Annotated in this window: 39 protein-coding genes and 1 pseudogene; 25 read left to right on the top strand and 15 right to left on the bottom strand. The window is 37.7% G+C overall.

Going from position 1 to position 50,308, the window contains the following annotated elements; all coding sequences use genetic code 11:
- The first annotated feature begins 417 nt into the window (after positions 1 to 417).
- From N179_RS15825 to N179_RS15785, 9 genes and pseudogenes are all read left to right on the top strand, one after another.
- Entirely contained in the window at positions 418 to 648 is a 231-nt protein-coding gene (locus tag N179_RS15825) for a mersacidin family lantibiotic (protein WP_230088609.1), read from the top strand.
- 30 nt (positions 649 to 678) lie between these two features.
- Complete coding sequence (locus tag N179_RS15820; protein WP_055970079.1) at positions 679 to 873, top strand: lichenicidin A2 family type 2 lantibiotic; 195 nt, start codon at positions 679 to 681, stop codon at positions 871 to 873.
- 70 nt (positions 874 to 943) lie between these two features.
- Positions 944 to 3,964 carry a type 2 lanthipeptide synthetase LanM gene (lanM, locus tag N179_RS15815; protein ID WP_055970076.1) on the top strand — a complete coding sequence of 1,007 codons (3,021 nt, stop codon included), beginning with the start codon at positions 944 to 946 and terminating at the stop codon, positions 3,962 to 3,964.
- Positions 3,965 to 3,978: 14 nt separating this feature from the next.
- Positions 3,979 to 4,698: a flavodoxin family protein gene (locus N179_RS15810; RefSeq protein WP_055970072.1), complete on the top strand. Its 720-nt coding sequence runs from the start codon at positions 3,979 to 3,981 to the stop codon at positions 4,696 to 4,698.
- On the top strand, positions 4,691 to 5,440 hold the full coding sequence (locus N179_RS15805) for a hypothetical protein (protein ID WP_075643138.1): 750 nt from the start codon (positions 4,691 to 4,693) through the stop codon (positions 5,438 to 5,440). The genes N179_RS15810 and N179_RS15805 overlap by 8 nt, the downstream gene beginning before the upstream one ends.
- 302 nt (positions 5,441 to 5,742) lie before the next feature.
- The gene (locus N179_RS15800; RefSeq protein WP_055970066.1) at positions 5,743 to 7,911 is read left to right on the top strand and encodes a peptidase domain-containing ABC transporter; all 2,169 of its coding nucleotides are present in this window, start codon (positions 5,743 to 5,745) and stop codon (positions 7,909 to 7,911) included.
- The gene (locus N179_RS15795) at positions 7,871 to 8,830 is read left to right on the top strand and encodes a S8 family serine peptidase (RefSeq protein ID WP_083639959.1); all 960 of its coding nucleotides are present in this window, start codon (positions 7,871 to 7,873) and stop codon (positions 8,828 to 8,830) included. The genes N179_RS15800 and N179_RS15795 overlap by 41 nt, the downstream gene beginning before the upstream one ends.
- 11 nt (positions 8,831 to 8,841) lie before the next feature.
- Positions 8,842 to 9,216 (top strand): S8 family serine peptidase, encoded by a 375-nt coding sequence (locus N179_RS16850; protein WP_083639958.1) that lies wholly within the window; start codon positions 8,842 to 8,844, stop codon positions 9,214 to 9,216.
- A gap of 1,552 nt (positions 9,217 to 10,768) precedes the next feature.
- Positions 10,769 to 11,496, top strand: a pseudogene (locus N179_RS15785) (GntR family transcriptional regulator).
- A gap of 244 nt (positions 11,497 to 11,740) precedes the next feature.
- On the opposite strand, the gene N179_RS15780 reads toward N179_RS15785, so the two are convergent.
- Positions 11,741 to 12,340 (bottom strand): DUF624 domain-containing protein, encoded by a 600-nt coding sequence (locus N179_RS15780; protein WP_055970057.1) that lies wholly within the window; start codon positions 12,338 to 12,340, stop codon positions 11,741 to 11,743.
- Between the two features lie 29 nt (positions 12,341 to 12,369).
- Positions 12,370 to 13,494, bottom strand: coding sequence for a GntR family transcriptional regulator (locus N179_RS15775; protein WP_075643137.1), 1,125 nt, complete (start codon positions 13,492 to 13,494; stop codon positions 12,370 to 12,372).
- 367 nt (positions 13,495 to 13,861) lie between these two features.
- Here N179_RS15775 and N179_RS15770 point away from each other — a divergent pair, with 367 nt between their 5' ends.
- The 13 genes from N179_RS15770 to N179_RS15715 all read left to right on the top strand — a co-directional run bounded on the left by N179_RS15770 (position 13,862) and on the right by N179_RS15715 (position 28,619).
- On the top strand, positions 13,862 to 15,211 hold the full coding sequence (locus N179_RS15770) for an ABC transporter substrate-binding protein (RefSeq protein ID WP_058265993.1): 1,350 nt from the start codon (positions 13,862 to 13,864) through the stop codon (positions 15,209 to 15,211).
- Positions 15,212 to 15,278: 67 nt separating this feature from the next.
- Complete coding sequence (locus N179_RS15765; protein ID WP_053451839.1) at positions 15,279 to 16,175, top strand: carbohydrate ABC transporter permease; 897 nt, start codon at positions 15,279 to 15,281, stop codon at positions 16,173 to 16,175.
- A gap of 72 nt (positions 16,176 to 16,247) precedes the next feature.
- Positions 16,248 to 17,090, top strand: a complete 843-nt coding sequence (locus N179_RS15760; protein ID WP_082487314.1) for a carbohydrate ABC transporter permease — start codon at positions 16,248 to 16,250, stop codon at positions 17,088 to 17,090.
- A 70-nt stretch (positions 17,091 to 17,160) separates the two neighbouring features.
- On the top strand, positions 17,161 to 18,558 hold the full coding sequence (locus tag N179_RS15755) for an arabinan endo-1,5-alpha-L-arabinosidase (RefSeq protein ID WP_055970046.1): 1,398 nt from the start codon (positions 17,161 to 17,163) through the stop codon (positions 18,556 to 18,558).
- Between the two features lie 278 nt (positions 18,559 to 18,836).
- Complete coding sequence (gene araB / locus N179_RS15750) at positions 18,837 to 20,528, top strand: ribulokinase (protein ID WP_055970043.1); 1,692 nt, start codon at positions 18,837 to 18,839, stop codon at positions 20,526 to 20,528.
- A complete protein-coding gene (gene araD / locus N179_RS15745) occupies positions 20,522 to 21,220 on the top strand; it encodes an L-ribulose-5-phosphate 4-epimerase (RefSeq protein WP_053451843.1) in 699 nt (232 codons plus the stop codon). The genes araB and araD overlap by 7 nt, the downstream gene beginning before the upstream one ends.
- Before the next feature lie 33 nt (positions 21,221 to 21,253).
- Positions 21,254 to 22,741 (top strand): L-arabinose isomerase, encoded by a 1,488-nt coding sequence (araA, locus tag N179_RS15740; protein ID WP_055970040.1) that lies wholly within the window; start codon positions 21,254 to 21,256, stop codon positions 22,739 to 22,741.
- Between the two features lie 43 nt (positions 22,742 to 22,784).
- On the top strand, positions 22,785 to 24,311 hold the full coding sequence (locus N179_RS15735; RefSeq protein WP_055970037.1) for an alpha-N-arabinofuranosidase: 1,527 nt from the start codon (positions 22,785 to 22,787) through the stop codon (positions 24,309 to 24,311).
- A gap of 1 nt (position 24,312) precedes the next feature.
- Positions 24,313 to 24,552 (top strand): DUF6171 family protein, encoded by a 240-nt coding sequence (locus N179_RS17310; RefSeq protein WP_160315905.1) that lies wholly within the window; start codon positions 24,313 to 24,315, stop codon positions 24,550 to 24,552.
- 17 nt (positions 24,553 to 24,569) lie between these two features.
- Positions 24,570 to 25,568 (top strand): aldose epimerase family protein, encoded by a 999-nt coding sequence (locus N179_RS15730; RefSeq protein ID WP_055970034.1) that lies wholly within the window; start codon positions 24,570 to 24,572, stop codon positions 25,566 to 25,568.
- Positions 25,565 to 26,734: a sn-glycerol-1-phosphate dehydrogenase gene (locus N179_RS15725; RefSeq protein WP_055970031.1), complete on the top strand. Its 1,170-nt coding sequence runs from the start codon at positions 25,565 to 25,567 to the stop codon at positions 26,732 to 26,734. Before N179_RS15730 ends, N179_RS15725 begins: the two co-directional genes overlap by 4 nt.
- A complete protein-coding gene (locus tag N179_RS15720) occupies positions 26,731 to 27,678 on the top strand; it encodes a glycoside hydrolase family 43 protein (protein ID WP_055970028.1) in 948 nt (315 codons plus the stop codon). Before N179_RS15725 ends, N179_RS15720 begins: the two co-directional genes overlap by 4 nt.
- Positions 27,675 to 28,619, top strand: a complete 945-nt coding sequence (locus N179_RS15715) for a glycoside hydrolase family 43 protein (protein ID WP_055970025.1) — start codon at positions 27,675 to 27,677, stop codon at positions 28,617 to 28,619. Before N179_RS15720 ends, N179_RS15715 begins: the two co-directional genes overlap by 4 nt.
- A 149-nt stretch (positions 28,620 to 28,768) precedes the next feature.
- Here the strand turns inward: N179_RS15715 and N179_RS15710 are convergent, their stop codons facing one another.
- From N179_RS15710 to N179_RS15680, 6 genes are all read right to left on the bottom strand, one after another.
- Positions 28,769 to 30,511 carry a methyl-accepting chemotaxis protein gene (locus N179_RS15710; protein ID WP_055970022.1) on the bottom strand — a complete coding sequence of 581 codons (1,743 nt, stop codon included), beginning with the start codon at positions 30,509 to 30,511 and terminating at the stop codon, positions 28,769 to 28,771.
- A gap of 729 nt (positions 30,512 to 31,240) precedes the next feature.
- On the bottom strand, positions 31,241 to 31,888 hold the full coding sequence (locus N179_RS15700; protein WP_055970019.1) for a hypothetical protein: 648 nt from the start codon (positions 31,886 to 31,888) through the stop codon (positions 31,241 to 31,243).
- A 144-nt stretch (positions 31,889 to 32,032) separates the two neighbouring features.
- On the bottom strand, positions 32,033 to 33,772 hold the full coding sequence (locus tag N179_RS15695) for a methyl-accepting chemotaxis protein (protein ID WP_055970016.1): 1,740 nt from the start codon (positions 33,770 to 33,772) through the stop codon (positions 32,033 to 32,035).
- Between the two features lie 463 nt (positions 33,773 to 34,235).
- Positions 34,236 to 35,303, bottom strand: a complete 1,068-nt coding sequence (locus tag N179_RS15690; protein ID WP_055970014.1) for a hypothetical protein — start codon at positions 35,301 to 35,303, stop codon at positions 34,236 to 34,238.
- A 290-nt stretch (positions 35,304 to 35,593) separates the two neighbouring features.
- The gene (locus N179_RS15685; RefSeq protein WP_055970011.1) at positions 35,594 to 35,935 is read right to left on the bottom strand and encodes a hypothetical protein; all 342 of its coding nucleotides are present in this window, start codon (positions 35,933 to 35,935) and stop codon (positions 35,594 to 35,596) included.
- 82 nt (positions 35,936 to 36,017) lie between these two features.
- On the bottom strand, positions 36,018 to 37,850 hold the full coding sequence (locus tag N179_RS15680; RefSeq protein ID WP_075643136.1) for a mechanosensitive ion channel: 1,833 nt from the start codon (positions 37,848 to 37,850) through the stop codon (positions 36,018 to 36,020).
- Positions 37,851 to 38,659: 809 nt separating this feature from the next.
- Here N179_RS15680 and N179_RS15675 point away from each other — a divergent pair.
- A complete protein-coding gene (locus N179_RS15675; protein WP_055970237.1) occupies positions 38,660 to 41,182 on the top strand; it encodes an ATP-binding protein in 2,523 nt (840 codons plus the stop codon).
- Between the two features lie 72 nt (positions 41,183 to 41,254).
- Here the strand turns inward: N179_RS15675 and N179_RS15670 are convergent, their stop codons facing one another.
- The 3 genes from N179_RS15670 to N179_RS15660 all read right to left on the bottom strand — a co-directional run bounded on the left by N179_RS15670 (position 41,255) and on the right by N179_RS15660 (position 46,255).
- Positions 41,255 to 41,767 carry a hypothetical protein gene (locus tag N179_RS15670; protein WP_053451860.1) on the bottom strand — a complete coding sequence of 171 codons (513 nt, stop codon included), beginning with the start codon at positions 41,765 to 41,767 and terminating at the stop codon, positions 41,255 to 41,257.
- Positions 41,768 to 41,884: 117 nt separating this feature from the next.
- Positions 41,885 to 43,774, bottom strand: a complete 1,890-nt coding sequence (locus N179_RS15665; protein WP_055970243.1) for a diguanylate cyclase domain-containing protein — start codon at positions 43,772 to 43,774, stop codon at positions 41,885 to 41,887.
- 210 nt (positions 43,775 to 43,984) lie between these two features.
- On the bottom strand, positions 43,985 to 46,255 hold the full coding sequence (locus N179_RS15660) for a putative bifunctional diguanylate cyclase/phosphodiesterase (protein WP_055970246.1): 2,271 nt from the start codon (positions 46,253 to 46,255) through the stop codon (positions 43,985 to 43,987).
- 250 nt (positions 46,256 to 46,505) lie between these two features.
- On the opposite strand from N179_RS15660, the gene N179_RS15655 reads away from it, so the two are divergent.
- Both N179_RS15655 and N179_RS15650 read left to right on the top strand, forming a co-directional pair.
- Positions 46,506 to 47,048, top strand: a complete 543-nt coding sequence (locus N179_RS15655) for a DUF5067 domain-containing protein (protein ID WP_053451863.1) — start codon at positions 46,506 to 46,508, stop codon at positions 47,046 to 47,048.
- 37 nt (positions 47,049 to 47,085) lie between these two features.
- Positions 47,086 to 47,271: a hypothetical protein gene (locus tag N179_RS15650; protein ID WP_053451864.1), complete on the top strand. Its 186-nt coding sequence runs from the start codon at positions 47,086 to 47,088 to the stop codon at positions 47,269 to 47,271.
- Between the two features lie 130 nt (positions 47,272 to 47,401).
- Here N179_RS15650 and N179_RS15645 read toward each other — a convergent pair whose 3' ends face one another.
- The 4 genes from N179_RS15645 to N179_RS17305 form a co-directional block, all read right to left on the bottom strand.
- Positions 47,402 to 47,872: a hypothetical protein gene (locus tag N179_RS15645; protein WP_055970249.1), complete on the bottom strand. Its 471-nt coding sequence runs from the start codon at positions 47,870 to 47,872 to the stop codon at positions 47,402 to 47,404.
- Between the two features lie 142 nt (positions 47,873 to 48,014).
- On the bottom strand, positions 48,015 to 48,326 hold the full coding sequence (locus N179_RS15640) for a YolD-like family protein (protein WP_053451865.1): 312 nt from the start codon (positions 48,324 to 48,326) through the stop codon (positions 48,015 to 48,017).
- A 296-nt stretch (positions 48,327 to 48,622) separates the two neighbouring features.
- Positions 48,623 to 48,982, bottom strand: coding sequence for a DUF1304 domain-containing protein (locus tag N179_RS15635; RefSeq protein ID WP_055970256.1), 360 nt, complete (start codon positions 48,980 to 48,982; stop codon positions 48,623 to 48,625).
- 635 nt (positions 48,983 to 49,617) lie between these two features.
- Entirely contained in the window at positions 49,618 to 49,890 is a 273-nt protein-coding gene (locus tag N179_RS17305; protein WP_423752129.1) for an Rrf2 family transcriptional regulator, read from the bottom strand.
- Between the last annotated feature and the right edge of the window lie 418 nt (positions 49,891 to 50,308).

Raw genomic sequence — 50,308 nt, 5'->3', positions numbered from 1 at the left:
GATAAAAATTAAAAGCATAGAAAACTAGAAGCTAACTTATTGGTTGCTAAATAACTAATCAAATGTCTAATGATTTCATTTTTACGGAATCATTAGACATTTTTGTAAACGCTTAATAAAAAACGGAATTAAAAAAATCTAGTTCTTTTGAACTTATTTTAAAAAAACTAACTAAATTAGGTATTTTATTAAATGTTTAAAAATGCTTACAGTCGCAATGAAAGTGAGAATCGCTAAAATTTCAAACAAAATAAGTTGAATTAAGGATTAGTATAGGACGTATTTACCAATTCCATTTAAATGGGTATTATTCCATTTTTGGTTTGTTAACATGGACATATTCAATTCGTTGTGAAACATTAGACGTAATTTTTCGCATATGAAATGAAAATATATTTTAAAAGGTGGATGTAAAAAATGACTGAAAAAGAAATCATGCTTATGAATGCAACATGTGGTGAAGGAATGAAATCGTTGGATACTGAAAAGATGTCTGAGATCTATGGTGCTTCAGATGTAGATCCGCGTTGGACTCCAGTAATTTCTCTTGTAGCTCGTTCAATTGTAAAAAGCACAAAAGCTTGTATTGGTGCAGGAGCATCTGCCATCAGTGGAATTGTAAGTCACAATAAAGATTGCTTAGGATAAAACTAAAACTAATAATACTTGGAGGTTCTGATGGAAAACCTTAAAAGTCTTGATGCTGTAGGAACAAGCCTTAAAGAATTGTCTGAAGAAGAGATGAATGAAATTTTTGGTGGATCTACTGATGTAGATGTTAGGTCATCACTGGTTTGTTCTGCTTTACTTTCTTTTGTCGGCAGTTACTTAGCTTCTGCAGGATTGAAGTGCGGAAAAGATAATAAAAAATAAGAATAGCGTGGGCGACTTCGGTCGCTCACTTCTGAGTTTTTAATTTTGAGATTAGAATGGAGGCACTAAAATGAAAAATCTTTTTAAAGCTTTAACTATCAAAGAAAGGTATGAAATCTTACAAAGAACGAATATCTCGAATGTTCATCCATCATTGTTAAAGTGGAGACAAGAGATGTCTATCATTTCTGAGAATACATTCAACGAAATGCTGAAAACAAAGAGTTTAAACAAAAATATTTTTTCTCATGCGATTTGTTATCAACCAGAATTTGAATTGCAAGAAAAATATCAAAAAGTTGCTGCTGAGTCAGACTGGTATAAATTTTACGATCGTGGGATAAAGAATATTTTAGATTCAAATGAAACATATGATAATTTTTCGAATGTAATCCGTCCATTTATAGAAAATATTAAAATTGATTTAAAACAACTATTTTTTAGAGATTCCTCAAAAAATATTTTTTCTACACCTGTTTTCGAACAGGTAATTCTATACATAACAAATGAGTTATCGGAAATTGTTCATAAAACACTTGTATTAGAGTTGAACCTTGAAAAAGAGCAAGGCTTATTAATTGGAGAATCACCTGAAGAGCGTTATATGCATTTTGTTAAATCTTTCGATCAAATAAAAAAATTGAATGCATTTTTCGATAAGTACATGGTTATTACAAGATTATTATCTTCGCGCTCACTATTCTTTATTGACCATGTTAATGAATTAGTGAACCGTATTGTCGAAGATCAAAAAGAATTAATGTGCGAATTTCGAACAGGAGATTTAAAAATTATTGGGATGAAGTTTGGTGAAGGGGACACACACCAAGAGGGAAGAACTGTAACAGTATTAGAATTATTAGATTCAACAAAAATTGTTTATAAGCCTAAAGATTTGAAAGTGAATAAAGTATTTAATGATTTCATAAATTATATGAATGGATTAAATTACCCTAACTTTAAAAGTCTAAAGACATTGCCTACGTTAAATAAAAATACATACTCGTATGAGTTATTTATAGAGCAAAAATATTGCGAATCTATAGAAGAAATTGAAGATTTCTATCATCGTTTTGGACAGCTTATGGCAATTTTCCAGATTTTAAATGGAACAGATATTCACATGGAGAATCTTATTTCGCATGGTTCGCATCCAGTCATTATTGATCTAGAAACATTAATTCAAAGACAAAATCCTTTATTCGGTCAAGAAGAAGAACTGACACTTAAAGAAATTAGAGATCGCAATTTTAAAAATGTAACGAGAACACTGTTCTTACCAACGAATGGACTAAAAACTGAAAAACTAGATTTAAGTGCATTAAATGGAAGAGAAAGCAAGTTAGATTATAAGGTCTTACAGCCAGTAAATCAGGGAACTGACGAAATGCGATATGAATATAAAGAGTTTATTTTAAAAGGATCAAAAAATTTACCGACTCTTGAAAATGACATAGTAGAAATAGACTATAAACATTATAAAAATCAAATACTAACTGGTTTTCAAGCAGTGTATGAAATGATTATAAAAAATAAAGCTGAACTCTTAAACTCTAAAGTATTAGAGAAGTTCAAAAATTTAAAAGTAAGAGTTCTTTTTAGAGACACAAACCAGTATGCCACTATTCTGATGCACATGCAGCATCCTCAAATGCTGATGGATATGTTGGATAGAGAAAAAGCACTCGAAAACATGTGGGTATTTCCATATGCCGATAAATCAATTATTGATTCAGAAACTCGCGATATGATTTTTAACGATATTCCAGTATTTTTTAATGTTACTAATTCTCTTCATATTGAAGGGAATAAAAGCATGATGATTGAGAACTATTATGACTATACGCCCTATGAATATCTTTTAACTACTTTCAATGAAGTGTCTGAAAGCGAATTGCAGCATCAACTTTCAGTCATACAATTACACTTCGGTGATTTCTCAAGTGTTAGAAAAAAAGAATTATCTGCGCTAGAGACAATTTCTGAACCGTTTTCGAAATTATCATTTGAGTGGAATGAACAGATCGTATTGAATGAAATTTATGAAATTGCAGACAGCATAATTGAAAAAGCAATTGATTTGGACCATGTAAGCTGGATTATTCCGAGTAATCAATCAGATGATGATGTTTGGTCGCTGGCTCCGAGTTCGGATGATTTTTATAATGGCTCCTCTGGAATTTTACTGTTTTATTATCACTTATATAATCAAACAGGTATCAAAAAGTACAAAGAGTTTTACCAAAAACTATTGGCGCAATGTAACCCAGAATTAGTATTTGATTATAAGCTTGGACTTTCGGGTTATCCAGCCTATCTGCACGCATTTTCGTATATGAATGATTTCAAAGATGACAATGCTAAGATTTTAAAATTAATTATTCAATACTGTTCTAAAATAGAAGAAATTTTGAATGATAAGAGCAATTCAATTGTTGAATTAGATTATCTTAACGGAATTACTAGCCTAATTGGAAGTTTGATACGTCTTTATGAACATACAAAAATGTCAAGAGTATTAGAGTTAGCGATAAAGTGTGGTGATTTCTTAGTGAATAAAAACGTCCCGATCAAAGATCCGAGTTTTGGTCATGGCGAGTTTGGAAAAATTGTAATTATTAAGAGATTATTTAATTTGACTCAAATCAAAAAATACAATGACTTTGCTAACTCGCTTCTTTCTAATATTGATATTCCGGAAAGTCTACAATCTAGCAAAAGTCTTCATTGGTGCACAGGTTGTTTAGGGATCGATATGACAAAAAATGAAGTGTTTGACCAAGAAATGCAGGGGCATAAAATATTTGTAAACAACTACAATCGGTTAGAAAATAAAACATTAATGAATAATGATTCAATTTGTCATGGGAATATGAGTCTCGTAGAATATTTCTTGACGTCATCAGATACGTTTGAAAAAGGTAGAAGTATTGGCATGGCGGTTATAAAGCTTAAAAATAATAATAGCGAGTATAAGTTAATGCATAATAGCAATTTTGAAGACATTAGTTTATTTACTGGAACTTCTGGCATAGGGTACCAACTTTTAAGACTGATTAACCCAGATGAAGTACCAAGCATTTTGAGTTGAAGGAGGACAAAATCATGTTAAAAAAAATATTTGTCTATGTTGGTTCACGAAATAAAGATTCACGAATATTTGATTTGACAAACCAAATTATTTCTCGATTTAAAAATCTTTGTTCTAAAGAAATTGAGCTTCAGATTGATATATATTCGCCGTTAAACACTCAATTAAATCCTTCTACAGGGTGTAGGCAGTGTTTTAATCTTGGCAAGTGTCCAAGTGAATTAAAAGATAAACCTGACGATGGAGAAATGATAAAAAGAAAAATGAAAGAAGCTGATTATATAGTTTTGGCGAGTCCTGTATATTCACACAATGTTTCTTCGGATATGAAAGTTTTAATCGATCGCTTATCATATTGGGCGCATCTATATACGCTCGTAAAAAAAGCTGGGATTGTAATTTCAACAGCTGAAAGTAATGGAGCAACATTCGTTACAGATTATCTAGAGAAAACGTTAAGTTTTATGGGGGCGTCAGTTATTCACAAAACAAATTTTATTAAAACAGAAAGTTTTTTAGCTGATACTTATGTAGAAGAGACTGTCGATTCAATGTTGCATGTTCTTGATTCTAGTTATAAATTTACTCCGACTGATTATCAAGAAACTACATTCAATACATTGAAAATTATTTTAAGTCAATATGAACAACAACATTTTGAACATAAATATTGGGTTGAAAATCATTTATTTGATTGCGACACGCTTGAGGAGTACTTTGAATCGTATGCTTAAATCTAAGTATCTACTCTTACATCCGATAACACTAAGTTTAATAATGGTCATTGTGTGTACATTCTTTTACAAGTATCAAAACGATTCTTTGTATCTTTTGATACTTCAATTATTACTCCTTATGATGGTTGTTATCGCTATTCATGAAATAGGTCACTTAGTAGCGGGATTGATACAACATGCTCAATTGCATTTCTTAACATGGTGGTTCTTGATAGCAATTCAAGTGAATGGAAAAATAAAAATTATGATAAACGAAAATGTATTTTTAGCGCTAGGGACAACAAAAATGTACTTTAAATCTAGAAAAGATATAAAAAATCTTAAAAGAAAGCTGTTATTAAACTATATTGGAGGTCCTTTAATTAACTTAGTTGTTGCAGTGATTATGTTAAGTTATCGAGCAATTGAGCCTAATACTCAACTTACCTCTAGTGACTCTTATTCTTATTTTTTAATCCTGAATTTAATAATAGGGATAATCACACTTATACCGGTAGAAGGTACTGATGGAGGAGAAATTGTTTCTCTAATGAAGAAAAGTAATGCTGAAGTAGTAGATGACTATACTGTACAGTACCTCTATTATAAGGCGATAGAAGATATTCAAGAAGATGAGTTTCTTTGGTTAGAAAAAAAAGTAACTGCAGCATCTAATGATGATGAGGTATTCTCAATTGCAATTTTAAAGGCTCATTATCACATAAATAAAAAAATTATAATGAGGCAAGTACTTCATTAATATTTGCTCAAAAAATTGTTTCTTCGGAAATACAACAAAAAATACTAGGTTTTTATAATTCATTAATAAAAAGCCTGATTCAAAAAGAAATGAGCGAAGAATACATTGAACAGTTAAAAGAAATAAACTTTTGGTATGGAAAATGCATGTATAGTATTTCACTAAACATACTCAAACAAAATAGTAGTGACTATAAAAAAATTTGCATTTCAAAAAATGAAATTTACAAAGAAATGGTTGATCCTCATCAACAAATGATCCTATTAAAAGCGCTTAATTTATAATCAAAAAGGAGTATCGGCATGAAAAAAGTTAAATTTATTCAACAAATGGAATTTAGTGAATGTGGTTTAGCTTGTGTCGCCATGATACTCAATTATCATGATTATCAAATAACACTAAATGAAATACGCGATGAGTTTCCTAGTCCACGTGGTGGTTATTCGTTTCTGAACTTAACACAAATTGCAGATAATAAAAAAATGATGAGTCGAGCTGTTCAAATAGATGAAAGTGGTGTTGAAAATTTGATTTTACCCGCCATACTTCACTGGGAAGGAAACCATTTCGTAATTTTAGAAAAAATACGTAATGATATTTTCCATATTGTAGATCCTGCAAAAGGACGTATGAGGTTAAAAAAAATAGACTTCATAACTAAAATGAGTGGATTTGCCATCATGTTTTCGCCCTCGTCAACGTTCCAAAAAAGGTCAATTGAAGAATCGAATATATTATTTCATTATTTCAGCAAACACAAAAAGACAGTATTCCATTTGTTAGCACTGACAATCCTTCTTCAAATAGTATTATTAACTATCCCTTTAATCACTAAATGGACTACTGATCATTTACTAATCAACAAAGAAGAGCCCCTAATGAATGTTGTCGGTATTACGATACTAGGAATATTCATTACTTATTTATTCTTCACAGGGGTAAGGTCGTTTATTTTAGCAAAGGCTGAGACAAGTATTGATAAATCAATTATGACTGATTTCATGAATACATTGGTTAGATTACCTCATTCCTTTTTTGATAATCGATCCAATGGAGATATCTTATTTCGAGCAAACTCTAATTTTTACATAAGAGACATTCTTTCGACTACGTTTATCTCTATAATCATTGATGCCATGTTGATCATCACTTACTTTTTCATTTTAATGACTTTCTCAAAGATACTGGCAGTTATTTTACTGTTACTGTCTATCATCCTGATGACAAGCCTATTTTTCAATTCAAAAATCGTGAGAAAACTAGTAGACACTAGTATACGAGATAAAGTTAAGGTTCAATCACAGGTTACTGAAATCGTTCACAATGCTATGGATATTAAAGTGTTAGGGATTGAAGAAGAACTCTTGGGTAAGTGGAGTATAAATTACGATACACAATTAAAGAGTAGTCAAAGATTAAACATTTGGGAAGGTATTGTGTATACTATCACATCTGGAATTCAAGTAATGATTCCGTTATTGATTTTATGGATGGGAACAATGCTTTATTTAAGAGGAGATATAACAGTTGGGACAGTCATTGCCTCTAGTTCAATCGCAGTATCGTTCATCTCACCAATCATTTCAATGAGTAACCACTATACACAGATAGTCTCTTTAAGAGCATATTTTACACGGTTAGTAGATGTAATAAAAACTAAGGAGGAACAAGAAACAAATCCAGGTTTAGTATACGAAGAGTTAAAAATGGGAAAGATTGAATTCAAAAATGTTTCGTTTTCTCATAATCAATTTGTAGAAAATACTATAAAAGATATCTCTTTCACAATAAAGCCAGGAGAAACAGTCGCAATTGTAGGTCCTTCTGGATCTGGGAAAAGTACAATTGCTAAACTACTATTAGGTTTACATCGAGTGACTAAAGGTGAAATTTTGATTGATGATATCGCTATTGAAAAGTATCATCTTCCTACTTTAAGAAAGCAGATTGGATCAGTGCTACAAGAGGCAGAACTTTTTAATGGAACTTTCAAAGAAAATATTGGAATGGGTGCTGAAGTAGAGGAGAGGGAAATTGAAGAAGCGGCCCAAATGGCAATGATCTATGATGACATCATAAAAACTCCATTAAAGTTTGAGACGATCATTTCCGAAGGTGGTGGTAATCTTTCAGGAGGACAAAGACAAAGATTGATTATCGCTCGAGCACTCTTAAAAAAGCCTAAGCTAATTGTTTTTGACGAGGCGACTAGCAGTCTTGATAATATCACCGAGCACTTAATAAAGGAAAACATTGAAAATTTAAAAGTAGGTAAACTAATCATTGCTCATCGATTAAATACAGTTCAAAGTGCTGATAAAATCGTTGTATTACATGAGGGAAGAATAGTTGAGAGTGGAACACACTCTGAATTGATTAACAATAGACAGCGATACTATAGACTATATTTAAAAATGGGGGAATCTGAACATGATGAAAAGAGTAACCATCCTGTCAGTCTTAGTAGGTAGTTTATATGGAATACCTTCTAACGTGTCTGCGGATGCTCTTAGTAATAATAACGAAAAAGTAATTATCTTCAAAGAAAGTGTTTCAAAAGAATCAATGCAGCAAGTCATAAAAGACAAAACATTAAAAGTTACTTATCAAATTCCTGAATTAAAATTAATAGTTGTTCAAGATTCGCACTCAAAATTAAAGGAAAACAAATATATTGAAAGTGTTTTTTCTTCTTCTTCATTAAAACCAATTGCCAGAGAAGAAAATCCATCATTAAACGAAGAAACATTTTCACTCTGGGAAGCTCAATGGGATATGAAGCAAATTACAGGAGATAAATTGAGCTACTCATTGCATCAGGCAAATAAGGGAACAGTAGTCGCTATAATTGATTCAGGTATAAATGACGAGCACCAGGATTTAAAAGATAGTGTGGTCAAAGGATCAAAGAATTTGGTTCCTGTCGGTGGATATAATGGAACCGAAAGTACCGAATTAGGAAATAAAAATGATTATAAAGATCGCATGGGACATGGGACAGGTGTCGCTGGTCAAATTTCGGCTAATGGAAAGTTACACGGAGTCGCTCCTGGAATTGGTATTCGTAGTTATCGCGTGTTTGGGGAAAAGTCTGCTAAGACAGAATGGATATTAAAAGCAATTATTGAGGCTGCAAACGATGATGCTGATGTAATTAATTTAAGCCTTGGAGAATATATGTTAGTTTCTGGTCAATACAAAGATGGAACAAATGATCTGAAAGAGTATAAAGCCTATAAAAAAGCTGTAGATTATGCATATAAAAAAGGGAGTATCGTGGTGGCTGCTGCAGGCAATGCTGGAGTGAACGTTAGAAATCAGAATGATATGAAAGAATTATTTACTTTGCTTGGAAATGATTTAGATGAATCATCAAAAAACAAAAAGTAAAAATTTATGATATGCCTGCTCAATTATCGAAAGTAGTTTCTGTAGGATCTATTGGTCCGTTAAATACTCAATCTATATTTAGTAACTATGGTAGAAATTTTATTGACTATTACGCAGCAGGAGGGGACTTCAGTTACTTAAATCAATATGGACAAGAGAAATGGATGGAGGAAGGATGGTTTGAGAAAGAATTGATACTGACGACTGGTATGGATGGAGGCTACTACCAAGATGCTGGTGTATCTTATGCAGCTCCAAAAGTTTCTGGAGCAATAGCTTTGTTAATAAGTAAAGAAAAATTGAAAAACAAACCAAATAAAGCTTTAAATCAATTTAAGAAGCTGAATCAAAACAAGTATATTTATTTACCTAACGTATTAAAATAAAAACTTCATCGCACTATACCGTTAAAAAACGATATAGGAGTAGACTAACCTAAATTTTGATACAATATAAAACACCTTCGGAGTGGTACATTTTTAAAATGTACTGACATCGAAGGTGTTTTTGCATAAGAAAATATATCTATTTTCAATAGATACACTTATGTAGTTGGATAGTGATTCGAGAAAATGAGTAATCCAGTTCTGTTGAATGAACTATTCCAGAGCTCATTCCTTTTGAGCAGAATTCGTGAAAAAGTTTATTGGCGCTTTCATAATTCCTCAATTGTCATTAAGAATATAGAACTGCAGAGCATGTTGGAGTACCGAAGGATTCATGTATTTGCTCATGACAGCTTAGCCGCTTGCCACAATCCGTTATTATTGGTGGAAATATTCCTGGAGGGAGAACTTATCATTGATTATTCTGTGAGATCAAAGGAAGAATTATTGAATATGCTAGCAACGAAGAGTTAGGTCGATTAATAACGTGTCTACCGGTTGCGAAGGGAGATTTCATTTTCGTCCCGAGTGGAACGATCCATGCTATCGAAAAGGGCTTCTTGATTCTCGAGACGCAACAATCCTTTGACATGACCTATTGACTGTAAGACTTCGATCGAACGGATGAAGACGGACGAGCTCGTGAACTACATCTGGATAAAGCGGTGACCGTTACGTCCATCTCCGCAAGAAGATGTCATGCTTGAAGTGAAAGCGAAACAGATGAAGACTGCACAGATAAAGAGAATAGTACAGGTTCCCGAATTTAACATCTATCATGTCCAAGCGACGACCGAATTGAAGTTGAAAGCGATTGAACGCTCAAAGTCAATACTGGAGATCAACTTATGCTGACGACAGGTACTTCCTATTCGAATCAAAGGTGAATTGGAATGGATCATGAGAGACGTCCCACTTCCTTCATCCATCTGATTGACGCTGCATCTCGAATGGTTGGTCGAGGTATCACATAGAAAAAAGGACGTGCTTCAAAAATGATTAGAACGTATACATTTTGATAGTGATGTGTATACGTTCTAATCATTTTTCTATGTATCCTCTCGCGTGAAACAAATCTTGCTCGAGAACAAGGAGTCGAGCAAGACGCATCTCCTCGTCGATTCTTTGAACCGGTTCATGGAGGTAAATCTTCCGATTAAATTTATTTGGAAGGACGTAGCGATCAATTCATGTAAGACACTCAATGCATGTGAGGATGTCGTCTCCATGACGTCGAGCCAAATCATTACAATCGAAGAAAACCTGAGCTACTCATTGATTGGTATGAAAGATAATGCTGGGAGACCGATACGGAATCTTGAGACGTTTTCTGAAGAAGTCCGTGATTCTCTTTCTTCTCAAGTAAGGCCTCGCAGGATCTGGATAAGCACGAATCTCAAAGCCGGACGGTCAAGAAGAGTGGACAATGGTTTAAGCGAGTGATCGAAGAGAATGGATTCTTGAGATGATGAAGGATGAACAGGGTATATTTAGCCCTGGTCATCCTTTTTTTGTTATATTATACGAATATGTCTATACATGGGGTGTAATCATGTCTACTAAAAAGAAACCAAAGTATGAGAAAATCGTAGATGAACTACGTAAACGGATCCTTAACGGAGGTTATGATGTCGAGGAAGCGATGCCGGAGAGATCCAACTTGCGGAGGAGTTCGCGGTCAGTCGGATGACGATGAAGCGGGCACTCGAAATCCTTGTGTCGGAAGGCATCATCTATCGTCAACGAGGACAGGGGAGCTTCATCCTGCCTTCGAGCTTCTCACAGAGAAGAATCAACGTGTTGAACAAAGAATCCCAAGGGCTGACGAAGCTTCTCGGCGAGCGGACCGTCAGGAGTGAGGTCCTCCAGTTCGAGGTGCGCTTCCCGTATACGGAGGTCGCCCGTCACTTGATGATCGAGAAGAGCGATCCTGTCTATGAGATCCGGCGCGTCCGTTATGTCGATGACGAACCTTACGTGATCGAGCATACGTTTATGCCCTCCTCGTGGATCACTGGAGTGACGAAGGAGGTCCTTGATAGTTCCATCTATCAATACATCCAGGAAGATCTCGGTTACACGATCACGAGCTCACATAAGATGATTCGTGCGGATAAGCCGAACCAGTGGGTTCGTGATTATCTTGGGAACGAGGAGACCGATCCAATCATCGAGGTCGAGCAAGTCGTCTTTCTCGGGAACGGGAAGCCGTTAGAGTATTCGTTTTCGCGACACCGTTATGATAAGTTCGTCTTTACTTCCGTCCATATCGGTCGATGAATGAAGATGGGTCAAGTTTATGAATATCTTCTCTTTCTGATTAAACTTGAGGGACGCTATAAGAAGGTTCAATGATGGCTAAATAAGAAATGCGTATACATTTCGATGTCGAAATGTATACGCATTTCTTTATCTGTAAAGAATCATAAACAAGCTTAATTACAAAAAATTATATAGGGAAAAGAGATAAATCTTTAGAAAAAATCAAACTGATTTATGCTTGGAAGGTATTATCCAATAATGACTAAGATTTAAGCATTGTGCGATCCAGCTGATGTAAATACAGCTTGGTAATAAGGAAAATAACGAACGAGAAGCCGAACAGTAAATAAAGTGGCGATTGATATGCTAATACAATCAATGTCGTTAGTAAAAGAAAAGAAATCAATAAAACATATCCATAACGTACTAAACTATAAAGAGCTAACTTGAAGGCATCTTTTTTTTTCAACTCATAATGCGAGAGGATTGGAAATAAGAAAACGGAAACAGCTAAAAATGACAAGCTGACGATTGACAGACCCGTAAATAAGAAAGTCTGTCCGGTTTCGATGTGGCGAATGATTAAAAAATCAAAAAGTAAAAACAGTAAGATGAAGGTCCATAACATACCAAATTTTAAATGGTATTGAAGCGCTTCTTTGAAAAAGTGAATGTACGATCGAAAAACACTATAATCTTGATGAACGGACCATTGTCGTGTGACAGCAGTTAGTGCATACAGAGCTGGGAAAATCGTGATGACTGGTAAAAGGGTGATAAAGAAAATAAAGTTCAGCTGTACGAGTCCCGTGGTAAATTCAAGTAATTGGAATAGTTTGTTTTGTTCATGTCTTAAGTTCATAAGTACCTCCCCGAAGTTCTACACAAAAATTAACCAGACTTAGATTCGAGACGATTAAAGGGTGCTGTTGAGTTACGAATAATTAATTCCGGTTCATAAATGTGAGATGGAGGGGCTTCTTTTTTCTCTACTGCTGCGATGATCCGTTCTGCTGCAGCACGTCCAAGTTCTTGTTTCGGATGGATGATCGAAGTCAACTTCACTTCTGTGGCCACTGCAAGGACGGAATCATCATAACCTACAAGAGAGATATCTTGCGGGACAGATAGACGTAGCTTCCTTAACTGATCCAAGACACTTAAGGCTAGTTGATCATTGTAGCAAACCGCAGCACTTGGACGATGATCCTCACTCTCGAAGAGGCGTCCAATCGAATCATAGAAACTTGGAACTAACTCTTCCGTGGTATAAGTGATGATCAATTCTGACTCTAAAGGAATATTGTACTCACGAAACGCACGGAGGAATCCGCGCATTCGATAAACTCCCTGTAAATCATCCGTTTTAAATAAGCCCATGATACGTTCATGACCAAGATTGATTAAATGTTCTGCTGCTAAAAATCCACCTCTTTCGTCATCCATCATGAGATGAGGAGGCATCAATTGGGAGTAATACTGGTTAATCATCAAGTAGGGGATGTTTTGTTGCTCAAGTTCTAGATAATATTTGATGTTCGGATTATGGTTACTACTTTTGGTTGGTTCAACAATTAATCCATCAACTTGACGATCTAACATCATTTCGAGGCATTGACGTTCTTTCTCTACATCATTGTCTGTACACGAAAGTGTCAGAGTATATCCTTTCGAAGCTAAATGAGATTCGATTCCTCGAATGATGGATGGAAAGATGTAATCAGACATATAGGTTGTAATCACACCGATATTCTTGCCGTTATTAGAGCGCTCGATTACCTCAGCTTCTGGTTTAGGAAGTACGTGGGAGCAGTAAGTTCCTGAACCTTGTTCGCGGTACAAATAGCCTTCATTCACAAGCTCTCCAACTGCTTGGCGAATCGTGTGCCGACTAACTTGGAAAGATTGTACAAGTTCACTTTCAGGAGGAATTTTTTCACCAGGACGTACTGTGCCATCCTTAATCCAATCAAGTATATGATTCTTCACGATGCTATATTTTGTCCGTTGTGCCATAAGGCGTCCCTGCTTTCTCTCTTGTATCAGCAAACTTATCCGTACAAGATATGATAGTACTTACATATTAGCAAAGATTTGTCCGGTTTGCTATGGATTTAAGAGAAAATCAATCGATAAATCATTTAAATGTACGTACAAAAAAGAAATAAATGACAAAAAATCAAATTGACATGTCCGAATGTGTGTAATAGACTCAAATTGTGCAGAAAACGCTTTCATTGTTCATTTGACTTGTTTTAATTGTCTTTTATTATAGCGTTGTGTGGGCTTCGCTATAAAAAATATCGTATTTGCTTAAAAAAATATGTACGTACATCTTAATTCCGCTTTGACACTGAAAATTAATGCACTGGAGGAATTCACAATGAACCTTAAAACAAAGAAGATGTTTACGCTAACTATGACTGCCTTGATGACAACATCAATAGCATTAGCTGGTTGTTCAGGAGATGGTAAAAGTGCGGATGGAAAAGTCGAACTCACATTCATGTTTCGTGGAAATCCTGAAGAACTAAAAGCGTACAAAGCAACAGTAAAACGATTTGAAGAAGCCAATAAAGACGTTAAAGTGACAATGGTACAAACAGCTCCGGACCAATATGATACAAAATTAAAATCTGCTATCGCAGGACGTAAAGTACCCGATGTCTTTTTCTACAATCCGGCTCAAGTCAAAGCTTACGTGAACTCGGGTGTACTACTAGATATCACAAAGAACGTCGAAGGATCGAAGGACATCCAGTTAGAGGATATCTGGAAAAAAGGTGTTGATAAATACCGGTATGATGGAAAGGTACTTGGCAAAGGCGCTATTTACGGTCTTCCAAAAGATTTAGGACCATTTGCGCTCGGCTATAATAAAACGATGTTCGAAAAAGCAAAGGTATCACTTCCGGATAAAGACAAACCATACACGTGGGATGAGTTTATTCAGGTAGCTAAGAAGTTAACGAAGGATACGAACGGTGATGGGAAAATGGATCAGTATGGCACTGGATTTAACGTGAACTGGGCATTGCAACCATTCGTCTGGAGTAATGGGGCAGACTGGATCAATGAAGAGGGAACGAAGGTAACGATTGACGATCCAAAATTCATCGAAGCCCTCCAATTTTTTGTGGACCAGCAGTTAAAACATAAAGTAACTCCATCTATTGGAGAGTCACAGACACTCGATACGTATCAACGGTGGATGAAAGGGCAACTGGCGTTCTTCCCAGTCGGTCCTTGGGATATGGCAGCTTTCAAAGATCAATTAAAGTTCGAATATGACCTTCTTCCATGGCCAGCAGGATCAACAGGGAAAGCAGCTGGTTGGGTTGGATCACTCGGAATCGGTGTAGGGTCAACGACGCAACATAAAAAAGAAGCGACAGAACTAGCCATGTACTTATCTGCCAATCAAGAAGGACAACAGGCTTTGGTAGATGCACAAGTACAATTACCGAACAGCATGAAAATCGCTAAAAATTGGGTAGAAGACACATCCATTAAACCTGCTAATAAACAGGAGTTCCTTGATTTGATCAATGATTACGGACGCGGTATGCCAGCAGAAAAAACATACACTGCTGAATGGTATGACGAGTTCTTCAAAAACATCCAGCCTGTCCTCGATGGAAAAACATCAGTGGAAGACTATGTGAAAAAAGAGCAACCAAAAATGCAAAAGTTGCTAGATGATGCCATCGCTCAAGAGAAACAGGCGAACTAACTAGAGGTGATGAGTCGGGTGGCGTAAGTCGCCACCTGAATCTCTAGTGTAGAAAGGATGGAAGAAAATGAAGACAAAACCGATTTCCAAGTTATATCGTACGGAGCAACGGTATGCTTACCTATTCGTTGCGGCTCCGATAATTGGGTTCTTTCTGTTTGCTTTAATTCCGTTAATGTATTCCTTCTATGGTGCATTCACGAACTGGAACGGACTTGGACAAATGAAGTTTATTGGTCTTGAAAATTTCATTAACGTGTTCCAAGACGAGTATTTCTATAAAGCCATGTACAACACGCTGTTCATGATGATTGGGATTCCCATTGGTATCGTATTAGCGTTATTACTTGCCCTCGCTTTGAATCGAGGGATTTTTGGTACAAATACGTTCCGGGTTATCTATTACATTCCCGTCATTTCTTCCATCGCCGCTGTCTCGATTTTGTGGCAGTGGGCATATAACGGTGATTATGGTTTGGTGAATCAGTTCTTAGACTTAATCGGTATCGACGGTCCGAACTGGCTCCAAAATGCTAATACCGTTAAACCGGCGTTGATCGTCATGGCAATTTGGAAAGGTCTTGGCTATACGATGCTCTTGTATTTGGCAGCCTTGCAGAGCGTACCGCGTTCATATTATGAAGCAGCGAAGTTAGATGGTGCGAATGCTTGGCACTGTTTTTGGTATATTACACTCCCGATGGTTAAACCTGTCACTTTCTTCATCATCGTGACAAATATTATTGGTGGTGCGCAAATCTTTACGGAAATCAACGTCATGACACCGACAGGAGGACCGGAGTATTCATCTGCTTCTGCCGTCTTCTACATTTGGCAAAAATCCTTTGGAAACTTCCAGCTCGGTTATGCTTCAGCAATGGCGCTCGTTCTCGGTCTTTTCATTTTCATCGTTACCTTGTTCCAATTCCGTATGAACGAAAAATCATCATTTGACTTGGATTGAGGCGTTAATACCTTAGAAAGGAGAATGACCATGCAGTTAGCTCTTACCCGTAAAAAAGAAAATGTAGAGACGATGTCCGTGAAGAAAAAAGATCGGATTACTGATATCTTCGTCTTTATCTTTCTGACGATGGGTGCAATCGTCATGATCGCACCCTTATTATGGATGGTGTCAACCTCTCTGAAATCGAAAGATGAAGTGTTTTCACTTCCGCCCGTGTGGATTCCTACCGACATATCGTTCAATAAGTATTTTGAGATTTGGAATATGGGTCCGCTCTTGTCTGGTATATCAAACAGTCTGATTGTCGCCCTATCTGTCACGATCGTTGGAACATTCACCTCGAGTCTCGCGGCATTTGCGTTCGCTAAGTTGAATTTTAGGGGGAAGAATAAAATCTTCCTTCTCTTGTTTGCGTCTGTCATGATTCCGTACCCTGTCCTGATGATTCCACAGTTTATGATGTTCTCAGAAATCGGATGGGTCGATACACTTCTTCCGTTGATCGTACCTGGTTTATTCGGAAATATTTTCATGATTTTCTTCTTACGTCAGTTCTTGAACAGTATTCCGAATTCTATCATCGAAGCTGCAAAAATTGACGGTTGCTCCTATTTTCAAATCTTTTATAAAATCGTCTTCCCGTTGATCAAGCCCGCTGTAGCCGCACAATTAATTCTATGGTTCATGGCTATCTGGAACGATTATCTCGGTCCAATTCTTTATCTCAACTCTCCCGAGAAACAAACCTTACAATTGGTCATCGCCAATTTTAATGCATCCTATGCCATCCAAAGTGATTATCCGTTAATCATGGCTGCGTCTGTTGTCGCATTATTACCGATGTTAATCGTCTTCATGATTTTTCAGAAGCAAATCATCGAATCGATTGCCATTTCTGGTGTTAAAGGGTGAGGGGTAATGAAAAAATGGAACACCCGTCTTTGCTTAAGACGGGTGTTTGTGATTAAAGGAGGAAAACAGTATGAAAAATATGGTGATGGGGATGGTTGTCTTGTTCATTGTAGGTTGCGCTTATTTTTGGTGGTCTACCAATGCATCGCTTCAGGATTTGGATTTACCGAAAGCGCCATTCGATAAGAAGGTAATGGATGTACAACCCGATGTTTTGAATCAAGAAAAGAAGTGGACAACAAACTTTACGCATGATGGGGCAATCATAAAGGAAGGTGATACCTACTATGTGTTCTCGACAGATTATATGGTAGGAGGTGCACCGACACCGGGCATCCAGGTTCGGAAATCAAAAGATCTCATTAATTGGCAATTCACAGGTCGTGTATTTGATGAAGTCTCTCAAGAAGCGTTCAATTGGACAGGAGGAAATACATTTTGGGCGCCCTCGATTACAAAAATCAAGGGTACATTTTACCTCTACTATTCTGTCTCAAAAGTCGGCAGTCGTACCTCGTACATTGGAATGACGAGTGCTTCTAATATTGAGGGACCATGGCACGATCAGGGAGTCGTCATCGCTTCAAAAGAAGGGGATGGAAAAACGGTTAATGCGATTGATCCTCACGTGCTAAAAGACCAAACAGGAAAATGGTGGATGACGTATGGATCCTATTTTGGTGGTATCTTCTTAACGGAAATCAATCCGAATACGGGAAAATTGATGAAGAAGTCGTCAGAAGGAAAGTTACTTGCTAAGCGAAAAGATATGACAATGGGAATAGAAGGTCCAGAAATTCTTTACAACGCAAAAACAGGTTATTACTACTTGATGGTTTCATATGGTTGGTTAGAAGATTCGTATAACGTAAGAATTGGGCGATCAAAATCGATCGATGGACCCTATGTTGATTCTCGTGGGCGTGATTTACGGGATACTTCGGATGAATCATTTGATACTGGTTTAAAAATTGTTGGCTCCTACCGTTTTGAAGGAGACGACGGTTACGTGGGGACCGGTCATTCTGCATTTTTACAGGATGGAGAAGATACTTTTATTATCCATCAAGCTCGACCAAGCGAAGATATCTATTGGTCGCAATTGCAGATCCGAAAAGTGTATTGGACAAAAGATGGGTGGCCAGTGGTTTCGCCTGAACGATACGCGGGTGAAAAGAATATTAGTGTTCAAAAAGACCAGATCGTTGGAGAATGGGAAATCATTATTTTTCCGCGATTTGATGATGGTCAGCAACAATCAAGAAAGCTGAAGTTGCAAAAAGATGGCACTCTTCTTGATGAGGAAGGTTCGTGGCAATTAAAGAAGAACATCCTTAGTCTACGCATTGGGCAAGAAAGCTATGAATTACGGGTCGGTGCAGCGTGGGATTGGGAAAATTGGAAATCCACGATCATCATGACAGGTCTTAGTGAGGATGGAACAGCAATTTGGACAAAAAAACGTTAAATCAATTATTTGTACGGACAAATAACTGTATTGAAGAAGATTAAAGGTTTAATAAATAGAAAAAAACGTAAATAATTGCGTATTTCTCTGAAAAATGATTGCTAATTCCTAAATAATTGATACAATCATAGTGTAAGTTATACGTACAAATTTATTGTTTATTTAAGTTTTCTGCACAAATTTTGATTATTTGTCCGGATGAAAATGAGGGAGTGCCCACACACTTTATTTTTTCTTCTGAAATGTAAGCGTATTCTTTTTGGGAGTAGGGTGATGAAATGTCGAAATATACAATCGGAATTGATTATGGCACGCAATCAGGTAGAGCCGTCTTGATTGATGTCGAAACAGGTCATGAAGTGGCGACTGCAGTCAAACCATATACACATGGAGTAATGGATCAATTTTTGCCTGATGGAAAAACACGGCTTGAACATGACTGGGCACTCCAACATCCGCGTGATTATTTAGAGGTCCTAGAATTGACGATCCCCGCAGTTGTCAAAGAGGCAGGTATTACGAAGGAACAAGTCATTGGGCTTGGTATCGACTTTACAGCTTGTACGATTCTACCGATCGATGTCGATTTAAATCCGTTGTGCTTCCGTGAAGAGTATCAAGATAATCCGCATAGCTATGTGAAGTTGTGGAAGCATCATGCAGCTCAAGATGAGGCAGACGCTTTGAACCGTATTGCGAGTGAACGAGAAGAACCTTTCTTAAAACGCTACGGCGGAAAAATTTCATCCGAATGGATGATTCCGAAGGTCTGGCAAATTCTAAACGAAGCACCCTCCATTTACGAAGCTGCTCACGAAATTTTAGAAGCGACGGATTGGGTCGTTTCTCAGTTAACTGGAAAAGTGGTACGCAATAGTTGCACGGCCGGTTATAAAGCGATCTGGCACAAACAGGAAGGCTATCCTTCTAAAGAGTTTTTCAAAGCGTTAGATCCACGACTTGAGAACGTAGTCGAGGAGAAGCTTTCAAACGACATCTCACCCATTGGGGCCAAAGCAGGAGAATTAACAATATCCTTTGCAGAACGAATCGGTCTCCTTCCGGGAACTGCCGTTGCAGTAGGTAATGTAGATGCTCATGTTGCAGTACCTGCGGTTGGAATCACAGAACCCGGTAAGTTGTTGATGGTGATGGGAACGTCTACTTGTCATATCCTGCTTGGTGAAGAGGAACAGGTCGTACCCGGTATGTGCGGTATCGTCGAAGATGGGGTCTTACCAGGGTTAATGGGATATGAAGCTGGTCAGTCCTGTGTCGGAGATCATTTCGAATGGTTCATCGAAAACTGTGTACCAAGTGACTATTTGCAAGAAGCGAACATTCAAGGTGTTAGTACGCACCAATTATTGACTGATAAGGCAACGATGCAACGCGTCGGTGAACATGGATTGATCGCTCTTGATTGGTGGAATGGAAATCGTTCTACACTGGTAGATACGAATCTGACGGGAGTACTTCTAGGTGCAACATTACTGACGAAACCAGAAGATATCTACCGCGCATTGATCGAAGCGACTGCTTATGGCACGCGAACGATTGTTGAAGCGTTCCGAACAAGCGGTGTTCCCGTCCACGAAGTATACGCTGCAGGAGGAATTGCGGAGAAAAATGCCTTGATGATGCAGATTTATGCCGACGTCCTAAACATGGAAATCAAGATTTCAGCCTCTTCTCAAACTCCAGCTTTAGGATCTGCCATGTTCGGTGCCGTAGCCGCAGGAGCAGAACGAGGTGGTTATGCCACCATCACTGAAGCAGCGACGAAGATGGGACGTGTAAAAGAAAAAACATATCTTCCGATTCCAGAAAACGTTGAAGTGTATGAGGCGCTGTTTGCTGAATACACGAAGCTATACGATTATTTCGGTCGTGGAGAAAATGATGTGATGAAGCGATTAAAGAAAATTAAGGCGGAAGCGTCACGTCAGAAAGGGGAACCAGTATGGTGAGTCGTCAATTAAAAGAAGAAGTGCTTGAAGCGAACCTAGCATTACCGAAGCATGACTTGGTCACCTTTACGTGGGGGAATGTTAGTGGGATTGATCGAAATGCGGGTTTGGTCGTCATCAAACCGAGCGGTGTCCCGTATGATGCTTTGGCGATAGAGGATTTGGTCGTAGTCGATTTAGAAGGCAACGTCGTCGAGGGCAATCTTCGTCCATCTTCTGATACGCCAACACATTTGGCTTTGTATCGGGCTCTGCCTGAGATAGGAGGCATTGTCCATACGCATTCCCCTTGGGCGACGAGCTGGGCGCAAGCAAAGCGAGCGATTCCTGCCTTTGGGACGACACATGCCGACTACTTTTACGGAGAAATTCCGTGTACACGTGAATTATCTGATGAAGAGATCGAGACGGCGTACGAGCTGGAAACCGGAAACGTCATCATTGAGACGCTGAACGAACTGCATTTAGAACCTGTTGCCGTACCCGGTGTACTGGTCGCAAATCATGCACCTTTTTGTTGGGGCAAGGATGCGGATGAAGCCGTACACAATGCAGTCGTACTTGAGGAAGTAGCCAAGATGGGTATTCATGCCTTGAATCTGAATCCAGGATTAGCACCCATCAAACAAAGCATCTTAGATAAACACTACTTGCGCAAACATGGAGAAAACGCCTACTACGGTCAGAAATGATAGGTGCACATAGCTAGATGAGGGGGATTTTAAATGTTGACAGCAAACACACACGAATTTTGGTTCGTGACAGGAAGCCAGATGCTCTACGGTGAGGAGGTACTTCGTCAAGTCGAAACACATTCGAAAGAGATCGTCTCAGGATTAGATGCAGCGGATGTCTTCCGAGATCGAATTGTTTACAAGGGAGTCGTCAAAAATGCAGAAGAAATTCGGCAGATGATGTTGCGGGCGAATGCTGATGATGCCTGTGCCGGTGTGATCACATGGATGCATACCTTCTCACCATCGAAAATGTGGATCAGTGGGATGCGTGTGTTACAAAAACCTTTGCTTCATTTTGGAACACAGTTCAATCGTGACATCCCGTGGGATGCGATCGATATGGATTTCATGAACCTCAATCAGTCGGCGCACGGTGATCGTGAACATGGTTTTATCACAAGTCGGATGAACGTGAAGCGAAAAGTACTCGTCGGACATTGGGAAGATGAACTCACACGCCAAAAGATGTCATCTTGGATGAATGTGGCACATGCGTTAGCGGAAAGTAAGAACTTAAAGGTCGCGCGTTTTGGTGACAACATGCGGAATGTAGCGGTGACGGAAGGTGATAAAGTCGAAGCCCAGATTCAACTGGGCTGGACGGTCGATGGGTATGGTGTCGGTGATCTCGTCACCTATATGAATGCGGTATCGGAGTCGGATTTAGATGACTTGATGGAAGAATATCGCACGCGGTATGAAATGACGAATACTGGAATGGAAGAAGAAGCATTCCAGGAATCGGTCCGCTATCAAGGGCGCATCGAACTCGGCATGAAAGCTTTTCTTGAAGCAGGTGGATACACGGCCTTCACGACAACCTTCGAAGACCTACATGGCATCAATCAACTACCTGGACTAGCCGTCCAACGATTGATGGAGCAAGGGTACGGGTTTGCTGGAGAAGGAGACTGGAAAACCGCAGCACTTGTTCGACTTATGAAAATCATGGCGAGCAACGAACGGACATCTTTCATGGAAGACTATACTTATCATTTTGAACCAGGCAACGAGATGGTACTCGGAGCGCATATGCTCGAGATTTGTCCGACGATTGCGGTCGATAAGCCTAGAATCGAAGTTCATCCTCTCGGAATCGGAGATCGTGAAGCGCCAGCGCGGATGGTATTCGAAGGACAGAATGGCAAGGCATTGAACGCTAGTCTGATTGATTTAGGACATCGCTTCCGTCTCTTGGTAAACACAGTTGAGGGCATCCAACCTGAGGAAGCAATGCCGAATCTTCCGGTGGCACGTGTTCTATGGAAAACAGAACCATCGATGGCTCAAGCTGTCGAAAACTGGATCCAAGCCGGGGGAGCGCACCATACTTGTTACTCGTACGAAGTAACAACTGAACAATTGCGCGACTTCGCAGAACTTCTGAACATTGAAATTGCTGTTATCGATAAAGAAACGGAGACGGTTCGATTTAATAATGAGTTACGTTGGAATGAACTGTACTATCGACCATAATTTATTGGGACCTTGCTAGGTCCCTTTTCTTGGAGGAGATACTATGAATAACCAACTCGTCACATCAACGTTAAATACAAAAGAAGCGGCAACACAATTGATCGTCAACGTGGATTTACCAAAAGGTAAAATCAGTAAACATATCTATGGACACTTTGCGGAACACCTCGGGCGTTGTATTTATGAAGGTCTTTGGGTCGGTCCGGAGTCGACCATACCGAATACAGATGGCATTCGGAACGATGTACTAACAGCATTGAAGAAATTGAACATTCCGGTCTTACGCTGGCCGGGTGGGTGCTTTGCAGACGAATACCACTGGAAAGATGGTATCGGACCGAATGAAAACCGAAAACGGATGGTCAATACACATTGGGGTGGCGTCGTTGAAAACAATCATTTCGGAACCCATGAATTTATGCGTCTTTGTGAACTACTAGAGTGTGAGCCTTATATTTGTGGAAACGTGGGAAGTGGAACCGTCCAAGAGATGTCTGAATGGGTGGAGTACATGACGTTCAATGGTGAGTCACCGATGGCGAACTGGCGTCAGGAGAATGGCCGTATAGAGCCATGGTCGCTTACGTATTTCGGTGTTGGTAACGAGAACTGGGGTTGCGGTGGAAATATGCGTCCGGAATATTATGCCGACCTATATCGACGCTATCAGACCTATGTGCGTAACTACGATGGCAATCAACTCTACAAGATTGCTGGTGGTGCAAACATTGATGATTATAAATGGACTGAAGTTCTTATGCGTGAAGCGGGTACGATGATGGATGGTCTCAGCCTTCACTATTACACGATCCCAGGCGATTTTTGGTTAGGTAAGGGATCAGCGCTAGACTTTACGGAAGATGAATGGTTCCTCACCTTGAAACGTGCTTATTACATGGATGAACTGATTACAAAGCATGGACAAATCATGGATCAATATGATCCAGAGAAGCGGGTCGGTCTCATCATCGATGAATGGGGAACATGGTTTGACGTTGAACCAGGAACAAATCCAGGCTTCTTGTATCAACAAAACTCTATTCGGGATGCACTCGTCGCAGCAATTCACTTCAATATCTTCCATAAGCATAATGACCGTGTTCACATGGCGAATATCGCGCAAATGGTCAATGTACTTCAAGCGATGATTTTAACGGAGGGAGACCAGTTCATTCTCACACCGACATACCATGTCTTTGAGATGTATCGTGTCCATCAAGATGCTGAACGTGTCGAGCTAGCAGCCATCACGCGTGACTATGTAGCCAAAGAAGAATCGATTCCTTCTGTAAACGCGACAGCTTCTCGTGATGCTGATGGTGTATTGCATATTAGCCTCTGCCAGCTCGATCATCAAAACAGCGATAAGGTCGAAATTGATCTGCGAGGAATGGGTACGATTTCGGACGTATCAGCGCGCATTTTAACAGCAGATCATCTCAATGCCCATAATACATTTGAACAACCAGACGTGGTTGCGCCACGTGAGCATGAGGTCAAGGTGACGGAAGACGGGAAGCTCATCATGGATGTTCCAGCGATGAGCGTCATCACACTGGCGGTTCGCTGAGATGAAAGTCGTCGAGACAAGACGGTGTCGTACTTGTCCTCCAACAGAAGTAGACACTGATTGGTTATTGACCATCGACGCGGAAGTCATGGCACAAGTCACGGACGCTGAATATCAGGAACGTCTTCGTCAATGTGCAGTCTGTTCGTTTTACCAGGACGATACCTGTTTGAAATGCGGATGCTATGTCTCTTATCGGGCACGCCTTGCAACGAAGCATTGTCCGGTGAAGGTTTGGTGAAAAAGGAGCGACTTGAGATGGAACGACAAGAAGTAATAGATCAGACGGCATTTACGCTCGAGAACGATATGTGTCGTTTACGTATATTGACATATGGAGCAACTCTGCAAGAGTTTTCGATTCAAGATGAGGGATGGAAAAACCTCATCTTGTCTTACGATACGGTTGAGGAATACATGACAGACACATATTACTTGGGCGCGACGGTCGGCCGTGTGGCTGGGCGAATCGAGGACGGAACATTCGATATGGACGGTGTAACGTACCATCTGTCTCAAAACGAAGGGAAGCATCATCTTCACGGAGGAGACGGTCTTCACTGTCGATTCTGGAAAGTGGAAGACGTATCCAATACGCATCTCATTCTTCGGTATGTAAGTCCTGATGGTGAGAATGGCTATATGGGTGCACTCGATGTCAGAGCTTCGTTTGTATTGTTAAAAGACGGTGTCAAGATTACGTATCAGGCAACCAGTGACACAGATACAGTGGTTGATATGACAAATCATACGTATTTCAATCTAAGTAGCGGAAACCGAGATGTCTTACAGCATGAATTGACGTTACCGGCTAATCAATTTGCTGAGCTTCGAAATGATTTGATTCCTACAGGTCGCCTATTGGATGTCGATCAGACCCCTTTCGACTTCCGATCAGGACGAATGCTGGGAGATGGTCCAGCTTCAAGCCATCCACAAAATCAACTCGTCAATGGTTATGATCATCCTTTTGTATTCGACGACCAACGAAAAGCGACGCTGTACGATCCTGAAAGTAAACGCTCCTTGATGTTGTCTACGACTGCACCTGCTCTCGTGCTCTATTCAGGAAACCAGATGAATGAAGAAACGATGTTACGTGAGGGACGCTCTCGAAAATATTATGGTGTTTGTCTGGAGCCTCAACATCTTCCTGACGCCGTTCATCACAGTAATTTTCCTTCTATCCAATTATCGGCGGGGCAGACGTATCACTGGGAAACGGAATATCGTGTCGGGAAAGGAGTCAGTCGATGAACCTCGAACAGATACAAAAGCAGGTTGCCACATGTTTTTGTGGAAATCCACACCATCCGATTTCGATTGAGCAAATCAATGCCTCGGAAAAGGTGTGGCAATCGCTAGTCAAGTTTGTGCAGAAGAAAGAGTGGCGGCATCTTCTCGTCATCGCTGATGTCACTACGCAGACGGTCGGTTATTCCCCGTTGCAGAAAGCATTGATGACGGTAGGAATTGATGTCACCTTAGTCACGCTCTCACCGAACAAACAAGGGGACGTCGCAGCTGATGAACTAGCAGTTGTACAAGTAATGCTCGAGCTGAATGATAGTGTGGATGCATTGATTGCACTTGGAGCAGGTACCATTCATGATGTGACGCGGTTTTGTGCTGCGAAAGCAAAAATCCCATTCTTATCTGTGCCGACCGCTCCTTCAGTGGACGGATTTACTTCAAAAGGAGCCCCCTTAATCATAAGAGGGAAGAAAATCACCTATCAGCTCGTCTCACCAATTGCAGTATTCATCCCAAGCGACATTATCCGTGATGCACCTCGTGCGTTAGTGGCGGCAGGTGTCGGCGACATGCTTGGGAAGTACACCTCCTTACTGGATTGGCGTTTTGGTGCCTCTGATGGACAAGAACCCTTTTGTCCTGTAGTTGCTCGATTGACAGAACAAGCTTTATTCGATTGTGTAAAAGCTCTACCAGATATCTATGCAGAAAAAGCGGAAGGTTTAGATCAGCTGATGGATTCATTGATTTTATCAGGAATTGCGATGTTGATTTTTGGACACTCACATCCTGCATCTGGTGGAGAACACCACCTCTCTCATTACTGGGAGATGGACTTCTTGACACACGAACGTCCGGCGGTCTTGCATGGCACCAAAGTTGCAATTGCGACGATGGAACTCATCGATACCTATAAAACGATGATTCAAGAGCAGTCTACTGTACCGAGGGAGATGGAGGAGTGGGCGACTCAGCTCCCGACACGACAGAAGATGGAGTCCGTTTTTAATTCGTTACAAGCCCCGATTCGACCAGAGGAAATCGGTATTTCACCCCTTCTCCTGGCGAGTAGCAAGAGAGAAGCGTATCGGCTTCGCGAAAGACACACCCTGTTAAAACAGTTGAGCTTACAAACGACCCACTTTGAAACAGAGGAGCGTTCATTATGACAGAGACAATCGTAAATCCAATCGTAGAACAACGCGCGGATCCATGGATCATGCGTCATACAGATGGCTATTATTATTTTACGGCGTCCTTACCTGATTTTAGCGGGATTCCGCTACGTCGCGCTCAGACGCTCGGGGAATTGACTGGAGCAGAAGAGAAAGTCGTGTGGAAGAAGCGCTCCACTGGAATTATGAGTGCCAACATTTGGGCGCCAGAATTGCATTATATTCAAGGGAAATGGTATCTCTATTTCGCGGCGGCACGTGAAGATGCTATTTTTGATCATCGCATGTATGTTCTCGAGAATGTTTCATCCAATCCGTTGGAAGGCGAATGGGTGGAAAAAGGACGAATCAAGACATGGAAAGAATCGTTCGCCCTCGATGCAACAACTTTCGAGCATGAGAACCGGTTATATTACATTTGGGCTCAGAAAGATCCTAAAATTGAAGGGAATTCCAATCTCTATATTTCTGAAATGGAGAATCCTTGGACATTGACAGGGCCCCAGACCATGATTGCAACACCTGAATATTCATGGGAAAAAGTCGGCTTTCTGGTGAACGAAGGACCTGCTGTTATGAAGCGGAATGGACATATATATGTGACGTTCTCAGCAAGTGCAACAAATCATAACTATTGTGTAGGTCTTCTTCGTATCGATGAAAAAGAAGATATGTTAGATGCCACTCATTGGAAAAAATACCCGCAACCCATTCTTACGACAAATGAGTCAATTCGTGAATACGGACCAGGTCATAACAGTTTCACGACACTCGCAGATGGGACCGATATAATTGTCTATCATGCGCGGAACTATAAAGATATCGAAGGTGATCCATTATGGGATCCGAATCGCCATACGTATATACGACCATTTTCTTGGCAGGGAGATATGCCTATTTTTAAAAACAGGATGGTCAACAAGGAGGTCACACGATGAACCAGACAGAGGATCGGAATCTTGTTTTAGAGCAACGGGCAGATCCATGGGTGTATCTTCATTCTGATGGTTATTATTATTTCACAGCATCCGTTCCCGAATACGATCGAATCGAATTGCGTCGTGCTAAATCTCTTCATGAACTAAAAGATGTAGAAGCGGTGACAGCTTGGGTCAAACCTGATACTGGTCCGATGAGTGATCTGATTTGGGCACCCGAATTACATCATATTCATGGGAAATGGTATCTTTATTTTGCAGCTGCGAAGTCACGTGAAATTGTAAACGGACTCTTTGATCATCGCATGTTTGTGTTAGAGAATGGTTCGGACAACCCGCTAGAAGGCGAATGGATAGAACGAGGACAAATTGAAACACAGTGGGATTCATTTGCCCTTGATGCGACCGTGTTCGAACATCAAGATGTTCATTACTTAGTATGGGCACAAAAAGATCCTTTCATCGAAGGGAACTCGAACCTATATATCGCTTCTTTAAAGAATCCTTGGACCATTCAAAAACCGCAAGTCATGTTGACAAAGCCAGAGCTTGATTGGGAGACAAAAGGCTTTCTGGTGAACGAAGGACCTGCAGTCCTGAAGCGTCACGGACAAATCTTCATTACGTATTCTGCTAGTGCAACGGATGAGAATTATTGCATGGGTATGTTGAGTGCTTCAGAAGACGATGATCCACTGAATCCGGATGTTTGGGAAAAGTCATTGCGGCCAGTCTTCGCGACGAACGATGCGGCTAGCCAATATGGACCAGGACATAATAGCTTTACGATAGATGAGCAGGGACGCGACGTTATTGTCTATCATGCACGGACCTACACGGAAATTGAGGGTGACCCTTTGTACGATCCGAATCGTCATACACGGGCACAGATCTTTACGTGGGGTATTGATAAGAAGCCATATTTTGATAAGCCGATTTAAGTAGAATCAATACTAGCTTTTTACTCATATGAAATATAGTGAATGTCGTATACGCGGTGTCGAGTTAAACGGCCATGAAGTCAAAACAAAACATCCCCTTTGTAGAGCAATTCTACAAAGGGGATGTTTTTTGGTGAAAGATATTACCCTTAAATCTTAAAGCGATTTGTCCCTTTTTCTAAAACATCTGTCGTTTCGTTTAAAGTGACAACTAAGTCATGCAAAGCGGTGACCGTACCAATCATCTGTTCTGATGCTGCAGCGACTTCTTCGTTTCCTGCAGTATGTTCCTCGGCGACGGATGCAATCTCGCTTAACGCGTGACGAATGCGATTTTCTGATTGAAGGACGTTCTGCATTTGACGCGCCATATGTTGTGAAGACTGGGACACGACATCGACGTGTTCTGTCAATCGACTAAAAGATTGATCCGTATCAAGGATGGATTGCTTACCGGCCTCTGTCTCACTGACTGTCTCAGTAAAACTTTTTTCCATCGATCGAGTACTGATGAGGACATTGTTTACAATAGAGGAGATTTGACTGACGTTTTCTGCAACGTGCATGGAGAGATTCTTCACTTCAGAAGCGACGACGGCAAATCCTTTCCCTTGCTCGCCGGCACGAGCTGCTTCGATCGCAGCATTCAGTGCCAGGAGATTGGTTTGTTCAGAGATATCACGAATGATAGAAATGAGACCTTGGATTTCTTCTGATTGTCGATTGAGCTCTTGCACTTGATTCGTTGAACGTTGGACGTGAGAATGGATGACGTTCATTCGCTCGACAGACTGATGCATGTGAGCGCGACCCTCTTGTGTCAATTCATTCATCTCGATCGTAGCGTTATTAATATTCGTGCTGACTTCATCCGTACTCTGAATCAAACCTGCGAACGCATTCATCTCTTCGTTGAGAGAATGAGTCACGTGAGTCTGGCTCTCAGTTCCTACAGCAATCTCTGTCATCGTATGCGCGATTTGCGTCGATCCGTCGAGGACTTCCTGTGAACTAGAGTCGATGGTTTCACTAGTTTGAGTGATCAATGTAGAAGTTTTTTTGATTTCGCCAATCATCTTACTCAACATGTCGTTCATGTCTTGCATCGATACTGCAAGGGAGTGGACCTCATCGTTCGCGCTCACCTTCAACTCTCGCAATCGAAGATCCGCATTTTTTAAATCACCTGCTGCAATGAATTGAGCGACCTCTTGGAGCGTACGAATTGGATCAAGCTTGCGCATAAGAATCCACCGTAAGTAAATCAATGTGATGCCAAGGAAGAGGATGAGGCCTAAAAAGAAGAGCGGGAAGTTTTGTTTAGCGAGAGCCATCGTGAGTTCATGGACCTCATCTGCTGAAATATCCCCACCTAAAATACCAATAACGCTGCCGTCAGTGGATTTAATCGGAACAAAAACACTGATATATTTACCGTATTTCTTGTCTTCGATGATATCAGTAGCGTGTGTCTTACCTGAAAGAACGTCTTTTACGTCTTTATAAGAAGCGCCGGTTGAAGGTTCTCCGATGTCACTTGCGCTCTCCGAAGAGCTACCATCTACCATGAGCTTTACGTGATCATCTTCTACGAGTGCGGTATACGTATATAGAAGACCATTTTGCAGACGCAGATCATCTAACTGAGAACGAAGCTTCTCATAATCTGTTCCTTTTTCGGGTTGAGCGAGAAAACGCTCATATAATGTAGGATCAATTTGTTTTGAGATCCTTTGGAGATCTTGGATAGCTGTCTTTTTGAGAGTAGACAGTGCCGTTTGTGTGGTGTTGAAATAGAGGGCGACGTTACTGAACAAGAAAAATAAAAGAAGAATCATACCGATAATAAGGGATAGTCTGTTTCTTAAAGAATGCGTACGTTTGTTTTGCATACAAGTCCTCCTGAGTTTTTTCCATACAGACAGTAATATCGGTATATGTTATCAATTGTTTAGATTATCCTTTAAAGTAAAAATTTTCAGATAGTGAAGCGAGTGTAAAGTCTTTTGTCAACACTAGTCACTTGATAGACGAATGTAAATAAAAAAAGCCACATTACATTATTAAAGAGGAGTCGTTCCAAAAATCATTGCAGTTAGTAATTTTTCCTCTACCTTTTAAGTATTCATCTACAACTAAAGCAATCTAAGAGATTCTCGTGTTGGAAGCAAAAGAAATGGAGAAACATATACTTTTAAAAAGTATATGTTTCTCCATAGGTTTCTATCTGTTGCTTTATCTAATGCTGAGTTAATCTTACTGAGAAAGTTCAGTTTTTTCTCTTTGGTTTTGTGTGGCAGCACGAAAAATAGACCGATTTGATAAGAGTGGTTTCAGTAGTAATTGAAGAATAACAGCCTCGATGATAGATAAAAGAATCAAAATAAGTACAGAACCGATGTGCAATGCTTCATTTAAATAACACACGTTTAAAATAAATAGTAAAACCAAATGAACGACGAAAGTAATCTTATCCAAAGGATATACCTCCTCCCATGTGACCGATTCATCTGCCTAAAAACTTAAGGTACGAATCAGCGAACGGATGATCAAATAAATATGACATATTACCGTGTATACCCTTCTTCTAGACAATTCTATCGTTCAAAAGTGACGAAAAATTAGTCAGTGAGAAATGATAGCGCATTTTTCCAATTCCCAAATCTTAGCTTGATCATTGGAACAGATGGTCCTACATTATTTTTTAGCCATTTTCGATATTGCGTTATGGTGAGGTTACACGTATTAAAATCTATTTGGGCAGACTCCAGGGCTTTCAGACAATTTTTTTTCGATTGGGCCTCACCTGAAAGATATCCATGGTAAGTTAAAGCTAGTTTCCAGCTCCCGTGATGATGTGTAATGTTACTAGCACTCATCATAGAAGGGTATTTTTTTCTCAATTCAGTATACTGACGTACAGTAAATGAAGGACCGATTTTTTTAGAACATAAGTGTAAGCTTTCTTCTATTGATAATTTGTTCTGAATCAATATTGGCTTTTCTTTTGGGGTACGACTAATTGATGTTTTTTGTGGCTTAGCAGATGCTTTTATCACGCCACTTTCAATTAAAAAATTCTTCCACGTTCCGTAAAGTTGAAGGACTTCTTCATATGGTGGGTATGGAAGGAATTCCGTAAGAGTGATGTAATGGCTTGCCTTTATTGGCGTAGTATGAATTTGCTGAAGTCCTTGAATTAAACGGACCATTTTTTCTTTCTGAATAGCAGGAGAAAGTGAAGAAAAAGAATTTAGCTGTTCAGTCATATTACGATAAATCCCTTCTATTATTTATTACTTACGAGTGTTTTAAAAAAACTTTAATGGTTCATAGAGTTTATCTTAAAAAAAAATTAAAAGAAACGGAAAGGTGCTTTAAATTTTAAAGGTCACCTTTCCGTATAGAAAAACTTAAATATCAAATTTTTTCGATTCTGATTCCAAATGATTCGTTCGCTCATTCAAGTTTTCTACTAAATCGTGCAATGTAGTGATGGTAGCAATCATCTGCTCCGATGCAGCTGCCACTTCTTCATTACTTGCTGTGTGTTCTTCTGCAACTGCAGCTATCTCCTCAAGCGCCATTCGGATTTTTTGCTCAGAAGCTAAAACATGATTCATTTTCTCAGTCATATGTCTGGTTGACGTAGAGACGTCTGTAACCTGAGTAGATAGATTCTCAAATGTCTTATCCGTTTCAAGAACAATTTGCTTACCACTCTCCGTTGCTTGCACTGTAGTAGAGAAACTCTGTTGCATTTGAGCGGCACTCGTCTCGATTGAGGTAACGATTGAGGCGATTTCACTTACACTACTAGCAACATGACTCGACAGATTTTTCACCTCTGTAGCGACTACAGCAAATCCTTTACCTTGTTCACCAGCTCGAGCGGCTTCAATAGCTGCGTTAAGCGCAAGAAGATTGGTTTGTTCCGAAATACCACGAATGATCCCGACTAAAGCTTGAATATCAGAAGATTGTTGTTTCAACTGCTCGACCTGATCGGCAGATTGAACGACTTGTTGATGAATGTGATTCATTCTTTCTACTGACTGTTGCATTTGGTCACGTCCAATTTTTGTTAACGAAGCCATATCTATGGTTGTCTCTTGAATGGTCCGACCAGATTCGGAGGCAGTTTGAATCAGCGAAGAAAAACTTTGCATTTCTTCATTTAAAGACAGTGTGACATGGGTCTGGTTCTCTGTACCGATTGCGATCTCTCCCATTGTACGCGCAATTTGTGTAGAACCATCTAATACTTCTGTCGTGCTGTGATCGATTGAATGACTGGTCGTCGTGACAAGATTTGATGTTTGTTTAATATCAGCAATCATTACTCGTAGCATCTCATTCATGTCACGAATGGAGATTGCTAACGCATAAATTTCATCTTTTGAAGGAATAGTCAAATCCGTTAATGTTTGTTTTGCTTGTTTAAGATGTCCTTTAGCAATTAGGTCTGCGACTGATTGCAATGTTTCGAGCGGTCTTAACTTTCGTCCAAGAACAATATATAACAAGGTAAGCGTTCCAAGAAGTAACAACAATAATAAGCCAATAAAGAGAGGAAGGTTTTGTTTTAACAAAGAAGTCGTTAATTCAGTGACTTCTTTTGCAGCAATATCTGTTCCTAAAATACCAATGACTTGACCCGAAGAACTTTTCAAAGGTACATACACACTGATGTACTCGCCATAATCAGGATCTTGAATGACATCAGTCGCAAAAGTTTGTCCTTTTAAAACATCTTTCATGTCTTTTGCTTTTGCTCCAGTCGCAGGGGAATCGATTTTTACAGCGTCCTTTGCAGGTAATCCATCTACTAAAAGATGAACTTTATTATTTTCTACTCGTGCTGTGTACGCATACATTAAGCCATTTTCCTTGCGAAGGGTATTTAATTGTTCACGTAATTGGTCGTACTTTGCTGATGGCGTTAGTTCATTTAGAAAGGATTCATATTTCTCTAAATTAATTGTATTTGCAATACGTAACGCATCTTTTTCAGCTGTAGCTTTTAAGGTAGATAATGCAGTCTGTTTAGTATTAAAGTAAAGTGATGCACTACTTATAATAAAAAATAAAGTAAAGATTAGTCCGATAATCAACAATAATCGAGTGCGAATGGAGTGTTTTTTCCCGCTCATGCTCAACCTCCTAAATAAATTAGTAACGAGAGTATAGTTCATATATCGGACTGGATGATGAAAAAGTAAATAGTATTTTCAATCACATATATAACTATTTATACATCTTTAAATTCGGGTATATACTAAACTATACTATTCTTAGTTTAATACGATAGAAGAAAAAACGACAACAAGCATTATTTCTAGCAATCTATAAGGAGGATTTGAAAATGTATTCTTATTCAGTTTCTGCTTATCAATCTAAATTCATTTTTGAAAACGAATTAAGAAGAAATGCTTTGACTACAAAAACTGCTAAGATCAAATTGTTTTCTTGTTTAGGATGTCGAACATTGATTCTATCAAAAACAGATGATTTGATTACCCATCATTGCTGTGGAGAAAAGAGGAAGTTCTTATGAGTCAACCACAACTCATTGTTTAAGATAGTTGAATGAACAAACGAAGCAGAAAGTAAGAATTATGACATTATTGTGTTCTTTTTTTCTGATATCCATTCCCATTTTATGTTCTTTCCTTTTCCGATACATCGTATCTGACCTTTATTTCGCAAAATACGCAACATTTTTTCGACAAGCTGTTTACCTGCCTCAGGATGATGTTCTAGCAACTGTTGTTTTGTGAAGGGTTCCGATTGGGACGTTATAAACGTAAAAATTTGCTCCATCTTTATTTCGGAAATGGAACGGTTTTTATAAGCATTAATAAAGCCGCCTATTTCTTTGTAAGCTGTTAGAACAGTTTCTAAGTAGAATTGAGTCCATTGATGTAACGGTAAGATCGCATCGGCATCTTGATCCTTAAATCTTTGTAGAAAGCTGTCATGAAAACTGTCGTAGGATTCATTAAATTGTCGATCGAGTGAAAAGTAACATTGGATTCGATAATCAAATTGGTGAAGTAAGTAGATATTCAACAGCCTCATGAGTCTTAATGCATCATAATGACCTCTTATTTGTTTAAAGAATTTATGGAGTAATAAAGGAATTGCAATTAAAGGATGCATTTTTTGGACTTCAATTGATGATTGAAATTCAAAAAATAACTTTTGAAGGTCAGCTGTAGAAAGACATTGACTAGTCGACGTGATGGAGTGGGGAAGTAAAGGGTTCTCAGGAAATAAACTTGTTTTTTCATTGAATTGGTTTGTAGTCAAATGCTGATTTATTTCCTTATGAATAATATACACGATGCGAAAATCATAAACTGAATAGTCGATGTGATGATCATGTATATAAGAGAGGGCATCACGATGGCCAGCGAGCTCACGTTCTTGTATATGAAAAGGGACATATGTGTTTCTTACCAGTTGAATCATACGTTCTTCCGCTAAATGTATAGAAGTCAAATTATTTAATGCTTGAATCGTTAATAGATTTGCTTGTCTTTGTAAATGTTTCATTAAAGAAGGGTACTGCAACTCTTTTTTATGTAAATGATGGTCATAGAATTCAATCTCATGAACGAATTCTAAAAGGTGTATATTCTCTTTGTAAGAATTCGTTGCACTTAGTGAATCAACTTTCATTATGTTCCTCCATTATTCTAAGTATAAAAATTATCTAGTCTATAATATTTTATCATTATTTCAATTATTTTGAAATTACTGTTGTAAACTCGATTAACTATATCAAGATTTAACTAATAAAATTGTCTTTAAAAGGTTTAATTATTAACTTTCTGGGAATATATTAGTAATGTTATTTCATTTGATTAAACTTGATGACTTATTTGTACCGTGTCAGCAAATGAGCATCGATATAATCAAACTCCCATAAAAGCGAGAAGTAGTCTAAAGACTACTTCTCGCTTTTTAAATTACCTTGAATAATTCATAAAGAAATACTGAAGTAGGACAATTACTTCGTCTATTGGCTCATGAGCAGCTAATACGATTTGATGCTTGCTTCCATTTGAGAACTCGAGATAAAAACGCTTCTCAAGCGTCGGAAGACTTAGATGATAATGAACTTCACCAACAAAAATCCGAGCAGATTCTAATTGTTTAGGGCTCGTTGAATAGTGTGAAATTGGTTCATTGAAGTATATCTTAACTTTCGCCGCATTCGCTGTAGTGATGATATTTTCAAAAACAAAGCACTGTATAAAAATATGTTTCTCTAGGTGACTTGTAAGTTGATCTCCTTTGATGAGTTTCAATGTTGTTCACCTCTCTATCGTAAGTAAAAGGACATTAGTAAATAATGTCCTTTTCGAATTGATCATTTGCTGTATTTTTTGTTTAAAATTGATTGAAATCAGGTGGTGGGTCGTTGGGTCTACGTGAATCCTTTGGACGATCAAAGTTAGGACTTTTATGATCATTCGGGTCGATCGGGTAATCATCTTGTTGTGCTAAATCGTTTTCTGGCAATGCACCTTTTGGTGTACCATGTGTCGTCTCATCCGTTGAAGATGAACGCGCTGAACGTGGTGCACGATCTGGTGTGACATCATCTGCTGCTTGCGAAGCTGCACCTTTTGCTGCATCTTTCAAGCTCGGTGATGAAGAAGTCGATGCTGACTTACTTGGAAGGTTCGATGTGTCAACTTCCGTGTTCTCTGCTTTCTTTTGCAGACGATCGAGGTAACGCGATGCATTATCACGTCCACCGAGACCAAAGGCAAGACCGAACGCAAGCGCAAGTGCTCCCAAGATCAAGATGAAGGCTGAGTTGACGATCGTATCAGCAACACCCAATTGATCAAGTGTCATGAAGACAGCAAGTGCAAGGATCGCATACTTCGCAACGCTTGAGAGGACTTTCAGTTCAGAGTTACCGAACAGGCTGTCCATCGTACGTTTGACGAGGTTGCTGACGATGATCCCGATTGCGAGAATGATGATCGCTGTCAGGACGCTCGGTAAGAACGCAAGGACGGCGCGACCGAGGTCGACCATGAAGTCAAGACCAATCAAGTTGAAGGCTTCGACGACGAAGAGAACGACGATGACGATCTCAACGAGTGCACCAACGATCGAAGCTGGTGATGTAGAAGCTTGGTTTGCATCCCACGTACCGATCTTCAAGTGACGTGTCAGGTTGTTGAATCCAAGACGTGATAAGAGATCCGTCACGAATTTCTTGATGAAACGTCCGACGTAAAGACCGACAAGAATCAGTACGACACCAACGATGATGTTTGGAATCATACCGAGGACATCGTTCAACATGTTGATCGCTGGTCCTGTGATTCCTTTAATGTTCAATTGATCAAGTGCTGAAATCGTGATTGGAATCAGAATCAAGATGAAGACGACTGTTCCGAGAATCGACGAAAGTGATTTCGCATCTTTTTGATCCGTTGACCCGAGGTTGAAGCGAGCTGCGAATTTATCTGTTCCAACAGCATGAAGGAAATTCGTCACGATATCGCGGACGATTTTCGCTACGAGGAAGCCGACGAAGAAGATGGCTGCCGCAGCAATCAAGCGTGGAATGAATCCAAGGAATGACGATAACAATTGGCTGAACGGTTGTGAGACACTCTCAATGTTCAAGGCACCGAGTACACCCGGTAGGAACAGAAGCAAGACGAGGTAGAAGACGATCTCCCCTGCTACTTTTGGATAAGCTGAAAGATCCGTCTGACCTTGAAGCATCTTGTTCGAACGTACTTTGTCGTTCGCCATCAGCTTCGTTCCTGCTTTGACGATGATCATGCGGAGAACGACCGCGATGACGTATGCCAAGAGAAGGATGAGAGCTGCTTCCAAGATGTTCGGGATTGCCGCGAGTAATGTACTCATCGTATCCGCAAGTGGTCCCGCAATGATGTTCAGATCAAGGATGTTGAAGACCAAGATGAGAACGAAGACCATGAGAACCCAGAAGACGACGGTCCCGATGATTTTTTCAGGTGTCCACTTTTTCTTCTTTGGTGGCGTACCCTCTTTTTGAAGTGAGAACTTGTTGACGACCCCAGACTTCTCTAACGCTTTTTGAACTCCGTTCGCGATCAGCTTGGCAATGAGCCATCCAATCAAGAAAATGATGATCGCTCCAAGCAAGTTGCCGAGTGATCCGAGAATGCCGTTCAAGTTCAACGACGTTCCGTTCCAAATGTTATTCATCCTTTCACCTCCGTAATGAGTTAAAATAAAAATATACATGAAATAAATATTTATTTATTCCCGAAAATTAATGAGATAATACAATAAAACTAAATTTTCTGAATATTTAATTTTAAATATTTTTATTTATTTAGCTTTTTTATATTTATTTCTTCTAAAAATGGTATAAAAGAATTCTATTAACTTATTCTTTAATAAAGTTAATTTTTTTTTATTACATGTTAACAACAAATAATGATAGCATCTAATGCTAGTGGAATGACTATCAGAGCAATACTGATAAGTATCAATCCGGTTGCATTGTCTGCTTGTGCGATATAAAAAATACAGGGAACATAAGAATTCCTATATTTGTTGTTATAAAAAGCTAAGTTTTGATCGATTGCATCGATTGATAAATTTGGATGAACGGAATTATGTCTAAAGAAATAAATCGGAGAATGCGTAACACATGAAATAAAGAATAAAGAAAGGGTACCAGTGCTAGGTAATAAAGAATCAATAAAGTATATCCTGTTTTTTCAAAAAATAATTTGTTCATTAAACCATCAAGTAATAAAGAAACACCAAAACCGGCGATGCCAATCAATCCGGTAATCATCAATATAGTACAGATTTTTTAGATATATGACACTTAGTTGGAATGGCTTCATGTCTACGCCTCCTTATAATTTTTTCAAAGGTACAAATGGTATAAACATTCGAAAATAATTGAATAACAATTATCCAAAATCAAAACAAATAGATGGCAAGATTTATTTTAATGAGAAACTTATCTCATAAATGTAAGTAACGGAAAGGAACTTTAAATGAAAATTTGGTTAAATCGAACCATTGGAAGACAAATCATGTTTGCGTTTTATAGCGTATTTATAACATTACTTTTATCTACCCTTTGTATCTATTTTTATACAAAAAACCAAATGATTGATTCACAGAAACAATTAGATACTTTAAGTGAACACCGGACGAAAGCTACTCTCTTACATGAGTCGTGGTTAATGCTTCAATATGACGTTCGAGGTTACGCACTTTATGGTGAAACTTCTGTATTAAATGAAATCAATAAAGAAAAAGCAAATATCGAAGAACAAACAAATTGGTTTAAACTAAATAAGACAACTGAAGTAGATGCGAAATATGCCAAGGATACACGATTCCTTTATGAGTCCTATACAAATCGTGTCATACCGAGCGTCATCAATTATGTTAAAGAGAAAAAAGATGGAAAAATCGATGAGCCTTTCCTACAACAAAATACATTGTCGAAGTTGACTCCAGCTGCAAGCAACGACAATCAACAATTGTCCAATAGTAATAGTTCTTCTTTAGACATGAGAGAAAACATTTTAGATATGGAAACAACATTTACAACCTATCGAAACGAAATAAATAAACAAGAAAAGGCTGCTCAAAAAAGTTTGGGTAGCCTAGTCAATGCATCTCAAGTTCTTGGAGGAGTTAATATTGGGATATTGATTCTATTGACGTTACTCTTTGTACGACCTTTTACAACACGACTTACACGACAGTTAAAACGTTTAAATCGAGAAGCAGATAGACTGGCTCAAGGAAGTGATACGGAGCCAATACCAGTTCTAAATGAACAGGATGAACTAGGAGAACTCACTAAAACATTCAATCAAATGTCAGCATCGATTATTGGACAAAAAAAGTATTTGCAGTTGAATAACGAAGCATTACAAATGCAAAGTGAAGAACTGCTTGCCCAACAGGAAGAGTTACATGCTCAACAAGAAGAGCTCGAAGAAGCATTGAATGTTACACTTCAAAATGAGCAACATTTAAAGTATCGAAATGAACTGACCGAAACCTTGGCATCTCGAGAAGCATATACAGCCTATGAAACAATCATTGAAAAGCTAGTAGCCATTACACATGCAGAATTTGGAGCAATCATTTTTTATGACAGAGAACATTTAGAGCAGATCTTTTCATTCGGTATTACAGAAACCTCACTTGGAAAGATAGCGATGCCTGGTTCACTCTTAGAGCGAGCTAAACTTTTAAAACGCAGTACGCACTCTACTAAACAGATTGCACTAGATCACCCGTTACCACACCCGTACTATATCTACGAATCAGCTGTACCTGTATTAGACGCTGATTCTGATGAAGTATTGGCTTGTATCTATCTTGGTCGCTATAAAATGCCGTTTGAAACAGATGAACTAGAAGATATGATGTCCTTTGCTCGCCAAATTGCGTTATCACTCTTACGCATGAGGGTATTTGATGAGATGCAAGTCGAGAAAGAAAAAACAACGACTCTGATCCATTCAATTCGCGAGGCAATGATGTATTTTGAAGACAATAAAGTACTTGCTAATCATGCACTGCTAAATTTATTTGATTACAGTCAACAGAATAATGAAAAGCAAAATATCCGGGGTCTCATCTCATTAGACGTTCAAAATGAACTATTAGTTCGACGAGTAGATCAGAAAGAAAAGTTTAATGAATTCATTGATAAAGTCTATTCAAATTCAATTCCACAAGAAGACATTCAAATCACATTAAATGATGGAGCGAAAATAGTAACAATTTATGCAGAAGAAGTTCGCTATCATGCATCTTTGAAAGGAATCATGTTGGTGTTAAAAGATGTCACGCATGAAGTGGAAGTGGATCGTCTGAAGTCAGAACTTATTTCAACTGTTTCGCATGAGTTACGAACACCACTTTCATCGATTTATGGATTTACAGAATTGCTATTAGCTAAATCGTACAATATGGATCGTCAGAAGAAATACTTGGAAACGATACACTCTGAAACAAAAAGATTATCTTTGTTGGTTGATAATTTCTTAGACATACAACGTATGGAATCAAATCAACAATCATTTGTGATAGAGACGGTAGATTTAGTGGAAATCATTCAGAACATAGTAACGGTACAGCGTGAGGAGGACTTACTCCACATATGGAATGTTCAAATAAACGAACAGGAAAAAATGGAGGTCGAAGCAGATCAAGAAAAAATGGCACAGTTATTCACAAATTTGATCTATAATGCGAGAAAATATTCTCCGGAAGGTGGGTCTATAGAGATCTGGATGAAGCAGAAAGCGGCTATGATAGTTATTCAAGTCCGGGATGAGGGGATTGGGATTTCTGAAAACGATCAATTAAAAGTCTTTGATAAGTTTTATCGAGCACACACGAGTTCATATCCTAAAATTGAGGGGACAGGCTTAGGTCTTGCCATCTGTAAAGAAATTGTCGAGGCACACAATGGGAAAATTGAGTTAAGTTCCGAACTTGGTAAAGGTACAATCATTCAAGTCATTTTACCAACCAAGCAAAGCTAGCTATAAACTTTAATGAAAAATACTAATTAAAAAACGTCTTTTGTTCGTGGGGCACACGGCTAAAGACGTTTTTTATGTTTTTTGGTAGATTAATTGTCCATTTTCCAATTTAAATCCATAGCGAGAAAAACATTCTAAAGAGATCAATCCAGAATGCGAGATATGATTATAACTTCCATGGATAGAAAATTTATTATACTGGCATTGAAGGTCGTCAATTAAAGCTTCAAGCAACAATCCCCTTTCGCCAATCCCTTCTTTTCTTACATATAAATCCAATAGCTCGAACTCTGAAACGCTGTCAATAAGTTTAGATTCTGGGTGAACCTGCTGAACACTTAAGGAAGACTGCTGGTTCAAGATATTCGGATGGATCGATTGTTCTTCCAAAAGAGTTACATAAAAAATAGAGGCTGAAGCTAAGGTGTTTTTGGTAATCTGAACAAGTTGTTCTTCTTTGTTGTAGGCTAATCCAACAAACGTTTCATAAGGACGTGTTTGCATTTTTACGTTACGACGTGCACATGTTCGTTGCCACTCAGATTGAGGAATCCAATATCGTTCAGAGACAACACGTTTTTTCAAAAAAAATGCAACGTTTAACCCCCCCCATGTATTACATGATTAAAGTATACATGTTTATTAAAGGGATTAAAAGGCATTTTTTTGAAAATATAGTGTTTGGAAAATAAAAAATTAAATTTACTTTTGTTTAGATGTTAGATGGAGGTCGCTATATAAAACATAAGCACCTAAACGATTCTTTTTCGCTTGATACATAGCTATATCTGCCTGTTTCATGATTTCCATAGCAGTTGTTGCGTCAGTGAGAGAGGATGATATACCGATGCTTGGAGGACAGAGTATGGTTTGGCCGTTAATGTAATAGGGTGCTTTTAAAACAGAAAGAATTAACTCGGCTCGTTGTTTCAATTGTTCTTGTGTCAGCACATTTTTAAGTAGTAGAGTAAACTCATCTCCTCCTTGACGTGCAATCATTTCAAACTGTTTCTCTATAGATTTTAGACGTCCCCCTACAGCCTGCAATAATAAGTCTCCAATATCGTGACCAAGGGTATCGTTAACATGTTTAAAGTCGTTTAAATCGATGAAAAATAGCGCTAACTTAAAATCTGATTGTTTGAATGTTCCTTCTATAAGAGAAGTTAAATGATTTTCAAATGCAGATCGATTACTCAAGCCTGTCAATTGGTCATGATAAGCGAGATATTTCACTTGTTGTTCAATAGTTTTTTCCTCTGTAACATCTTTTCCAATGGCAAAAATACCGACTATCTCGTTTTGTACAATGATTGGGATGTTTGTGAGGTTCATACAGATGATTCCTCCTTCACTGTTAAGAATTTTGACTTCATAGCTGCGTGGGGAGCCCTTAAAGACAAATTCGAGTTCTTGAAGCACTATCGTTTTCGACTTTTTTTCAATAAAGGCTAAACTATTTTGACCGACTAATTCATCAGAACTAAGATTAAATAACTGACTACATGCTTCGTTTACACTTTCAAAGTTCCCTTCTAAATCCATCGAACAAACTGGATGAGGATGATATTCGAACAACGACTTGTATCGTTCTTCGCTTACTTCTAGCGCATTAGCCTGATGAATATATTTATCGACAAGTTTTTGATTTTCTAGAACAATCACAATTTGTCGAATGAGTACAAGACAAATCGATATTCCACACCCCGCTGAAATAATGTCAAAGCTATTGGAATGAAATACCATGAAAGTAAATAAAAATAAAATCCCGCTATAAGGAATTAAAACTTGAAAGATGTTTAGTTTTTCCAGTTGTATAGAAGAATGTTTAATAACGAACTTAGAAGTTTTCGTTCTTCCTGCAAAACTTAATAAGATTATACTCAAGATAAAGAGTGGATCAACCACACTACCTGAAGAGATATTATCGATAGAAATTAAATAGAGATAGGCTGAATCTGCAATTGCCTGTATACATACGGCTAAGATAATCACAATCATAGAGGACGTATGGGTTCGAGACGATCTATGCATCATTAAAAAGACAGCTGCAATTAACATCCCAAGGTCACCAATAGGATAAGCTAGGGAAATGATAAATGCTAAAGGTGTAGCTGCACTACTTGCAAGAACCGGAGAAATTAAAAGGTACCAAGAAAATGTCGTTGCGATAATGAGAATAATAAGGAAATCGAACATGAAAGATAAATGCATGATCATTTTGGTTTGATGCATGATTTTATAAAATAATGCACTGAGAATACAGATGATTTGTAAGAGATAAAAAACATCCGACCAACTGATAAAAATTACTTCTTTACCGAACATAGTGTCTGATATCATCCATAAAATTTCCGCTGCTAAATAAAAAAATGTGCCTAGAGTGATGATGGACCAGAATGTGCGTTCTTTATTTATGGTTTTCAAAAGAGTAAGGATCAAAAAATACAAAGCAATCAAGAGGCCAATGATTGAACAGATACTGCTTCCAATGGATTGATAAGGAGAGTTTGGATATAACAAAATCCAGCAATAATAACCGAGTAAATACAAAACGAGAATAAAGTAACGCAGATTGATTCTATTGAACATACCGCATTCGTACTCCTTTTAACGTTAATCTCACTAGTATAGATGTAAAAGAACAGAGATGATTTATGACTTCTAAAAATAGGTGTATGATTCATAGCAGATGTAAAAATATTTAGAAAATCGACAACAATCAATGATTAGTAATGGTATATAAACTATAAAATGCATAGAGCAACGATTATATCAATCGGTTGCTTTATGCATCTTAATTCAGGACGAAGTGACATTTGACTGTGCATACGATGTAAGGAAGTCAACAAAAGTATAGTAATCAACAGGTCTTGAGAAGAGATAGCCTTGACCAATCATACATCCATTTCTATAAAGGATTTCTTTTTGCTCCACTGTCTCAATGCCTTCCGCTACAACGTTTAATTCCAGATTTAATGCCAGTTCTATGATTGTTTTTACCATAGGTGAAGGATTATTATATGAAACTCGATCGATGAAAGATTTATCAATCTTTAAGGTATCGATGGGAAGTTGTTCTAAAACATTTAGAGAAGAATAACCAGTTCCAAAGTCATCAATGGATATTTTTATACCCATTGATTTTATTTGTTGCATTATGTTAAAGCTTTCTTTAATGTTTTGAACAATACTTTCTGTAATTTCTAATTCTAACCATTCAGGATCTAATTTTGTTTTTGCAAGGGCTTCTCCCACCATGCTGCAAAAATGAGGGTTTTGAAACTGAAGAGCGGATACGTTCACTGAAACCAATAATGGTTTAAATCCGATTCGTTGTAACTGTTTGTTGTGCTGTGCAGCCGTGTATAATACCCATTCTCCAATTTCATTGATTAATCCAGTCTCTTCAGCTAAAGGAATGAACTCAGCAGGTGAAATCCATCCGAATTTTGGATGTTCCCATCGTAATAATGCTTCCATACCGACGAGACATCCAGAGGTGAGATCAATTTTAGGCTGATAATATACGGAAAGCTGATTATTATTGATTGCGTTCTTTAAGTGAGACTCCATTTCTAATTTACGTAGCAGGTTTGATTCTATTTCATTGTTGTAAATAACAAAAGAATAATTACCATACTGTTTTGCTTGATAGAGCGCTTCAGCCGTATGTTGTTGAACTTTTTCCAAGGATATACTTTGCTTCGGATAATGGGTGATGCCAATATGTCCAATGATGTTCAGTTCGAAATCAGATGTTTTGAATGTCGGCTGTAATACATTAAAAATAGACTCGTTTAATAACAGAATATCTGCAATGGATTTATGTGGTGTTACGATCATAAATTCATCTTCACTAAAACGATATAATTTAACATTCATATCAATGGTATGTTTTAAGCGATTGGAGACCTCTTTAATAAGTTTCTCACCCGTTTGATGACCGAAAACATCATTAAACATTTTTACTCTTTCTACTTGTAAAAGTATAAAAGTGAAATCTTGTTGACTCATGTCCATTGCATATTGTGTTTCTTTAAAAAATGCCGCGCGGTTTCCTAGCTTGGTAAGCATGTCCGTATAAGCAATTTCATTAAGTTTTAAAACTAATCTATTATTTTTTGAGGTCGTGATTCCTTGCCTTACAATGATCAATAGGAAAATCATGATCCATCCGAAGCTAAGTGCATTTAGTGACCAATCGTAACTTTCCATCATTAAAATTGATAAAACTAAAATACTTAAATAAGGAAAGAGGAACTCCTTTTTTAATGTAGGGAAAAAGGCAGTTCTAGGCTCAATCGTAAGCTTTGATTCATCTTTATAGAAGTATGCGGAACAACCTATAAATAGTAAAGCAATCGTCCAAACGAAGTCGACAACCTTTCCGCTTTGATAGTTCTCACTAATCATCATTTGAGCAAACAGCATATCACCTAATATTTGTAGGAATAGGCCTATGATCAGATAATTCAGGGATTTATTTTTCTTATTAAACTGAATTAGATAAAAGAGAGTAATGATAAAAAATAAAATGCCCAAATCAGCAATTTGAAAAATAACAGTGTATGTAATTTTTCCTAATGAGTGCTCTTCAATACGATATAAAGGATAAAGCAAGTAATAATAGCTGATTGAAATGGCAGCAATCATATAAATCATCGTGTTAAAAAAATAAGTCATATTCGCAAACTGAATAGAAGCTCTTCTTAGTCTGTATAATAAAGCAATAAAATAACATATATAGCATAGTGCCCACAAAAAATATGAAAGTGGAGGGGCTTCAAATGCCTGTTTTGTAATTGTGAGGTTAATGATCCAAACTAAAGTACCGATAAAGGAGAGTCCTGTACCCATACTCAGGAAGAGCCAAAATAGCTTTAATGAAGTACTAAGACTTCTTAAGAGGCGTAAAATCCAAAACGTGCTCACTATTCCAATTATAAGTTGAATAGTGTTAAGAAAAGTTAAACGAATCCACTCAGACCCTTCATAGACCATATTTCCATACCAAAACATGACACTGATTCCTATTAAAATTAGGAATGGCCACTTAGTTACACTATTCAAACTGCTTCCTCCTAATAAAAAGCTTCTCTTTAATTATCGGCTATTTCCAGGTGATATAAAGTAATTCTTCTGAAGAAATAAATTGAGTTCAATAATATTGATAATGATGCAATTATTTGATTATTTTATACTAGAAAGATAAGATAAAGTAGAATATAAAAAGAAAACGCTTTTTTGCATTAAAATAAAAATGAGAGTGAGAGAAAATCGACCTTTATCAACTTAATTGAAAAAGCGGAAGAGTGATACTATGCTACTGGTCAGACCAATAACTTCACTTTTTTTTCTAGTGATCTTTTGTGTGAGTCTTACCCAATCAGAAAACGAGACAAGTAAAGCTGAAAAACGAATAAAAATGAAAAATCTTTCTTACATGGATCAGAACGACTTTTTTGATGGTAGGCGATATATAAGTAATAAATTTAGTATCTACATAAAAACGATTGAAATGATTCCACCTAATCCTATCGAGAATAAAACGATGCCATTGCTACTAATTAAATTTAAAATTAAAAATCTTAGGATGGAAAGTCAAAATGAAATGATATCTTGGTTAGAGTGCTTTCAGGTAGAACAAGGAGGAAAAGCTTTAGATATTGAAGACGTCTCTACTTCTATAAAAACATCTTCAAAACGACTTTTTAATTCTGAAACTTATGATCGAAATAAAGGGATAATTGCTTATAAGTTACGTAATAGGAAAGAAAACGTAGTGTTAAAAGCATATAAGACAAATATCATGAAAGAAGTAAGTGTCAGAACGATACGAATGATAAACAAAGATTATAAATAAATACTTATCTTAATAATGTTTAATGGAGGTTAACTAAATGGAAAATAAAATTTGTTCATCCTGCGGAAGTACTAAATTTCACGAAGCAACAGACTACATTCCACTAAAACCAACAAAAGGATCATTTCAAGGTGCTCATAAAATATTTTCGTTTTGTATGGATTGCGGTATCGTAGATTCAATTCGTATTGAAAACACAGAAATCTTTCAAAATAAGGATTAAATATTTAACCCTTAAAAAAGAGCGTCCGACAAGGATGCTCTTTTTTATAAAAGAAGAAAAGTTTATATGCTCAGGAAAAACAGGAAGATCTATTAATTTCATACATAATGAATACTGGTTGATGAAATATCTATCTTTTTCTTAAATGATACTGTAAATGAATATCTAACCATTCAAGCCAGTCGGATACATTTAACCAACCAAGTTCTTCTTGATAAATTTTTCTTGAAGAATCTATTGTTTGAGCGTGTGTCTTAACTTGGTCGATACGTGTAACTAATTGTCTTGCGCTCTCCTTAAGAATAGCATAATCTAAATTATTTTCTAATTCGATATCAAGATCATCTCGAAACCTTATACGTACCCATGGAACTTCACCATATAAGAAAACTAAGTTCCCGAATCGTGTTCGTCCTTTCGTAGCTAAAGGAGGGGCGAACTCACATTGCTCTGCAAAATCAAGAAACTCATTGCTCTTATCAATAAGGTGTCTATAGAGTTGGAGAATGGACCAGCTGTTCATAGTTTGATGATGTCTATAATAACTCTTTTCATATTCATCTAATTCACTTAATAAAGGATGAACTGGTGAAGATATCATATTATTAACCTCATGTTTCTGTAGAATATAACATATATTATATTTATATGTTTTTAGCTAAAGTATACACAAACTTGGAGATCATCGTAATCTTTTTATTATTGAGGACAGTAGATTTTACAAACGAATATGAGAAATAAGCTTAAATTTCTTTTATTTTGATATGCAATATATTTTTATAAGGGAGTACTTTTAATTCAAGATTTGATTTAATGAGATAAACTTCATGCCGAAAAGAGTCAAAATTTTCAATGTAAGCATCAAAGTATAGAATCCGATAAGAATCGATGGCTGCAATAGATATGATATCTCCATTAGCAGCTGCTTTTTCTATAAAGCTCCCAATTTCAGACACTTTGCTTTCGTCATGGACGATTGAAAAATAGTTTAAATTTTTCTTTCGTGTAGGTAAAAAATAAAAATATTTTTTTGTACTATCTTTGTCTCGAGACATAAAACCATTCCTTTGGACAATTTTAAATGGAACAGAATAACAAAGTATTTATAGATAATGTTCTTATCTAATTGTACCCAAACATGTAAAAAATATAGCTTTTTTTTAGAAAAATTCATATGCCATACAAAAGATTACCATAGAAAATTCAATAAAATTCTTTCATTGTTTCATATTTTAATTTTTAAAAGGTTAAATAAATATCTTTATTAAAGATAATAAACTAAAAAAAGTATAAGTTAGACTTTACACAGTCTAACTTATACTTTTTTAAAAATATTAATATCAATTGTTCTTTATGATACCAAAAGTACAAGTAACAAAGCTATGATTGCTGGTAAACCTTGTTTTATTAAAATAGATCGATTAGAGGTAATAGACCCATATAAAGCTGCAATAATAACACAAGATAAGAAAAAGATCACAATTCCCTGATCTTCACGAATCAGTCCGTATAAAAGTCCGGCTGCTAAGAAACCGTTATATAGTCCTTGATTAGCAAAAAGTGTTTGAATTTGTTTTGACGCTACAGCTTCATCACTGAGACCAAAAGAACGTTTAGCTGCTTGAGAAGATAGGAAAAACATTTCGAGAGCAAGTATGTAGAAGTGTTCTAACGAAACAATTAAAACAAAAATAATGGATAAAAAAGACATAATTTCTCCTCCTAAAGAACCTTTCATGATTTTGAGCTACCTAAGTTATGGCGTTATAAAATAAAGGCAAAAAAACTCTTGATAAATAGATGAGTTTAACATTTTAAGAAGGCATGGTTAAAAAAATTGTGTTCATACTTTCAGAATGATAGTATCTTCAATTGTGCATATAAACAAAAAACGTTACTCATAAAAGGTGTTTTGCGACTATCCATTCAAAAAAAATCAAATTCCGAACGAATTTGCTGCATTAGATTGAGGGCTATTTATTTTTTAAGCGTAATGCTTTCTTTATAAAGTAATATATCATAAGCAATAGTAAATTCTTCAAGTGCAATTTGCATACAAATCAATTGAAACTGTTCTGTTTTCAATATAAAGCTCCTCATTTCCTCTTCCCTAGCCAATGATACACTATATTCTTATCAACAGTTGGTATTTGAATGTGCTTGAAGCCTTCCAAATAGGCAAGAGAGAAATACAACATGAGCAATTAATGATGGATTAAAGACTCTTAAGTAGTTAATTTTTGATTGAAGAGATGAAAGTGAGTGAATGGAGTGAAAGGAGAAAATGGTTTTTAATCGCATGGAAAAATCACAATTCACAACTTGACATAGTAATTAATAAAAGAATCATTTTAATGAAAGGTGGGTAAAGAGTTCATCTGGATTATCTATAAGATCTGCCAGCGTATATTTATCTAGTTCTCTCAAAAAGGCATCTAACGCTTGATCAAACATTGATTTCCAGCGTTCATTTATATTACTAAAGGGAAACAGTGGGCTATCTATTTGTTCAATTAAATGAAGAGGTTCTATTTCTCGAAAAAGTCGACCGATGTTGATTTCATGTGGACGTCGTCTTAAACGAATGCCCCTAAAGGACCCCGTCTTGTTTCCGTATATCCCAGCGATGAAAGTGTCGCATCACTTTTCGTAAATGATTCGATGAAATAATATAGTGATCTGCAATATCTTCTATCTTTTTAAAGTCTTCTTGATTACTTCCTAAATAAAGCAATAATCGAATCGTATGATCGGTATATTGTGTGATCCTCATTTCAACCCTCCATTAATAATTCGACGAAAATGTGATAACACTGTTTTCTCAAGAAAAACGAGCGTATCCATTCAAAACCATTCAGTAATTTTTATTGAAATACACTTACAATAAGGTATTTATTAATAAATAGAGATTATCTTATTGTGGTATAGGGTATTGTTGAAAATGGTTCCTTAGGGATTATATACCATAAAAAAGAATGGAAAAGGAAGATGATTCACATAAATTACTTAAAGGAAGTAAAAGAAACCAATTATTTTG

It is taken from the genome of Exiguobacterium indicum HHS 31 (assembly GCF_001939065.1).
GTDB lineage: Bacteria > Bacillota > Bacilli > Exiguobacteriales > Exiguobacteriaceae > Exiguobacterium_A > Exiguobacterium_A indicum.
This window is presented reverse-complemented; position numbering and strand designations above follow the sequence as displayed.

Excerpts from the sequence above, each read along its gene's own strand:
- N179_RS15825 (WP_230088609.1), top strand. The coding sequence starts at position 418 with ATGACTGAAAAAGAAATCATGCTTATGAATGCAACATGTGGTGAAGGA.
- N179_RS15820 (WP_055970079.1), top strand. The coding sequence starts at position 679 with ATGGAAAACCTTAAAAGTCTTGATGCTGTAGGAACAAGCCTTAAAGAA.
- lanM (WP_055970076.1), top strand. The coding sequence starts at position 944 with ATGAAAAATCTTTTTAAAGCTTTAACTATCAAAGAAAGGTATGAAATC.
- N179_RS15810 (WP_055970072.1), top strand. The coding sequence starts at position 3,979 with ATGTTAAAAAAAATATTTGTCTATGTTGGTTCACGAAATAAAGATTCA.
- N179_RS15805 (WP_075643138.1), top strand. The coding sequence starts at position 4,691 with ATGCTTAAATCTAAGTATCTACTCTTACATCCGATAACACTAAGTTTA.
- N179_RS15800 (WP_055970066.1), top strand. The coding sequence starts at position 5,743 with ATGAAAAAAGTTAAATTTATTCAACAAATGGAATTTAGTGAATGTGGT.
- N179_RS15795 (WP_083639959.1), top strand. The coding sequence starts at position 7,871 with ATGATGAAAAGAGTAACCATCCTGTCAGTCTTAGTAGGTAGTTTATAT.
- N179_RS16850 (WP_083639958.1), top strand. The coding sequence starts at position 8,842 with ATGCCTGCTCAATTATCGAAAGTAGTTTCTGTAGGATCTATTGGTCCG.
- N179_RS15780 (WP_055970057.1), bottom strand. The coding sequence starts at position 12,340 with ATGAACTTAAGACATGAACAAAACAAACTATTCCAATTACTTGAATTT.
- N179_RS15775 (WP_075643137.1), bottom strand. The coding sequence starts at position 13,494 with ATGGCACAACGGACAAAATATAGCATCGTGAAGAATCATATACTTGAT.
- N179_RS15770 (WP_058265993.1), top strand. The coding sequence starts at position 13,862 with ATGAACCTTAAAACAAAGAAGATGTTTACGCTAACTATGACTGCCTTG.
- N179_RS15765 (WP_053451839.1), top strand. The coding sequence starts at position 15,279 with ATGAAGACAAAACCGATTTCCAAGTTATATCGTACGGAGCAACGGTAT.
- N179_RS15760 (WP_082487314.1), top strand. The coding sequence starts at position 16,248 with ATGTCCGTGAAGAAAAAAGATCGGATTACTGATATCTTCGTCTTTATC.
- N179_RS15755 (WP_055970046.1), top strand. The coding sequence starts at position 17,161 with ATGAAAAATATGGTGATGGGGATGGTTGTCTTGTTCATTGTAGGTTGC.
- araB (WP_055970043.1), top strand. The coding sequence starts at position 18,837 with ATGTCGAAATATACAATCGGAATTGATTATGGCACGCAATCAGGTAGA.
- araD (WP_053451843.1), top strand. The coding sequence starts at position 20,522 with ATGGTGAGTCGTCAATTAAAAGAAGAAGTGCTTGAAGCGAACCTAGCA.
- araA (WP_055970040.1), top strand. The coding sequence starts at position 21,254 with ATGTTGACAGCAAACACACACGAATTTTGGTTCGTGACAGGAAGCCAG.
- N179_RS15735 (WP_055970037.1), top strand. The coding sequence starts at position 22,785 with ATGAATAACCAACTCGTCACATCAACGTTAAATACAAAAGAAGCGGCA.
- N179_RS17310 (WP_160315905.1), top strand. The coding sequence starts at position 24,313 with ATGAAAGTCGTCGAGACAAGACGGTGTCGTACTTGTCCTCCAACAGAA.
- N179_RS15730 (WP_055970034.1), top strand. The coding sequence starts at position 24,570 with ATGGAACGACAAGAAGTAATAGATCAGACGGCATTTACGCTCGAGAAC.
- N179_RS15725 (WP_055970031.1), top strand. The coding sequence starts at position 25,565 with ATGAACCTCGAACAGATACAAAAGCAGGTTGCCACATGTTTTTGTGGA.
- N179_RS15720 (WP_055970028.1), top strand. The coding sequence starts at position 26,731 with ATGACAGAGACAATCGTAAATCCAATCGTAGAACAACGCGCGGATCCA.
- N179_RS15715 (WP_055970025.1), top strand. The coding sequence starts at position 27,675 with ATGAACCAGACAGAGGATCGGAATCTTGTTTTAGAGCAACGGGCAGAT.
- N179_RS15710 (WP_055970022.1), bottom strand. The coding sequence starts at position 30,511 with ATGCAAAACAAACGTACGCATTCTTTAAGAAACAGACTATCCCTTATT.
- N179_RS15700 (WP_055970019.1), bottom strand. The coding sequence starts at position 31,888 with ATGACTGAACAGCTAAATTCTTTTTCTTCACTTTCTCCTGCTATTCAG.
- N179_RS15695 (WP_055970016.1), bottom strand. The coding sequence starts at position 33,772 with ATGAGCGGGAAAAAACACTCCATTCGCACTCGATTATTGTTGATTATC.
- N179_RS15690 (WP_055970014.1), bottom strand. The coding sequence starts at position 35,303 with ATGAAAGTTGATTCACTAAGTGCAACGAATTCTTACAAAGAGAATATA.
- N179_RS15680 (WP_075643136.1), bottom strand. The coding sequence starts at position 37,850 with ATGAATAACATTTGGAACGGAACGTCGTTGAACTTGAACGGCATTCTC.
- N179_RS15675 (WP_055970237.1), top strand. The coding sequence starts at position 38,660 with ATGAAAATTTGGTTAAATCGAACCATTGGAAGACAAATCATGTTTGCG.
- N179_RS15665 (WP_055970243.1), bottom strand. The coding sequence starts at position 43,774 with ATGTTCAATAGAATCAATCTGCGTTACTTTATTCTCGTTTTGTATTTA.
- N179_RS15655 (WP_053451863.1), top strand. The coding sequence starts at position 46,506 with ATGCTACTGGTCAGACCAATAACTTCACTTTTTTTTCTAGTGATCTTT.
- N179_RS15650 (WP_053451864.1), top strand. The coding sequence starts at position 47,086 with ATGGAAAATAAAATTTGTTCATCCTGCGGAAGTACTAAATTTCACGAA.
- N179_RS15645 (WP_055970249.1), bottom strand. The coding sequence starts at position 47,872 with ATGATATCTTCACCAGTTCATCCTTTATTAAGTGAATTAGATGAATAT.
- N179_RS15640 (WP_053451865.1), bottom strand. The coding sequence starts at position 48,326 with ATGTCTCGAGACAAAGATAGTACAAAAAAATATTTTTATTTTTTACCT.
- N179_RS15635 (WP_055970256.1), bottom strand. The coding sequence starts at position 48,982 with ATGTCTTTTTTATCCATTATTTTTGTTTTAATTGTTTCGTTAGAACAC.